This window comes from Alcaligenes sp. MMA (assembly GCF_020907215.1).
GTDB lineage: Bacteria > Pseudomonadota > Gammaproteobacteria > Burkholderiales > Burkholderiaceae_B > Alcaligenes > Alcaligenes aquatilis.
This window is the reverse complement of sequence record NZ_JAJJPP010000002.1, coordinates 400,921-458,591: the sequence shown is the minus strand read 5'-3', so window position 1 is coordinate 458,591 and position 57,671 is coordinate 400,921. Positions and strand designations below refer to the sequence as shown.

General features: G+C 56.6%; 53 protein-coding genes (2 of these 53 only partly in view). 18 read left to right on the top strand and 35 right to left on the bottom strand.

The window, feature by feature from the left end; genetic code table 11:
- Window positions 1-338, bottom strand: the 5' portion of a protein-coding gene (locus LNA76_RS10650) for a MaoC family dehydratase (protein WP_094195718.1). Its footprint begins 109 nt before the window's first position; only the first 338 of its 447 coding nucleotides appear in the window; it begins with the start codon at window positions 336-338; its stop codon lies beyond the left edge, outside the window.
- 605 nt (window positions 339-943) lie between these two features.
- Here LNA76_RS10650 and LNA76_RS10645 point away from each other — a divergent pair.
- The gene (locus LNA76_RS10645; protein WP_230019050.1) at window positions 944-1,759 is read left to right on the top strand and encodes an alpha/beta fold hydrolase; all 816 of its coding nucleotides are present in this window, start codon (window positions 944-946) and stop codon (window positions 1,757-1,759) included.
- Between the two features lie 66 nt (window positions 1,760-1,825).
- On the opposite strand, the gene LNA76_RS10640 is transcribed toward LNA76_RS10645, so the two are convergent.
- From LNA76_RS10640 to LNA76_RS10605, 8 genes are all read right to left on the bottom strand, one after another.
- The gene (locus tag LNA76_RS10640; RefSeq protein ID WP_230019049.1) at window positions 1,826-2,851 is read right to left on the bottom strand and encodes an L-threonylcarbamoyladenylate synthase; all 1,026 of its coding nucleotides are present in this window, start codon (window positions 2,849-2,851) and stop codon (window positions 1,826-1,828) included.
- Window positions 2,844-4,016 (bottom strand): 5-(carboxyamino)imidazole ribonucleotide synthase, encoded by a 1,173-nt coding sequence (locus LNA76_RS10635; protein ID WP_230019048.1) that lies wholly within the window; start codon window positions 4,014-4,016, stop codon window positions 2,844-2,846. The genes LNA76_RS10640 and LNA76_RS10635 overlap by 8 nt, the downstream gene beginning before the upstream one ends.
- Window positions 4,017-4,040: 24 nt before the next feature.
- Entirely contained in the window at window positions 4,041-4,553 is a 513-nt protein-coding gene (gene purE, locus LNA76_RS10630; RefSeq protein ID WP_162496909.1) for a 5-(carboxyamino)imidazole ribonucleotide mutase, read from the bottom strand.
- Window positions 4,554-4,793: 240 nt separating this feature from the next.
- Window positions 4,794-5,675, bottom strand: a complete 882-nt coding sequence (locus LNA76_RS10625) for a phosphoribosylaminoimidazolesuccinocarboxamide synthase (protein ID WP_230019047.1) — start codon at window positions 5,673-5,675, stop codon at window positions 4,794-4,796.
- A 140-nt stretch (window positions 5,676-5,815) separates the two neighbouring features.
- Window positions 5,816-6,880, bottom strand: a complete 1,065-nt coding sequence (fba, locus tag LNA76_RS10620; protein WP_094195714.1) for a class II fructose-bisphosphate aldolase — start codon at window positions 6,878-6,880, stop codon at window positions 5,816-5,818.
- Window positions 6,881-6,960: 80 nt separating this feature from the next.
- Entirely contained in the window at window positions 6,961-7,590 is a 630-nt protein-coding gene (gene mog / locus LNA76_RS10615) for a molybdopterin adenylyltransferase (RefSeq protein ID WP_108728051.1), read from the bottom strand.
- An 80-nt stretch (window positions 7,591-7,670) separates the two neighbouring features.
- Window positions 7,671-8,429, bottom strand: coding sequence for an SDR family oxidoreductase (locus LNA76_RS10610; RefSeq protein ID WP_094195712.1), 759 nt, complete (start codon window positions 8,427-8,429; stop codon window positions 7,671-7,673).
- A 136-nt stretch (window positions 8,430-8,565) separates the two neighbouring features.
- Window positions 8,566-10,008, bottom strand: coding sequence for an aldehyde dehydrogenase family protein (locus LNA76_RS10605; RefSeq protein ID WP_230019046.1), 1,443 nt, complete (start codon window positions 10,006-10,008; stop codon window positions 8,566-8,568).
- A 75-nt stretch (window positions 10,009-10,083) separates the two neighbouring features.
- Between LNA76_RS10605 and LNA76_RS10600 the strand changes: the two genes are divergently transcribed.
- Together LNA76_RS10600 and LNA76_RS10595 are read left to right on the top strand one after the other, a co-directional pair.
- Window positions 10,084-10,926, top strand: coding sequence for an NAD-dependent epimerase/dehydratase family protein (locus LNA76_RS10600; protein ID WP_230019045.1), 843 nt, complete (start codon window positions 10,084-10,086; stop codon window positions 10,924-10,926).
- A gap of 9 nt (window positions 10,927-10,935) precedes the next feature.
- Window positions 10,936-11,325, top strand: coding sequence for a type II toxin-antitoxin system HicB family antitoxin (locus LNA76_RS10595; protein ID WP_125277051.1), 390 nt, complete (start codon window positions 10,936-10,938; stop codon window positions 11,323-11,325).
- Window positions 11,326-11,400: 75 nt separating this feature from the next.
- Here the strand turns inward: LNA76_RS10595 and LNA76_RS10590 are convergent, their stop codons facing one another.
- The 3 genes from LNA76_RS10590 to tkt form a co-directional block, all read right to left on the bottom strand.
- Entirely contained in the window at window positions 11,401-12,591 is a 1,191-nt protein-coding gene (locus LNA76_RS10590; protein ID WP_275263375.1) for a phosphoglycerate kinase, read from the bottom strand.
- A 62-nt stretch (window positions 12,592-12,653) separates the two neighbouring features.
- Window positions 12,654-13,667: a type I glyceraldehyde-3-phosphate dehydrogenase gene (gap, locus tag LNA76_RS10585; RefSeq protein WP_094195708.1), complete on the bottom strand. Its 1,014-nt coding sequence runs from the start codon at window positions 13,665-13,667 to the stop codon at window positions 12,654-12,656.
- Window positions 13,668-13,679: 12 nt separating this feature from the next.
- Entirely contained in the window at window positions 13,680-15,725 is a 2,046-nt protein-coding gene (gene tkt, locus LNA76_RS10580; RefSeq protein WP_230019044.1) for a transketolase, read from the bottom strand.
- 194 nt (window positions 15,726-15,919) lie between these two features.
- Between tkt and LNA76_RS10575 the strand changes: the two genes are divergently transcribed.
- Complete coding sequence (locus LNA76_RS10575) at window positions 15,920-16,648, top strand: 16S rRNA (uracil(1498)-N(3))-methyltransferase (RefSeq protein WP_108728056.1); 729 nt, start codon at window positions 15,920-15,922, stop codon at window positions 16,646-16,648.
- Between the two features lie 10 nt (window positions 16,649-16,658).
- Here the strand turns inward: LNA76_RS10575 and LNA76_RS10570 are convergent, their stop codons facing one another.
- The 4 genes from LNA76_RS10570 to LNA76_RS10555 all read right to left on the bottom strand — a co-directional run bounded on the left by LNA76_RS10570 (window position 16,659) and on the right by LNA76_RS10555 (window position 21,742).
- Entirely contained in the window at window positions 16,659-17,126 is a 468-nt protein-coding gene (locus LNA76_RS10570) for a barstar family protein (RefSeq protein WP_009455142.1), read from the bottom strand.
- Window positions 17,126-18,322, bottom strand: coding sequence for a patatin-like phospholipase family protein (locus LNA76_RS10565; RefSeq protein ID WP_230019043.1), 1,197 nt, complete (start codon window positions 18,320-18,322; stop codon window positions 17,126-17,128). Before LNA76_RS10565 ends, LNA76_RS10570 begins: the two co-directional genes overlap by 1 nt.
- 8 nt (window positions 18,323-18,330) lie before the next feature.
- Entirely contained in the window at window positions 18,331-20,625 is a 2,295-nt protein-coding gene (locus LNA76_RS10560; protein ID WP_230019042.1) for an NADP-dependent malic enzyme, read from the bottom strand.
- Window positions 20,626-20,842: 217 nt separating this feature from the next.
- A complete protein-coding gene (locus LNA76_RS10555; RefSeq protein ID WP_125277055.1) occupies window positions 20,843-21,742 on the bottom strand; it encodes a hypothetical protein in 900 nt (299 codons plus the stop codon).
- Window positions 21,743-21,884: 142 nt separating this feature from the next.
- Here LNA76_RS10555 and LNA76_RS10550 point away from each other — a divergent pair, with 142 nt between their 5' ends.
- A complete protein-coding gene (locus tag LNA76_RS10550) occupies window positions 21,885-23,045 on the top strand; it encodes a pyridoxal phosphate-dependent aminotransferase (RefSeq protein WP_094195702.1) in 1,161 nt (386 codons plus the stop codon).
- A 94-nt stretch (window positions 23,046-23,139) separates the two neighbouring features.
- On the opposite strand, the gene LNA76_RS10545 is transcribed toward LNA76_RS10550, so the two are convergent.
- Window positions 23,140-23,979: a lytic transglycosylase domain-containing protein gene (locus tag LNA76_RS10545; protein ID WP_094195701.1), complete on the bottom strand. Its 840-nt coding sequence runs from the start codon at window positions 23,977-23,979 to the stop codon at window positions 23,140-23,142.
- A 96-nt stretch (window positions 23,980-24,075) separates the two neighbouring features.
- Between LNA76_RS10545 and LNA76_RS10540 the strand changes: the two genes are divergently transcribed.
- Window positions 24,076-25,620, top strand: coding sequence for a UbiD family decarboxylase (locus LNA76_RS10540; RefSeq protein ID WP_230019041.1), 1,545 nt, complete (start codon window positions 24,076-24,078; stop codon window positions 25,618-25,620).
- Window positions 25,621-25,744: 124 nt separating this feature from the next.
- Here LNA76_RS10540 and gloA read toward each other — a convergent pair whose 3' ends face one another.
- Both gloA and LNA76_RS10530 read right to left on the bottom strand, forming a co-directional pair.
- Window positions 25,745-26,161, bottom strand: coding sequence for a lactoylglutathione lyase (gene gloA, locus LNA76_RS10535; RefSeq protein WP_230019040.1), 417 nt, complete (start codon window positions 26,159-26,161; stop codon window positions 25,745-25,747).
- Window positions 26,162-26,255: 94 nt separating this feature from the next.
- Complete coding sequence (locus LNA76_RS10530) at window positions 26,256-27,179, bottom strand: LysR family transcriptional regulator (RefSeq protein WP_121738147.1); 924 nt, start codon at window positions 27,177-27,179, stop codon at window positions 26,256-26,258.
- A 306-nt stretch (window positions 27,180-27,485) separates the two neighbouring features.
- Here LNA76_RS10530 and LNA76_RS10525 point away from each other — a divergent pair, with 306 nt between their 5' ends.
- Together LNA76_RS10525 and LNA76_RS10520 are read left to right on the top strand one after the other, a co-directional pair.
- The gene (locus tag LNA76_RS10525; RefSeq protein WP_230019039.1) at window positions 27,486-28,865 is read left to right on the top strand and encodes an MFS transporter; all 1,380 of its coding nucleotides are present in this window, start codon (window positions 27,486-27,488) and stop codon (window positions 28,863-28,865) included.
- 247 nt (window positions 28,866-29,112) lie between these two features.
- A complete protein-coding gene (locus tag LNA76_RS10520) occupies window positions 29,113-29,547 on the top strand; it encodes a hypothetical protein (RefSeq protein ID WP_230019038.1) in 435 nt (144 codons plus the stop codon).
- A 62-nt stretch (window positions 29,548-29,609) separates the two neighbouring features.
- Here the strand turns inward: LNA76_RS10520 and LNA76_RS10515 are convergent, their stop codons facing one another.
- The 13 genes from LNA76_RS10515 to dacB all read right to left on the bottom strand — a co-directional run bounded on the left by LNA76_RS10515 (window position 29,610) and on the right by dacB (window position 41,781).
- Complete coding sequence (locus tag LNA76_RS10515) at window positions 29,610-30,920, bottom strand: amidase (RefSeq protein ID WP_230019037.1); 1,311 nt, start codon at window positions 30,918-30,920, stop codon at window positions 29,610-29,612.
- Window positions 30,901-32,067: an oxamate carbamoyltransferase subunit AllG family protein gene (locus tag LNA76_RS10510; RefSeq protein WP_230019036.1), complete on the bottom strand. Its 1,167-nt coding sequence runs from the start codon at window positions 32,065-32,067 to the stop codon at window positions 30,901-30,903. Before LNA76_RS10510 ends, LNA76_RS10515 begins: the two co-directional genes overlap by 20 nt.
- A gap of 9 nt (window positions 32,068-32,076) precedes the next feature.
- Window positions 32,077-32,691: an NAD-dependent dehydratase gene (locus LNA76_RS10505; RefSeq protein ID WP_108728757.1), complete on the bottom strand. Its 615-nt coding sequence runs from the start codon at window positions 32,689-32,691 to the stop codon at window positions 32,077-32,079.
- 47 nt (window positions 32,692-32,738) lie between these two features.
- Window positions 32,739-33,611: an NAD-dependent epimerase/dehydratase family protein gene (locus LNA76_RS10500; RefSeq protein WP_035271165.1), complete on the bottom strand. Its 873-nt coding sequence runs from the start codon at window positions 33,609-33,611 to the stop codon at window positions 32,739-32,741.
- A gap of 20 nt (window positions 33,612-33,631) precedes the next feature.
- Entirely contained in the window at window positions 33,632-34,597 is a 966-nt protein-coding gene (locus LNA76_RS10495; protein ID WP_108728065.1) for a PDR/VanB family oxidoreductase, read from the bottom strand.
- Window positions 34,598-34,615: 18 nt separating this feature from the next.
- Window positions 34,616-35,839 carry an aromatic ring-hydroxylating oxygenase subunit alpha gene (locus LNA76_RS10490; protein WP_230019035.1) on the bottom strand — a complete coding sequence of 408 codons (1,224 nt, stop codon included), beginning with the start codon at window positions 35,837-35,839 and terminating at the stop codon, window positions 34,616-34,618.
- 518 nt (window positions 35,840-36,357) lie between these two features.
- Window positions 36,358-37,236: a LysR substrate-binding domain-containing protein gene (locus LNA76_RS10485; protein ID WP_094195693.1), complete on the bottom strand. Its 879-nt coding sequence runs from the start codon at window positions 37,234-37,236 to the stop codon at window positions 36,358-36,360.
- Window positions 37,237-37,395: 159 nt separating this feature from the next.
- Window positions 37,396-37,785, bottom strand: coding sequence for a hypothetical protein (locus tag LNA76_RS10480; RefSeq protein WP_094195692.1), 390 nt, complete (start codon window positions 37,783-37,785; stop codon window positions 37,396-37,398).
- On the bottom strand, window positions 37,782-38,171 hold the full coding sequence (locus LNA76_RS10475; RefSeq protein ID WP_094195691.1) for a phage holin family protein: 390 nt from the start codon (window positions 38,169-38,171) through the stop codon (window positions 37,782-37,784). The genes LNA76_RS10480 and LNA76_RS10475 overlap by 4 nt, the downstream gene beginning before the upstream one ends.
- Before the next feature lie 158 nt (window positions 38,172-38,329).
- Entirely contained in the window at window positions 38,330-38,647 is a 318-nt protein-coding gene (locus LNA76_RS10470) for a DUF883 family protein (RefSeq protein ID WP_094195690.1), read from the bottom strand.
- A gap of 145 nt (window positions 38,648-38,792) precedes the next feature.
- Window positions 38,793-39,509 (bottom strand): hypothetical protein, encoded by a 717-nt coding sequence (locus tag LNA76_RS10465; protein WP_108728758.1) that lies wholly within the window; start codon window positions 39,507-39,509, stop codon window positions 38,793-38,795.
- 102 nt (window positions 39,510-39,611) lie between these two features.
- Window positions 39,612-40,262: a uracil phosphoribosyltransferase gene (gene upp, locus LNA76_RS10460; protein WP_042483245.1), complete on the bottom strand. Its 651-nt coding sequence runs from the start codon at window positions 40,260-40,262 to the stop codon at window positions 39,612-39,614.
- Between the two features lie 70 nt (window positions 40,263-40,332).
- Window positions 40,333-41,781, bottom strand: coding sequence for a D-alanyl-D-alanine carboxypeptidase/D-alanyl-D-alanine endopeptidase (gene dacB / locus LNA76_RS10455; protein WP_094195688.1), 1,449 nt, complete (start codon window positions 41,779-41,781; stop codon window positions 40,333-40,335).
- A gap of 158 nt (window positions 41,782-41,939) precedes the next feature.
- Between dacB and queA the strand changes: the two genes are divergently transcribed.
- From queA to secF, 5 genes are all read left to right on the top strand, one after another.
- Window positions 41,940-43,004, top strand: coding sequence for a tRNA preQ1(34) S-adenosylmethionine ribosyltransferase-isomerase QueA (gene queA, locus LNA76_RS10450; protein WP_230019034.1), 1,065 nt, complete (start codon window positions 41,940-41,942; stop codon window positions 43,002-43,004).
- Window positions 43,001-44,137, top strand: coding sequence for a tRNA guanosine(34) transglycosylase Tgt (tgt, locus tag LNA76_RS10445; protein ID WP_094195686.1), 1,137 nt, complete (start codon window positions 43,001-43,003; stop codon window positions 44,135-44,137). Before queA ends, tgt begins: the two co-directional genes overlap by 4 nt.
- Window positions 44,138-44,226: 89 nt before the next feature.
- Window positions 44,227-44,571, top strand: coding sequence for a preprotein translocase subunit YajC (yajC, locus tag LNA76_RS10440; RefSeq protein ID WP_003803689.1), 345 nt, complete (start codon window positions 44,227-44,229; stop codon window positions 44,569-44,571).
- A 60-nt stretch (window positions 44,572-44,631) separates the two neighbouring features.
- Window positions 44,632-46,503 (top strand): protein translocase subunit SecD, encoded by a 1,872-nt coding sequence (gene secD / locus LNA76_RS10435; RefSeq protein ID WP_094195685.1) that lies wholly within the window; start codon window positions 44,632-44,634, stop codon window positions 46,501-46,503.
- Window positions 46,504-46,555: 52 nt separating this feature from the next.
- On the top strand, window positions 46,556-47,494 hold the full coding sequence (secF, locus tag LNA76_RS10430; protein ID WP_108728069.1) for a protein translocase subunit SecF: 939 nt from the start codon (window positions 46,556-46,558) through the stop codon (window positions 47,492-47,494).
- Between the two features lie 589 nt (window positions 47,495-48,083).
- Here secF and map read toward each other — a convergent pair.
- Both map and LNA76_RS10420 read right to left on the bottom strand, forming a co-directional pair.
- Window positions 48,084-48,851, bottom strand: a complete 768-nt coding sequence (gene map, locus LNA76_RS10425) for a type I methionyl aminopeptidase (RefSeq protein ID WP_230019033.1) — start codon at window positions 48,849-48,851, stop codon at window positions 48,084-48,086.
- Entirely contained in the window at window positions 48,848-49,069 is a 222-nt protein-coding gene (locus tag LNA76_RS10420) for a ParD-like family protein (protein ID WP_094195682.1), read from the bottom strand. The genes map and LNA76_RS10420 overlap by 4 nt, the downstream gene beginning before the upstream one ends.
- A 263-nt stretch (window positions 49,070-49,332) precedes the next feature.
- Between LNA76_RS10420 and miaB the strand changes: the two genes are divergently transcribed.
- From miaB to lnt, 5 genes are all read left to right on the top strand, one after another.
- The gene (miaB, locus tag LNA76_RS10415; protein WP_094195681.1) at window positions 49,333-50,733 is read left to right on the top strand and encodes a tRNA (N6-isopentenyl adenosine(37)-C2)-methylthiotransferase MiaB; all 1,401 of its coding nucleotides are present in this window, start codon (window positions 49,333-49,335) and stop codon (window positions 50,731-50,733) included.
- Between the two features lie 3 nt (window positions 50,734-50,736).
- Window positions 50,737-51,732, top strand: coding sequence for a PhoH family protein (locus tag LNA76_RS10410; RefSeq protein WP_094195680.1), 996 nt, complete (start codon window positions 50,737-50,739; stop codon window positions 51,730-51,732).
- On the top strand, window positions 51,725-52,201 hold the full coding sequence (gene ybeY, locus LNA76_RS10405) for an rRNA maturation RNase YbeY (protein ID WP_094195679.1): 477 nt from the start codon (window positions 51,725-51,727) through the stop codon (window positions 52,199-52,201). The genes LNA76_RS10410 and ybeY overlap by 8 nt, the downstream gene beginning before the upstream one ends.
- 147 nt (window positions 52,202-52,348) lie before the next feature.
- A complete protein-coding gene (locus LNA76_RS10400) occupies window positions 52,349-53,230 on the top strand; it encodes an HlyC/CorC family transporter (RefSeq protein ID WP_094195678.1) in 882 nt (293 codons plus the stop codon).
- A complete protein-coding gene (lnt, locus tag LNA76_RS10395) occupies window positions 53,217-54,839 on the top strand; it encodes an apolipoprotein N-acyltransferase (protein WP_094195677.1) in 1,623 nt (540 codons plus the stop codon). Before LNA76_RS10400 ends, lnt begins: the two co-directional genes overlap by 14 nt.
- A 57-nt stretch (window positions 54,840-54,896) precedes the next feature.
- Here the strand turns inward: lnt and LNA76_RS10390 are convergent, their stop codons facing one another.
- Window positions 54,897-57,671 carry the 3' portion of an EAL domain-containing protein gene (locus tag LNA76_RS10390; RefSeq protein WP_094195676.1) on the bottom strand. 54 nt of this gene lie beyond the right edge of the window, so 2,775 of the gene's 2,829 nt are visible here — the last part of the coding sequence; its start codon lies off the right edge, out of view; it ends in the stop codon at window positions 54,897-54,899.

Here is a 57,671-nt window from a genome sequence, read left to right as displayed (position 1 = left end):
GACCGGCTGCTGGACACACGCTTCGATATAACGGTGGCCTCCAGACGGATAGAGTCACCTGCCCGTACGGGCAGCACCCAGCGCAAACGTTCCAAACCTGGCGAGCCAAAGGACTCGGAGTCGTGCAAAGCAGAATCCACAGCCATGCGCATGGCTTTGCCACAAGTGAGCCAGCCGCTGGCAATCAAGCCGCCCCAATGGCCTTCTTCGGCTTGCTTATCGTCAATATGAAAGGACTGCGGATCGTATTTCTGGGCGAAATCGAGCATCTCTTCGCGAGTCACAGGTACAAGTGGGTGCTTGATGACCATACCCACTTCAAATTCAGCAAATTTCATGTTGTGGTGCAATGAAAAAGAGCCCCCACGCTGCACCTTCGGCTTGCTGCCCCCCAAGGGGGAGCTTTTTGCCTTAGGGCGGCCCGGCGGCAAAAAAAAGCCCCTCGCTACGCCTTCAGCTTGCTGCCCCTCCAAGGGGGAGCTTTTGCCTTGGGGCGGCCCGGCGGCAAAGAAAAAGCCCCCTCGCTACGCCTTCAGCTTGCTGCCCCTCCAAGGGGGAGCTTTTGCCTTGGGGCGGCCCGGCGGCAAAAAAAAGCCCCCTCGCTACGCCTTCGGCTTGCGCTCCACCTCGCGGCTTGTATGCCGCTCGGATTCGCTAGGCACACAGCAGTCCGCAATGGACTGCTGTGTGTCCAGGCTCATCCCCAAGGGGGAGCTTTTTGCCTTGGGGCGGCCCGGCGGCAAAAAAGACCGAGAGCGCCACTCTACCATCTCTGTCAAAATTTGCAGCACCTGCCCCTAAAGCGCCACAAGCCGCAGCAAACTGTCCACATCGGGTATCGGGAAAAGCAAGCCTGTGCGTCCTCTACCAATCTATGGCATAAAGAGAGTTTCCTAATTACTTGAACGCCCAATTTGTTTGGGGTTTATGCACATCAACCGCTATGACAACACTAGCTTCATCTTTGCAATTTGCAAGCCTGACTCAAGGCACGCAAGCCATTGAACTGGAATATCAACGCATTTTCCCCGAGCGGGTCGCGGCCCCTTTGCTGGTGTTTCTGCATGAGGGTCTGGGTTCGATTGCCATGTGGAAAGACTGGCCAGCACAGTTGTGCGAACAAACCGGTTGTAGCGGTCTGATGTACTCACGTTACGGATATGGCCGCAGTACCCCGCGCCCCGACAATAGCCCCAAAGAGCCCGACTATCTGCACGAACAGGCACTGGACGTACTGCCGCAATTGCTGGAACAACTGGGCGAGGACGGCCAAAAGCGCCCGATTATGCTGGTCGGCCACAGCGATGGTGGCTCGATTGCCCTGCTGGCAGCCAGCGGCTTTGGCGACAAGCTGCAAGGCATTGTGGTGATGGCCCCGCACCTGTTTGTGGAAGACATTTCCTTGCGCGGCATTCTGGTCGCCCGCGAAGCCTACGAGCAAGGTTTTTTACGCGAGCGACTGGCACGCTATCACGATGATGTGGAGTCCGCCTTCTGGGGCTGGAACGCCACCTGGATGGAACCCCAATTCCGCGACTGGAATATCGAAGAGGACGTCAGCCGCATCACCTGCCCGATTCTGGCCATTCAGGGCGTGGATGATGAATACGGCACACTGGAGCAAATCCGTCGCATCAAGAAGCTGGTGCCGCACACGGAGCTGCTGGAGCTGGAGCAATGCGGTCACCTGCCCTACCGGGATAAGGAAGCGCAGGTGAACCAGGCAATTGTGGATTTTCTGAAGCGAACAGCCCGCTAAGCAGCAAACTCACTCAGTTCCTAAGCTCAGTCCTTAAAGCACACACACGCCTACTAAACAGCAGCCTTACTCAAAGGCGGCGGCTGCTCGGCCCAGGCGGTCATTGACCGCCTGCCAGTCTGGCGTATCCGGGCAACGCTGCACCCAAATATGCTGATACTGGCCTTGGTCCAGACGACGCAACATGGCGTACAAATCCTGGGCATAAAGCTGCGCATCCGGGCTGCACACATACCAGTCGTGTACATCCGCCGAAAAGGGCGGCAAAGAGGCAAAGGCAACAATGGCCTGCTTGCCACCTTCGGCCAAAGCAGCCTGCACCGCTAGCGCACTGCCTTCATCAAATAAAGACAAAGGGGTACGCGGCGCATAATGCGCTTTCAAGCTGCCCGACACTTGTGGGGCTTGTTGATCCGGACTGGCGGGTTCGTAGCCGATGACCTCGGCAATCATGGCTGCCGTGATATGGCCGGGCCGCAACAGCACCGCACCCACGCCTTGATGGGTACGCGAGACGTCCACAATGGTGGACTCGATACCCACTTCCGACGGGCCCGCTTCCACGATCAGCAGTTCCTCTGCGCTCATGTCCGCAAATTCATCGCGCACATGCTTGGCGGCCGTAGGCGATACCTGACCAAATTTGTTGGCCGAAGGCGCCGCCACACCGGCCTGACCGCTGGGCTTGAGTTCCGCCATGCGCTTGAGCAAGGCTTGAGCCACCGGATGGGAAGGACAACGAATACCAATGCTGCTTTGTCCGCCACTGACCGTATCCGGAATAGCCGGATTGCGCGGCAAGATCAGCGTCAACGGGCCGGGCCAGAAGGCATCCATCAATTGCTGCGCCACGGGCGGAATATCCGTCACCCAATAGCGCAAATCGGCACCAGGGGCCACATGCACAATCAAGGGATGATTCGCAGGGCGGCCCTTGGCCTTGTAAATCAGTTGCACCGCAGCCGGGTTCTCTGCATCCGCGCCCAGACCGTAGACCGTCTCGGTCGGAAAGGCGACTAGCCCCCCTTGTGCCAGCACACGGGCGGCTTGCTCTATCTGCTGCTCGGAAGGGCTGGAGGGGGTGTCAGTCATGATCAAAAGCGATGTGCAAAGCGGCGGCAGCTCGGGCAGTGCGCTCGCGCACTTGCTGATCCGACTCGCCCACAATATTCACGTGCCCCATCTTGCGGCCAACACGGGCCTCGGCCTTGCCATACAAGTGCAAGGACACACCAGGCACAGCCAGCAAGGCAGCCCAATCCGGCTCACGCATCTGGCCTTGTTCGTCAAACCAGATATCGCCCAGGATATTGAGCATCATGGAAGGACACAAAGCGCGGGTATCGCCCAGGGGCAAAGCGGCCATCACGCGGGCCTGTTGTTCAAACTGACTGGTGACGCAAGCATTCATGGTGTAGTGGCCGCTATTGTGCGGACGAGGAGCCACTTCGTTGGCCAGCAAACGGCCGTCTTCCAGAATGAAGAACTCCACACACAACACACCCACATAATCCAGCGTACGGGCAATAGCAGCCGCTGCCTGACGAGCCTGTTCGGACAAGGCATCGTCCTGGAACTGGGCACTGATCGTGGACACGGCCAAAATGCCGTCGCGGTGCTCGTTACGGGCACATGGGAAGGTTTTGACCTGATCGTCCAGGCCACGGGCCAGGACCACCGAAATTTCGGATTTCAAAGGTTGCAAGGCTTCCAGCACACTGGCTTGGGAACCGAACTCCTTGAAGGCAGCCAGCGCCTGCTCCCGGTCTGCCACACGCGCCTGCCCCTTGCCGTCATAACCAAAGCGCGCTGTCTTCAGAATGCCAGGGAACAAGGCGCTGTCAGCGGCCTGCAAATCGTCCAGGCTTTCGATGGCGGCATAGGGAGCCACCGGCACACCGGCCTGCGAAATAAAGGCTTTCTCACGAATGCGATCCTGCACAATGCCTACGGCATCGCCGGACGGCGTGACTCGGGTGTGCTGAGCCAGAGTCAGCAAGGACTGCGCCGGGACGTTCTCGAACTCGGTACTGACGGCTTGGCACAGTTCCCCCAGTTGAACCAATGCTTGTGCATCATCGTAGGCCGCACAGATATGCAGATCCGCCACGGCACCGGCCGGGCTATGGGTGTCGGGGTCCAGCACCGCCACTTTATAGCCCAGGCTTTGAGCGCTATGGCAGAACATGCGGCCCAGTTGGCCGCCTCCAATCATGCCCAGCCAGGAGCCAGGGACTAGTAGGACAGCATCAGTCATGGGGGTCATCATCACAAAATAAAATCAGGCAGTGGCAGGCGGAACACGCATCGCGCGGGCGGCCTCGGTCTGGCGGGCACGGTATGCAATCAGTTTTTCAGTCAGGATCGTATCGTTGACGGCCAGATTGGCAATCACGTGCAGCGCGGCATTGGCGGCACCGGCCTCGCCAATGGCGAAGGTGGCAACCGGCACGCCCTTGGGCATTTGCACAATCGACAACAGAGAATCTTCACCGCGCAGATAGCGCGAAGGCACGGGTACGCCGAACACGGGCAAGTGCGTCAGGGCCGCCAGCATACCGGGCAAGTGAGCCGCACCGCCTGCACCGGCAATAATGGCTTTCAGGCCACGGGCTGGGGCCTGGGCGCCGTAATCCACCATATCAATCGGCATGCGGTGGGCAGAGACCACGCGGCACTCATAGGACACGCCAAATTCATCCAGAATGGCCACGGCCTGGCTCATGACATCCCAGTCGCTGGAAGAACCCATCACAATGCCCACGGTGGGGGTCGCAGGAGTTTGTACGCTCATTAGAGATACGCCCTAAAAGGAAGAAGGCGCCATGCTACCAGGCGCCTTGGTCAATAGAAAAACAGCAGGGTCCATCCAAGGATGGGTTTTCCGGCGAGGCAGACTTTGCTCTGCCCATCGCCCTCCCCCAAAGCCCGGCTCGCTGTAGCAAGTCGTCCACGGACATGAGCCGCTTGGCACCCTGCTGAGGACGAGCAGGCAACTCGTTTACGATGAGTGCCTGTCCGGGCTGCAAACCGTTCACGCCGTCAGGCGTTCCAGGGCTTCACGGTATTTGTCAGCCGTACGCTGGGCCACTTCAGCAGGCAAGCGCGGTGCGGGCGGCGTCTTGTCCCAGACCTGGGTTTCCAGCCAATCGCGCACAAATTGCTTGTCGTAGGACGGTGGGCTGATACCTTCGGCATAGCTGTCGGCTGGCCAGAAACGCGAGGAATCCGGAGTCAGCACTTCGTCCATCAAATGCAGTTGGCCTTGATCATCCAGGCCAAATTCAAATTTGGTATCGGCAATCAGAATGCCACGGCTGGCCGCATAGTCGGCAGCTTCAGTATACAAACGCAGGGTCACGTCACGGATTTGCTCGGCCAGTTCCTGACCGACTTCCTTGACCACGTGAGCAAAATCCACATTCTCGTCGTGCGAGCCCATTTCAGCCTTGGCCGCTGGAGTAAACAACACGTGGGGCAGCTTGGCAGCCTGCTTCAAACCTGCAGGCAAGGTGATGCCGCAAACCGCACCAGTCGCCTGGTAGTCTTTCCAACCCGAACCAATCAGGTAACCACGAGCCACCGCTTCCACCATGATGGGCTTCAAGCGCTTGACCACCATGGAGCGGCCTTCGACTTGAGCACGCTCTTCAGGCGCCACCACATCAACCGGGTTCACGCCCGTCGTGTGATTAGGGATGATGTGTGCCAGCTTGCTCAGCCAGAATTCGGTCATCTGCGTCAAGACAGCGCCCTTGCCGGGAATGGGGTCGTCCAGAATCACGTCGAATGCCGAAATGCGATCACTGGCCACAATCAACAACTTATCCTCACCCACCGCATACATGTCCCGAACTTTGCCGCGCGCGAGTAGCGGCAAGGAGCTCAGGCTGGATTGATGTAAGGGCTCTTGCACGATTTCATCCTTAAAACGAAAACATCCCGCTGACTATGGATGCAGGCGGGACGACAATCCCGGCGCCTGCGGCACCGGGCAAAGACGCGGAGACCGAGGCGGGCAGTCGTGCTGCCCACTCCTGCCGCCGCCTGACAAAATTACTGAACGATCTGGGACAGCTCGCCGGTGCTGTACTGGCGGGCAATTTCCTGCAAAGGAATAGCCTTGATCTTGGAAGCCTGACCGGCGGCGCCGAACTGCTGGTAACGGGCCACACACACTTTCTTGGCGGCTTCGCGAGCAGGTTTCAGGTATTCGCGCGGGTCGAACTTCTCTGGGTTTTCAAACAGGAAACGACGGATGGCGGCAGTCATGGCCAAACGGATATCGGTGTCGATATTGACCTTGCGCACGCCGTACTTGATGGCTTCCTGAATTTCTTCCACAGGCACGCCGTAGGTTTCTTTCATGTCACCACCGAACTGACGGATTTCCGCCAGCAATTCCTGAGGCACGCTGGAGCTGCCATGCATCACCAGGTGGGTGTTAGGTAAGCGACGGTGAATTTCTTTCACACGCTCGATGGACAGAATGTCGCCAGTAGGCTTGCGGGTGAACTTGTAAGCGCCGTGGCTGGTACCGATGGCAATAGCCAGTGCGTCCAGTTGGGTGCGGGTCACAAATTCAGCCGCTTGCTCGGGGTCGGTCAGCAGTTGATCCAGGGTCAGAACGCCGTCGGCACCGTGGCCGTCTTCCTTGTCGCCCTGCATGGTTTCCAGAGAACCCAGGCAACCCAGTTCACCTTCAACGGTCACGCCCAGCTTGTGAGCCATATCGACCACTTTGCGGGTCACTTCCACGTTGTATTCAAAGTCGGCAATGGTTTTGCCGTCGGGCAGCAAGGAGCCGTCCATCATCACGCTGGAAAAACCCAGTTCGATGGCGCCTTTGCAAATCTCGGGGGACTGGCCGTGATCCTGGTGCATCACCACAGGGATGTTGGGGTAGGACTCGACAGCCGCTTCGATCAGGTGACGCAGGAACGCTTCGCCTGCATATTTACGAGCACCAGCCGACGCCTGCATGATGACGGGGCTGTCCGTCTCCGAGGCGGCTTCCATAATGGCCTGGACCTGCTCCAGGTTATTGACGTTGAACGCTGGAATACCATAACCGTGCTCGGCCGCATGATCGAGCAGCTGGCGCATGGAAACTAGGGCCATGAGAAGACCTCCTGAAGACGAAAATAATTGAAAAACTTGGCTGGGCACGGTTCGTGTCCAGCCGATTGTTTGTAAGCGTATTAACTGGCGGTCCGACGCGCCGACTTGGGGCGGAACGCTTGCACCACATGCTCGTGAGTTTGTGCGTAAGGTCCGCCGATCAGATCGATGCAATACGGGACAGCTGCAAAAATACCCGGCACCAATACTTGTCCGGTTTCTGTATCCCGTAATCCTTCCAGTGTTTCCTGAATGGCTTTGGGCTGCCCAGGCAGATTGATAATCAGAGCAGCGTGGTCCTGAATTTCTCGGATGACCGCAACTTGCCGCGACAAAATCGCTGTTGGTACGAATTTTAAACTGATTTGACGCATCTGTTCACCGAATCCGGGCATTTCGCGCGTTCCCGCGTCCACCGTGGCCTCCGGGGTCACGTCACGACGGGCCGGGCCAGTGCCACCAGTGGTCAAAATCAGATCGCAACCGGCGTCCACCAGCTCGACCAAAGTGCCGGTAATCTGGGCTCGCTCATCAGGAATCAAGCGCTCCAGATAGGCAGGTGCGACCGTCAAGGCGGAATCCAGCCAGCGGCGCAGCGCCGGTATACCTTGATCCTGGTACTGTCCGCTGGAGGCGCGATCCGAAACCGACACCAAGCCGATACGCAATTGATCCGGATGCTCGCGGGGAGACTGTCGATTGAATGTCATGCTTTTCCTTGGAAGCGAAATAAATTACAGGCCCTGAACGGGCCTGCCAACCGCAGGATTGTAACGAATCGCAGTGGGGCTTAAATACAACGGCCGCCATCGACCTCGATGCAGGTGCCGGTCACAAACTCGGCCTCGTCCGAGGCCAGATACAGCGCTGCCGCCGCCACGTCCTTGGGTGTGCAAAAACGGCCCAGCGGAATTCCCGCCAAAAAGCGGCTGCGATTTTCCGGCGTATCGGGCATACCCATGAATTGTTCCAGCAATGCCGTGTCACCAATCACCGGATTAATGCAGTTGACCCGAATATTATCCGGGCCCAATTCGGCTGCCATCCCCTTGCTGATCGTCACCACTGCACCTTTGGTGCCGTTGTACCAGACCAATCCGGGGCGCGGACGCAAAGCGGCGGTGGAGGCAATATTGATGAACGACCCCGAACCTTGAGCCCGCAAGTACGGCACAAAGTGTTTGGCACTCCAGTAAATGCTTTTCACATTGACGGCATAGACCAGATCGAACTCGCTTTCGCTGACCTCCAGCAAAGGCTTGTTGCGGTGTGTGGTGCCTGCATTGTTCACCACAATGTGCAGCCCACCGCACTCACGCAAAGCAATATCCAACAGGGCATGCACTTCGTCCCCTTGCGAGACATCACAAGCGGCAAAAATGGCCTGACCACCCGCAGCCTGAATCTGGGCAGCGGCGGCTTTGCCTTGCTCCTCATTCAGGTCGGCAATCAATACACGCGCTCCTTCACGTGCAAAACGTTGCGCGATACCCAGGCCAAAACCCGATGCACCGCCCGTCACGATAGCCACTTTGTCTTGCAATCGCATCTTTGTCTCCTTCTGCTTTCTATATAAAAAATGGCGGCTTTGCGCCGCCATTAATGAAACCTGTTTAGCGTTCAGCTGCCATGCTGCCAGAAAACCCGGCCCACCACAGCCACGCTTACCCTAGATTCCCTCAAGATCAGTTCGCAGCATGACGCAGCGCAACTGTTTTCAAGGACGTCAGCGCATACAGAGCCTCAAACCCTTTTTCGCGTCCTATGCCAGACTGGCCGGTTCCGCCAAAAGGCAGCTCTACCCCACCTGCCGCGCCGTAATTATTCACAAAGACCTGCCCGGCCCGCAGTTGTCTGGCCATACGTACCTGACGGGCTCCGTCGCGGGTCCAGACCCCGGCCACCAGACTGTAAGGCGTACCATTGGCCATGGCGATCGCGTCCTCCTCGGTGCCGAAAGGCTGAGCGACCAGAACCGGACCAAATATTTCCTCCTGCGCCAGGCGATGATCAACTGGCACATGCCCCAATAAAACAGGCACTTGATAAAAACCACCAGCCGGGGCCTTGGAGTCCAGCTTGCCTTTGGCAAGCACCACAATACCGTCCTGGTCCAGATTTTCCAGATAGGAGCGCACTCGCGCTTGCTGCTGGGCGCTGATCAGCGGACCGCAATCCAGATTGTCGCTTGCCGCCCCGGTCAGCAACGCTTTAAAGGCCTCGATCAAACGCTCGGTAAAATCACCATAAATAGCGCGCTGAATCAGCACCCGGCTGCCTGCCGAGCACGTTTGCCCTGCGTTCTGCACAATCGCGTTGACCACGACTGGTAAGGCCGCATCCAGATCCGCATCCGAGAACACGATTTGCGGAGACTTGCCGCCCAGCTCCAAGGTGACTGGTACAAAGTTACGCGCCGCTTGCACGGCTACCTGACGGCCCGTGCCGGGAGAACCAGTGAAAGAAATATGATTGATGTCGGGATGTGCGGACAGGGCCTGCCCCGCCTCGCTCCCCAGCCCCGTGCAGATATTGAGCACACCCGCCGGCAAGCCCGCTTCGTGCAACAACTCGGCCACCCGCAGCAAGGACAGGCTGGCATCTTCCGCCGGTTTCACCACGCAGGTGTTGCCTGCCGCCAGGGACGCGGCCACGCTGCGCCCAAAAATTTGCAAGGGGTAATTCCAGGGAATGATATGCGCGGTAACCCCCAAGGGTTCACGCAAGGTAAAGGCCGTCATTTCCCAGCCCAATGGGATGGTTTGACCGTGCAGCTTGTCCACCGCGCCCGCGTAGTACTCAAAATAGCGGACAATGGCAGCAGCATCGGACTGGGCCTGGCGTAAAGGCTTGCCGGTATCGCGGGACTCCAGCCGCGCCAATTCCTCGCGGGCATCAGACAGGGTTCGGGCGCAGCGCAGCAGCAATTGGCTGCGCTGGGCGGCAGTAAGATGGCTCCAGGGCCCCTGACTGGCACGTCGGGCGGCCTGTACAGCCCAATCAATATCCACCTCGGACGATTGTGCTAGCCGGGCAAAGATTTCGCCCGTGGAGGGGTCGATAACCGGTAGCAAACCACCGCCCTCCGCGCCAAGCTGCTGTCCGTCAATCCAATTGCGACACTCCATGACCGCCTCCAATGCTATTGTTATCCCAGCCAATCGAGCTTTGCTCGAGATCATTCTACTCAAGGACTTGCCGCTTTGGACTCTCGACAACGTACTTTGCTCTTAGCGGGCGCTGGCGATCTGGGCACCCGCACCGGTATGCTGGCCCGCCATCACGACTGGCCGGTGATCGGTCTGCGCCGTCATCCCCCTTTGGACGATGACAGCGGGATTGAATGGGTGCAGGCTGATTTAAGTGAGCCCTCCTCCCTGCGCCTGAAACACCGCAAAATCAGCCACGTACTTTACGCTGTCTCCCCCGGCCAGCGTAGTCAGGCTGCTTATGAACAGGTATTTCTGCACGGTCTGGAAAACCTGCTCAACGAACTGGACCTGAAAGCCCTGAAACGCTTCGTCTTTGTTTCATCCACCGCCGTCTACGGGCCAAGCAATGAATGGGTGGACGAGAACTCGCCCACCGAACCGGCACAATTTAACGGGCAAGTGCTGCTGCAGGCCGAGCAGTTGCTGCACCACCGGATTCCAGCCCAGGCTGTCGTCATCCGACCCAGCGGCCTGTACGGGCCAGGACGCACCCAATTACTGGATCGTCTGCGTGAAGGCCGCGCCACCGTGCCAGACGACCCTGAACATTGGGCCAACCGCCTGCATATTGAAGATGCTGCGCGCGCCTGCTGGCACCTGCTACGTGCTCCTGCGCCCTTCCCTTGCTATATAGGCACTGATAGCCGTCCTTACCGGATTACGGAACTGTATGACGGACTGGCTGATTTGCTGAAAGTACCGCATCCCGAACGGCGTCAGTCCAATGAAGGTGGCAAACGCCTGAGCAACCAGCGACTGCTGGACAGCGGCTTTCAGCTGGACTGGCCCGATGCCATGCAAGGGTATGCGCAGTTGATTAAAGATGGGGCGTAAGCGCAGCTCATACTCTATCCCATCCACGTACACAAAGAAGAACATAGCGCCTATGGTGCATCCTTTCCGGACTTTCCAGGTTGTTTTGCAGCGGCTGACGAATTACAGGATCTACCTAAGGCGGCTCAAGAAGCCGTTGAGGCCCATTTCTTCGGCGACAGCTCATCCATTCCTGCTCCAACCACACCTGAAAGCTGGTCTTGGCACGATGACTATAAAGACGGATTTTGGATGATGGTTGATATTGACCTATCCAAAGTCAACAACAAAGCCATTCGCTTGAATATCAGTCTGCCGGAGTCCTTAGTCCACCGCATTGATGCTGTCGCAAAAGCCCAGCATCTATCCCGCTCTGCATTCCTGGCAAAAACTGCTGAACGCGAAATGGCCAATGCCTGAACCATAAAAGCTATGCACACAAAAAAGCCAGTCAACTTGCGTTGACTGGCTTTTTCTTATGCAGCCAAAACTGACTTAAGCCTTGTCTTCCAACGCAGCCACAGCAGGCAAACGCTTGCCTTCCAGGAATTCCAGGAATGCACCGCCGCCGGTGGAGATGTAGTCCACATCCTCACCAATATTGAACTGGGCAATCGCGGCCAGGGTGTCACCACCGCCAGCAATCGAGAAGGCCTTGGAGTCTGCAATCGCGCGTGACAGGGTTTCGGTGCCTTGTGCGAAGGCCGGGAACTCGAACACGCCCAGAGGGCCATTCCAGACCACGGTGCCAGCCTTGGCAATGATGTCAGCGATCTGCTGAGCCGTTTGTGGGCCCACGTCCAGAATCATGTCATCGTCCTGGACTTGATCAGCAGCCTTGATTTCAGCCGCTGCATCAGCAGCAAAGGACTTGGCGCACACCACATCCACAGGGATAGGCACTTCCGCACCGCGCTCTTTCATGATGCGGATCACTTCGCGGGCTTCTTCCAACTGGCTGTCTTCCACCAGGGATTTGCCCACGGACAGGCCGCTGGCCATCATGAAGGTATTGGCAATGCCGCCACCGACCACCAGTTGGTCAACCTTTTCGGCCAAAGCGCGCAGGATGGACAGTTTGGTGGATACCTTGGCACCACCCACAATCGCGACCAGAGGACGTGCAGGCTGATTCAGGGCACGGCCCAAGGCTTTCAACTCGGCTTCCAGCAAGGGACCGGCGCAAGCTACAGGAGCAAAGCGGGCGATCCCTTCGGTAGTCGCTTCAGCACGGTGAGCCGTACCAAAGGCGTCGTTTACGTAAACGTCACACAAGGCTGCCATTTTACGGGCCAACTCGGGATCGTTCTTCTTTTCCCCCACGTTACAGCGGCAGTTCTCCAGCAAGACCACCTGACCGGGCGACACTTGGACGCCATCGAGCCAATTGCGACGCAGCTCAACGGGCATGCCCAACAACTCGGATAAACGTTGCACCACGGGTTCCAGCGAATCCACAGGCTGGCACTCGCCTTCTTTAGGGCGACCCAGGTGAGACGTGACCATCACCGCAGCGCCGGCATCCAGCGCCATGCGAATGGCAGGTACCGAGGCACGCACGCGCGTGTCTTCGGTAATACGTCCGTCTTGCAGAGGGACATTCAGATCAGAGCGGATAAATACCCGCTTGCCTCGCAGCGCGTCCGTTTCGGCCAGCGCAGACAAGGTCTTGATGCTTGTAGACATGGTTTTTTGTTCTGGGAATTAACGTGACAGGGGCGGGAAATCCCGCCCCTGCTATTCAGATCTTACTTGGCCGACATCAGTGCGATGGTGCTGTCGAGCATACGAATGGAGAAAGCCCATTCGTTGTCGTACCAGGCCGCCACTTTGACCATATTGCCGCCGGTAACTTTGGTCAGCAGGGAATCAACCGTGCTGGAAGCGGTGGTGTGGTTAAAGTCGATGGACACCAGAGGCTCGGTGCAGTAGTCCAGAATACCCTTCATGGCGCCTTCCGAAGCTGCCTTCAGAATGCCGTTCACTTCTTCAACGCTGGTGTTGCGGCTGGCCACGAAAGTCAGGTCAACCATGGACACGTTGATGGTAGGAACGCGCACAGCGTAACCGTCCAGCTTGCCATTGAGTTCTGGCAACACCAGACCCACAGCCGCAGCCGCGCCGGTCTTGGTAGGAATCATGCTGCTGGTGGCCGAACGGGCACGGCGCATGTCCTTGTGACGCACGTCGGTCAGGACCTGGTCGTTCGTGTACGCGTGGATGGTGGTCATCAGACCGCTGACCACGCCCAGTTCCTTGTGCAAAGGAGCAACCAGGGGAGCCAGGCAGTTGGTGGTGCACGATGCGTTGGAGATAACGGTGTCGGTGCTTTTCAGAATGTCGTGGTTCACGCCGTACACGATGGTGGCATCCACATCCTTGCCACCGGGGGCCGAGATGATGACTTTCTTGGCACCGGCTTGAATGTGCTCACTGGCTTTTTCCTTGGTGGTGAACGCGCCGGTACATTCCAGCACCACGTCCACACCCAGTTCAGCCCAAGGCAGGGTCAGCGCATCGCGCTGGCTCAGCAGGCGGATACGGTCACCGTTGACCACCAGGTAGTCGCCATCCAGCGACACATCGGCGTTGAAACGGCCATGCACGGAGTCATAGCGAGTCAGGTGTTCATTGATCTCGGCACCGCCCGAGGCGTTGATGGCCACGATCTCGATATCGTGTTTTTTGCCGTACTCGTAGTGGGCACGCAAGATCATGCGGCCGATACGACCATAACCATTGATTGCGACGCGAATCGTCATGTCAGACTCCAATTACAAAATTTCTTGAACGGCCGCAGCGACCTTCTCTGCTGTCAGACCAAAATGCTTGAACAGGACGCCAGCCGGGGCGGATTCACCGTAGGTATCAATACCCACTACGGCGCCTTCCAGACCCACGTACTTGAACCACAGACCGGTGGTCCCGGCTTCAACTGCAACGCGTGGAATGCCTGGGGTCAGGACCTGATCGCGCCACTGCTTGTCTTGAGCATCGAACAGGTTGGTACAAGGCATGGACACCACGCGGGTCGCAATCCCTTGCTGAGCCAACTGTTCCTGGGCTTGCAGCGCCAAACCGACTTCCGAGCCGGTTGCCATGATGATGGCGCGCGCATCTTGCGCGTCACGCAGCACGTAGCCACCACGACGGATGTTCTGGATGGTTTGCGCATCGCGTTCGACGAAGGGCAGATTCTGGCGCGACAAGAGCAAGGCGCTAGGACCGCCGCTCTGTACGTCCATGCCGATGCTGGTAGGACGCTCGACCGAACATGCCCAGGCCACGGCAGTTTCCGTGGTATCACAAGGACGCCAGACGTGCAGGTTGGGGATCAGGCGCAGGCTGTTGGCGTGTTCAATGGACTGGTGTGTAGGACCGTCTTCGCCCAGACCGATGGAGTCGTGGGTAAAGACGTGCACAACGCGCTGCTTCATCAAGGCAGCCATACGAATGGCGTTACGCGAGTAATCGGAGAAAGTCAGGAAGGTGCCGCCAAAAGGCAGGTAACCACCATGCAGGGCGAGACCATTCATGATGGCGGCCATGCCGAATTCACGCACACCGTAGTTGATGTGGCGACCAAAATGCAGACCATCGGCGTGAGCGCGAACCGCTTCGGCCCCCTTCCAGTCGGTGAAGTTCGAGCCGGTCAGGTCAGCCGAGCCGCCCAGCATTTCTGGCAGCACATTGACCAAGGCGCTGATGGCCAATTGCGAGGCTTTACGCGATGCAATGGTTTCGGCCTTCTGAGCGGTTTCTTCAATAAAGGCCTGGACTTTGGCGCTGTAGTCAGCAGGCAGTTCGCCTTTCAGACGACGGGCCAGTTCGGCGGCCAGTTCAGGATAAGCCTGGCTGTAGGCGTCAAAACGCTTTTGCCATTCGGCTTGCTGAGCACCGCCTTTTTCGCGGCAATCCCAGCCTTGGTAGATTTCCTGAGGAATTTCAAACGGACCGTGGTTCCAGTCCAGTGCAGCACGGGTGGCAGCGATTTCATCAGCGCCCAGTGGAGCACCGTGGACTTTCTCGGAACCGGCGGCATTAGGAGCGCCCTTGCCGATCACGGTACGGCAGCAAATCAGGGTAGGACCCGTGCCCTCTTTCGCGTTGCGGCGAGCCTGTTCAATCGCGCTATTGATCGAAGTGGCATCGTGGCCATCAACCGCGCGAATCACATTCCAGCCGTAGCTTTCAAAGCGGGCGGGAGTGTCATCACCAAACCAGTTCTCGACCTTACCGTCGATGGAGATGCCGTTGTCGTCGTACATCACGACCAGCTTGGAGAGCTTCCAGGTACCGGCCAAGGAGCAAGCCTCGTGCGAGATACCTTCCATCAAACAGCCGTCGCCAGCGAAAACCCAGGTCAGGTGGTCGACCACATCGTGGCCTTCGCGGTTGAACTCGCGCGCCAGCAAGGCTTCAGCCAGTGCAAAACCGACCGCGTTACCCAAACCCTGGCCCAAAGGACCCGTGGTGGTTTCCACACCAGCGGTAATACCCACTTCAGGGTGGCCCGGAGTGCGCGAATGCATCTGACGGAAGTTGCGCAGCTCGTCCATGGGCAGGTCGTAGCCGCTAAGGTGCAACAAAGCGTAGATCAGCATGGAACCGTGGCCGTTTGACAACACAAAACGGTCACGATCAAACCAGGCAGGGTCGGCAGGGTTGTGTTTCAGGTGCCGGGACCAGAGAACCTGGGCGATATCGGCCATGCCCATGGGCGCACCGGGGTGGCCCGAATTAGCTTGTTGCACGGCATCCATAGACAAGGCACGGACGGCATTGGCTAGGGTTTTATCAGAGGCTGACGCAATATCCATTAGAAGCTCATTGGGGCGGCGGCGCGACAATTCCGGCAAGCGGACGGCTCACGACCCTGATTAGTTTATAAAACGCGCTATTTTAGCATTGCTGGCGCTAAATCGCCCCCACTAGAGCTGGGGCCTTGTGCTTTCTCCCCCAAGCCCGGGTACGGTATGCTTGTGCGGTTTTTTATGCTTGATGGTGTCTTGATATGGCAGCTCCCCGCTTCTACCACCCCTTGGGCCTGACGGCCCAGACCGAGATCGCCCTGCCCGAGGCACTGGCGCATCATGCCATCCGGGTGCTGCGTTTAAAGGACGGCCAGGACATCGTCCTGTTTGACGGACTCGGGACTCAATACCCCGCCACCTTGCGCATTGATGGCAAAAAAGGTTTCGCCGCCCTGGGCGCTGCCCAAACACCGGTCCGCGAGCTGGCCGGTCGCATTACCGTCCTGCAAGGCATTGCCTCCAGCGATAAGATGGACTGGATTATCGAAAAAGCCGTGGAAATGGGCGTCAGCCGCCTTGTGCCGATTCGCGCGCAACGCAGCGTACTGCAACTGAATGCGGAGCGGCAGGCCAAACGCATGGGCCATTGGCAAAGAGTGATCGAGTCGGCCAGCGAGCAATGTGGTCGCAACCGCTTGATGGAACTGTCTGCGCCGCTGACATTGGCCGAGTACTTTCGCGAGGCTGAAACTGGCCTGCATCTGTTTTGTGATCCCGATGCGCCCCTGCAACTGGCGCAGGCCATTGGACCGCAAGATCAGGCCATGACGATATTGATTGGCCCCGAAGGCGGTTGGTCGCCCGAAGAGCAAAAGGTGGCACTGGGTGCCCAGGCTCGGGCGATTCGTTTCGGGCATCGCGTGCTGCGAACCGAAACTGCCGCCTTGGCGCTGACAGCAGCGATCAGCGCCTTGCAAGGCTGGGAATAAAACCGATAACTTATTCCTCGTCCTGGCTGGAGTAGGAAGCAGGCGTCTCGCCCGGTTCGGGGTCAGGGTGCTTGCCAGCGTGTAGAACGACACAAACAAAACGGCGCTCGTTGTTCGAGGCCCAGGCATGTACATCTTCACACACGCCCAAAATAGCCTGAGCGTCTTTTTCCAATGCGGGATCACCACTGTGCAGATTGTCCAGCCACAGGGCCAGGCCTGCTTTCTGGTCCAGCACGGTGTCACACAGGCAATCGTAGAGCGCATCCAGATTGCCACCAAAAAACTCAGGGTAATCGACAGCCTTGGCGACTGCTCGCAGCACAGCGGAACGATTGCGCGCACGATCGCAACTTACTTCCAGGGCGGTAAGCCCCTGGTCCTGTGCCTGCTCCAGAAAATCAGCAGCCGTCAGGCCCGTTGCGTCGAGCACGCCGCCTTGTTGCAAAGCCTCTTGCAAAGTCAGGGATTGGCTCATCAGGACGCTTCCTTAAAAAACGCTAATACTTCTTCACGACGACTCATGGTATCGGTCTTTCCTAATTCGATCAGCTCTTGGGTATAGCCGGACTCGAATAACAAATATGAGATTAATGCACCGCCTGTGGTCGGACCGGACTTTGAAGATACACCAAGTACTCGAAATAGGGTACGTGCAGCAGTTGGCATCTGATGAATATGCCGAGTGGCAATTTCATCCAGCGAGCGGCTGGGAGTGATGGCAAACGTGCTGACAGGACGCAGCGATTGGCTTTGTAATACATTTGCAGGCATATAGGCAAGCAATGTATTGATGCGTTCCATACGCTCAATATCCGTTGACACACTATCGAGGAATATGTTGGATAAGGCATAGCCACTGATCTGCGCCAAAGAGGGATAGGGCGGATCCTTGCACTCTTGCTCATGGTAGGTGTTGTCCGCGTATCCCGTCCCTACAATCAGGACCTTACGCGCCCCCAGATGAATCGCCGGGCTGATAGGGGCCAACTGACGCATCGTCCCGTCCCCACACCACTGGGTTTGCTTGCCTACCCGCAAGGACTGGGCCGGAAACATGAAGGGAATCGCACTGGAAGCCATCAGGTGATCCACCCCGATCACACCTGGGATGGCTCGGCGCAGATTACGCGTCCAAGGGCGAATACGCTCGTCACATTGATAAAAAGTCAGGTGCTCACCCGTGGTGTAGGCAGCCGCCGTAATCGCCAACGCCCCCAGGTGCTGTTGAGCCAGATTGCGCTGCAAACGGTCAAAGTCCAGATTGTCTTCCAGCAAGTCGCGCAGCGGCGAATTGTCCAGCATGGAGTGCGGCACATGGTCACGCAGACGCGGGGCCAGCCAGCCCAAAACCAGCGTGGCCACCCAGTGCGCACTGGTGGCCAGCAACTGCAAGGGGTCGGCATGAAAAATATCGTTAGTGTGCAACGACCCCCACAGCTGTTGTATATGATCGACAGCCTCGTGCGGCTTGTCAGCGCGACACGCTAATCCGGCAGCATTGATGGAACCGGCCGACGAGCCACAAATAATATCGAAAGGGTTACGAAACTGAGGGTTGCGGTCCGGGTCCAGAAGCTCCAGCAAACCAGCCAGCACCCCGGCCTGATACGCGCCGCGCGCCCCGCCCCCATTCAAGATCAATGCCACGGAAGCGGGAGAGCGCTGGATCATGACAGGTATCAGCCTTCAGAAGCAACGTTGGCATCGACCACCGTGACCGCCGTCATATTGACGATACGGCGCACCGAGGAGGTGGACGTCATGATGTGAACCGGTGCCCGTGCCCCCAACAGGAAGGGACCGATCGCCACGTTGCCACCGGCCGCCGTCTTGAGCAGGTTGTAGGCAATATTACCCGCTTCCACGTTGGGGCAGACCAGCAAGTTCGCCTCGCCAGTCAGGGCCGAGGTGGGCAGGATTTGATGGCGGGCCTTTTCATCCAGCGCGCAATCGCCGTGCATTTCCCCGTCTACCTCCAGACTGGGATCGAGCTTGCGCACGCGCTCCAGCGCACCACGCATGGTGACCGCCGCAGGCGAATCATTGGTCCCAAAGTTCGAGCTGGACAGCAACGCCACCTTGGGTTCGATATTGAACTGGCGCATCTTGCGAGCCGCCGCCAAGGTGATCTCGGCCACCTGATCCGAATCGGGATCGTGGTTGATATGCGTATCGGTCAGGGCCACGCTGCGCTCACTGAGCAGCAGAATATTCATGGCGGCATAGGTTTTGACGCCGGGGGCTTTGCCAATCACCTGATCCACGAGCTCCAGATGGTTTTCGTAACGCCCCACCGTGCCGCAAATCATGCCATCGGCATCGCCCAGGTGCAGCATCATGGCGCCGATCAAGGTTGGGCGACGGCGCATTTCCACACGCGCCATCTCTTTGCTGATGCCACGACGCGACATGATTTCCCAATAGCTGGTCCAGTAACGGTGAAAACGATCATCCTGCTCGGGGTTGGTCACTTCCACATCAATGCCTAGACGCAGGCGCAGGCCGTAGCGCTCAATACGTTGCTGCAGGACAGCGGGACGGCCCACCAGAATGGGGCTGGCCAGCCCTTCGTCCACAATAATCTGTACAGCACGCAACACGCGCTCGTCCTCGCCTTCGCTGAACACCACACGCGACTTGGCGCCGTCTTGCACCAGGCCACGGGCCAGCGAGTAAATCGGCTTCATGAACGAGCCGGACTTGTAGACGAACTGACGCAACTGATAGATGTAGCTGTTCAGATCCGCAATCGGACGGGTCGCCACGCCCTCTTCCATGGCCGCTTTGGCAACCGCAGGAGCGATACGCACAATCAGGCGCGAATCAAAAGGGCGGGGAATAAAGAAGGACGGACCGAAAGACACTTCTTCCAGGCCATAAGCGGCAGCAACGCCTTCATCCTGCTCTTCACGTGCCAACTGACAAATGGCCAGCACAGCGGCTTTTTCCATGCCGCGCGTAATCGTGGTGGCGCCCACGTCCAGTGCGCCACGGAAGATATAAGGGAAGCACAGCACATTATTGACCTGGTTCGGATAATCCGAACGGCCAGTTGCCATAACCACATCATCACGCACGGCGTGAGCATCTTCAGGCAAGATCTCGGGGTTCGGATTGGCCAAGGCCAGGATCAAGGGCCGGAGAGCCATTTTCTTCAGCATCTCGGGCTTGAGCACGCCACCGGCGGACAAGCCCAGAAACACATCGGCCCCATCAATCACGTCACTCAAAGTACGGGCGTCGGTCTGTTTGGCAAAGCGGGCCAGCTCGGGCACTGGATTTCCGGGACGGCCTTCGTGCAACACGCCATCAATATCCGTCACCCAGATATTTTCCAGTGGCAGCCCCATATCAATCATCAGGTCCAAACAAGCCAGCGCGGCAGCACCTGCACCCGAGGTCACTACTTTGACCTGCTTAAGGTCTTTTTCCACCACGCTCAGGCCATTCAGAAAGGCGGCTGTCACGCAAATTGCGGTGCCATGCTGGTCGTCGTGAAAAACAGGAATGCTCATGCGCTGGCGAAGCTTGCGCTCTACCTCGAAACACTCGGGCGCTTTGATGTCTTCCAGATTGATGCCGCCAAAGGTCGGCTCCAGGCCTGCAATAATATCGACCAGCTTGTCAGGGTCGGTTTCATTGATCTCGATATCAAACACATCCAGACCGGCAAAGCTCTTGAACAGCACGGCCTTGCCTTCCATAACCGGTTTGGCAGCCAGAGGGCCAATATTGCCCAGGCCCAGCACCGCAGTGCCATTGGAAATCACTCCAACCAGATTACCCCGACCGGTATAGCGAAAGGCATTTTGCGGGTCGTTGACGATTTCCTCACAAGCAGCCGCAACCCCGGGCGAATACGCCAGCGCCAGATCCCGCTGGTTAGAGAGTTGCTTGGTCGGCGTGACCGATAACTTTCCGGGCCTGCCCTGCTCATGATATTCCAGAGCTGCTTTCCGAAAATTGGCGTCCATGCTGTATACCTACCAAAAAATCCATTTAAAACGGACCGGGATCGCCAGAAAGCGGCCATTGCCTGTCAGCGTAAATTCAAACAAGCGCGTGGCTTGATACGCTAAATGCTGTTCTTGTCTCCGAAACCCCGATCGCCTTGCCTGGCCCTCAAGGCCAAAGCAAGGACCATTCTAGCCCTTGAGTTACAAGCTGGGTCAAGCGCAGGCCAGGACAAACTTACAGCGTCTGGCCTGGGTAAGAAAACCGGTCAGTAGGATCAAACAACGCCTTGATACGGCTATCCACATCCTGAGCCTGCCAGGATTGCTCCTGATTCGGCCAGGACCAGTCTTGCGGGTCTGAGCCGCTTAACACAGCCTCATCCAGCACCAGCCATTCCACCCAGGCCAAATCACCGCCGTGGCCTAGCATTAAATGAGCCAGATTAATGCCCTCGCCTTCAACCGGTTCCAGCGCGTCCAGCCTATAGCGGCAAGGCCATTGCTCTTGTCGCAGGGCCTGGGTGTCCGACTCGCCCATCAACTGGAACAAGGCAGGAATCAATTGCTGCATGCGCAGGCTATCAAGGGGATTGCGATTGTCCTGTCCAAAAGGGCCCAGGGCCGCTTGCGTGTTGTCCGCCAGAATGACTGAACAATGCAACACACCTGACAAGGCCGTGCGACCACTGGGCCAATCATGCTGACGCCGGTCGGCCAACCAGGCAGCGACGGTCATGCCTGCCGGGGCATTGGCCAGACCTTGAAAACCTTTGGCTTCCATCTCGCCCAGCAGACAGCCGGGCTGTACAAACCAGCGATTGGAGTTCGGTTCCAGACGGTCACAGCGGGCCATCTGTCGGCCTGGGGCCAGGACTATCATGGGGTCATCGGTTTCACTGGCCTGCGGCACGCCTTCCAGACACACCGTCACGCCGTACTCGGCCGCCAGCGTCAACACCATATGCACGTCCGCACTGGAAGCGGGCTCCAGACGAGCCTGCTCGTGATGCGCTTCAGTGCCAAGTTCGGACCACTGGCCCTGCACTCGGGCTTTCAGGCGCGAACAAAATGTCTGCCAAGCCGTCTGGGGAGGACGACGCCCCATCAAAAATGCACGCCGCGACGAAGAAACCATAGACTTTTCCTGCAACAAACCTAAACTTGAGTCTCACTGGCCCGCCGGTTTGCACCCCTACTGGGCACACGCACACGCCACAGCCACCTGACGCCCTTTTGAGCAAGGTCCTACAATACACTTTTTACCCGAGATTTGCCGCATGTCCCGCCTCGCCCGTCGTACCGAGCACGTTCTTCCCTTTCACGCTGTTGAACTCTTCAAACAGGCCAATGCCTTAAAGGCCACTGGCCGCGACATCATCAGCCTGGGCATAGGCGAGCCGGACTTTACCGCCCCGCAAGCCGTGGTCGATGCACTGCATCAGGCCAGCAATCAAGGTTTAGGCCAATACACCGCCCCTGCCGGTCTGACCGCTCTACGTGAACGCATCGCCCTGTATTACGAGCAGCAGTTCCAGGCCCGTGTCGACCCCTCGCGTATTGTGGTCACGGCGGGCGCATCGGGTGCCCTGTCTCTGGCTACGCTGGCCCTGATCAATCCCGGCGACGAAGTACTGATGCCCGATCCGTCCTACCCAGCCAACCAGAACTTCATCATGGCCGCTGGCGGCACAGCCCGCCTGATTCCCGCATCGGCAGACGAACGCTTTCAGCTAAGCGCCCAGCATATTCGTGAACACTGGGGTCCCAAGACCCGTGGCGTTCTGATTGCTTCGCCCAACAATCCCACTGGCGCGACGATTTCCCGCCCTGCCCTGCAAGAACTGATCAAGGAAGTGCGCGCCCGTGACGGCTTCATCATCATGGACGAGATTTATCTGGGTCTGTTTTATGAAGAAGCACCACTGAGCGCCCTGACCTTGGATCAGGACATTATTGTGATCAATAGCTTTTCCAAGTATTTCCACATGACGGGCTGGCGTCTGGGCTGGTTGATTCTGCCCACCTGGATGACCGAAGCCTGCGAGCGCATGGCCGCCAGTCTGGCAATCTGCGCCCCCTCCCTGGCCCAACATGCCGCCCTGGCCTGCTTCGAGCCGGAAACCATGGCCATTTATGAAGAGCGTCGTCTGGCCTTTAAACAGCGCCGTGATTACCTGCTGCCCGAGCTGGAGCGTCTGGGTCTGCGCGTGCCCGTACGCCCGGATGGCGCTTTCTATATTTATACGGATATTCGCGAATACAGCCAGGACAGCGATGCCTTCTCGCAGCAACTGCTGCACGAGGCGGGTGTGGCGGCGGTGCCGGGCCGGGACTTTGGTACGGCCCATGCGCCTTATACCTTGCGTCTGTCCTACGCAACCGGCATGGATCGCCTGCAAGAAGCGATCAGCCGTCTGGGGCAGTTTCTGGGCCGCTAAGCCCAGCCTCTTTTCCGTCTGTCGGGCGATCAAGCCCGATTCCATAAAAGTATTTCGGGCCGCAAGGCCCGATTTCTTTTTCTATCCAGACTGCTTAGCGTGCCCGAATCGGAATACCCGAGGCCAAGGCAATACGACGGCGTTCAGCCAGTACCTTCGCGCCATAACCACCATCGCTAGGACCGGTGGCTCCCACATAACAGGCCAACCCCCCCTCCAAAGACCCACGGCGACGGATGCAGTCCGACAGAATCTGCCCGCCCACCCGAATATTCGCTTCCGGGCTAAGCACGGCCAGCGTGCCTTCCATATAGATATCAAACTTCTCTTTATGGACTTTGGTCATCACCTGCATCAGGCCCTGCGCACCCACATGGCTTTCTGCATAGGGGTTGTAGCGCGACTCAATGGCAATCACCGCCAGAATCAGTTGCGGGTCCAGGTTCTTTTCCTTGCCCACAATAAAAGCGGTGTGAATCAAAGCACCCGCCACCGAATAGGCAATCTTGTACTTGCGCGCCAGGTAACTGCGCAAAGCCTGCTGCTGAGCCGCCGTGACGCCGGCAATAGGCTGCCCGGTGACCGACGCACGCAGATTCTTCATGAAGCCCTGATAGGTAGAGACCGCTTGCTGCTGCTCCGCCTGACTCAAGTCTTCGCCTCCTTCCGACAGGTTGGGCTGAGTTTTATCCGCAGGCCAGACTGCCTGGCTGTACGCATCGTATTTCAGCGCCTCAGGGCGCAGGGTTTGCACGAGACCGGTGTAAAGCTGGTTAAACTGAGCGCGCATCGATGGCACAACCACACAAGCTGCGATCGTGACCAGTACGGCAATGCCCAGGTACATGGCACATACGTGCACGAACTCGCCGATGCGATACGTCAGGGTGCGGGCCGAGCGACTAAGTACATAGTCCATATCTTGGAAGCCCATGGGATCATCCTTAGTATTGCTAACTGCCCGATGTTAACCTTAGAACCTGTTCAAGGTCTTAACCAAACATATCTGCAAGCGGAGCCCCGTTCTTCTGTGAAATACCGTGACTTGAGAGACTTTATTGCCCAGTTGGAAGCCAAGGGCGATCTGAAGCGGATTACGCAGCCAATTTCCACCTCGCTGGAAATGACTGAAATCAGTGACCGGGTACTACGTGCCGGTGGTCCGGCGCTTTTGTTTGAGAACGCCCAGCATCAAGGCGCTAAAGCTGCCATGCCGGTCTTGGCCAATTTGTTCGGTACGCCGCAACGCGTCGCCTGGGGTATGGGCGCGCAGGATGTGTCGGCATTACGCGACACTGGCGAACTGCTGGCCAATCTGAAAGAGCCGCAAGCGCCCACCGGAATGCGCGATGCGCTGTCCAAAGTGTCCATGCTCAAGTCCGCCCTGTGGGATATGAGCCCCAAGAACGTTCGCTCTCCCGCTTGTCAGGAAGTAGTGCTGGAAGGCAAGGATGTGGACCTGAACCAGATCCCCTTGCAACTGTGCTGGCCCGGCGACGTGGCCCCCTTGCTGACCTGGGGCTTGGTGATTACCAAAGGCCCCCATGCCAAACGCCAGAACCTGGGCATTTATCGCCAGCAACTGATTGGCCGCAACAAGCTGATCATGCGCTGGTTGTCCCACCGTGGCGGGGCGCTGGATTTCCGCGATCACGCCCTGACCAACCCCGGCAAACCCTTCCCGATTGCTGTGGCTCTGGGCACTGACCCTGCAACTATTCTGGGTGCAGTCACCCCCGTGCCCGATAGCCTGTCCGAATACCAATTTGCCGGTTTGCTACGCGGCTCGCGCACCGAAGTGGCCAAAGCCTTGGGGAGCGACCTATCCGTGCCCGCCTGGGCCGAGATTGTACTGGAAGGCCATATCCTGCCCAGCGATCACCCGGAAGCTCTGGCCCCCGACGTGCCCGAAAGCATGAAACCGCCCGCAGACAGCAGCTATGAAATGGCACTGGAAGGCCCTTACGGCGACCACACCGGCTACTACAACGAGCAGGACTGGTTCCCGGTCTTTACCGTCGAGCGCATCACGATGCGCCGTAATCCGATTTACCACAGCACCTACACTGGCAAACCACCCGATGAACCTGCCGTTCTGGGTGTGGCACTGAACGAAGTCTTTGTGCCCCTCCTGCGCAAGCAATTGCCTGAAATTGTGGATTTCTACCTGCCACCCGAAGGCTGCAGCTATCGCCTGGCCGTCGTGTCGATTCGCAAGCAATACGCAGGCCATGCCAAGCGCGTGATGTTTGGCGTCTGGAGCATCTTGCGCCAGTTCATGTACACCAAGTTCATCGTCGTGGTGGACGAGGATGTGAACACGCGTGACTGGAAAGAAGTGATCTGGGCCATGACTACCCGTATGGACCCGGTGCGCGACACCGTGCTGGTGGAGAACACACCTATCGACTATCTGGACTTTGCCTCGCCGGTCTCGGGACTAGGCGGCAAGATGGGCATGGATGCCACCAACAAGTGGCCCGGAGAAACCCAGCGCGAATGGGGTACGCCTATCAAGATGGATGAGGCCACCAAGAAAAAAGTGGACGATATGTGGGGATCGCTGGGGCTGTAAACCAGAACGCACCTTCATCCGGCGCATTCAACAACAAACAAAGACCATCACCGCAAGGGTGCATGGTCTTTGTTTTATTCAGCTCATCAAAGCGAGCCATCCCACACGGCGCCCACAACCGACGCTAGGTCGGCAAGGCCAGTGGCTCCACCAGCTCAATCAGGTACTCATCCGGGTCAAGCACAAAGGCAATCGTGCGTTTGCCGTGATTCATCTGCTTGGGAGGCGTCTTGACCCTGACGCCCTGCTCTTCCAGATAACGCACGGCCTGATGCACGTCCTGGACCATCAAGGCCAGATGACCAAAAGCCCCGCCCTTCTCATATGACTCTTTTTGGTCCCAGTTCCAGGTCAGCTCCAGACTGGACTGCGTGCCCTGATCAAAACTGAGAAACACATTGGTGAAGCGGCCGGACTCATAGTCCGTATGGCGCACAACATGCATGCCCAGAATATCGCGGTAGAACGCCAGGGATTGTTCCAGATCCAGGACGCGCAACATGACATGATCAAGGCCAAACTGTATTTCGGAAGTGCTCATAGCGAGGGGCAGAGGGTGGAAAATTGCAATGTAGCAAAACCGCCCCCCTTGCATCATGACCGCTCATCAAGGGTCCATGAGAAATACTCAAGCCTTACGCACTGGCCGCCATCAGCTCCGACGAGATGGTCTGGATGAATAAAGGCACACAGGGATTGGCATTGCTTTCCTGCCACATGATGTTGATGAAGGACTGCGGATGCTGCCCCGATAAGTCCAGATCAATGGCCACCAAATCACGGTGTACGTACTTGCGCAAGGACTGCGATAAGACAGCAATGCCAATATTGGCCGCCACCATGCTCATGATGCCGGTAATGGTGCTGGCTTCCTGCACGGAATTGGGATGAAAACCGGCATGTCGGCACAGTGAATAAAAATAGCGCCGCCAGACCTGCCAATGCGTCTTGCTGCCCACCACAAAACGCTCATTGGCCAGTTCCACCAAGGGGATGGATTTTTCCTTTGCCAAAGGGTGATCGCTCTGCAAAAGAACGATAGGGTCATCATGACAGACCGGCTTCCACTGCACGCCCAGTTCCTCGGGATCATCAGAGAAAGCAAAGCCAAAGCCCAAGTCCAGGCTGCCCTGCTGCAAGCCCTGAATTTGCTGCTGCGTGGGCATATATAACAAATCGGTTGTGATGTTCGAATACTGCTGCTTGAAGTGCTCCAGCGTTCTGGGTAACACGTCCTGCACCGCGTAGTCGTTATAGGCAATGATCAGGTGTCCGATATCGCCAAACTTGGCTTTCTGGGCCAGTTCGATACCGCGCTCCAGATGCACAAAAACCTGCTCGATTTCCTGCAGCAGCAAAAAGCCTGCCGCTGTCAGCCTGACTTGGCGGGTGCTGCGTTCAAACAGATCCACCTGCAAGTCCTCTTCCAGCTTTTTGATGATGCGCGTCAGCCCCGGTTGCGTGATGTGCAGCAGCTCCGCCGCCTTCTTGAAATGCAACTGTTCGGCCACCGTTTTAAAGGCGCGCAGGTGATGCAAGTCCAGGCGTGCGGGAATCATGGTTTCGCTCATTTTTTAGATTGATAACATCGCGATCAATAATAGTGCGCGAATAGTGAATGGACAAGCAATTTGCAGAGGATTAGCTTATCTAGCACGCACTGGATGGCGCTTTGCAAGCATGCCAGGAGCGGATGCCCAGCCCCACAGAAAGGAGGAACTCATCCTGTTGCAGCCGATGCTCTAACCGAGCTTTCAACCAATACCAAGAAAAGACAGACACGTATAAATAATAAAAAAACCAGCTACCCCCACAGGGTTTGATTTCAAAAAACAGATAGTCCCAATACTTGAGGAGACATAAGTATGCAAAGGGAAAGCACCGTGGCCGAATCGGAACATACCGATACGGGTCACATCAAGAAAGTAATGATGGGTTCAGCGGCCGGTACGATCGTTGAATGGTTCGACTTTGCCTTGTTCGGCTATATGGCCGTGTACATTGCACAAAACTTCTTCCCCACGGAAGACAAGATGGCGGGCTTGCTGGCCACCTTTGCAGTATTTCTGGTGTCCTTTATTGTTCGCCCCCTGGGCGGGATCTACTTTGGCCGACTGGGCGACCGCATTGGCCGCAAGAAGATTCTGGCCCTGACCGTCTTGCTGATGTCCGGCTCGACCGCGGCCATTGGCCTGATTCCAACCTATGACAGCATTGGCATCTGGGCTCCGGTTCTGCTGATCATCATCCGCTGTATTCAGGGGCTGTCGGCCGGTGGCGAATATACCGGCGCCACCATCTACACCGTTGAACACAGTCCCATGAACAAACGCAACTCCTACGCTTGGGCGATGTCCGGTGCCACCTATTTTGCGTTTGCACTGGCCGCAGGGATCAGCGCCGGTCTGGCCGCCATTGTTGGCACCGAGGCCATGGGCGATTGGGGCTGGCGCACCATCTTCCTGCTGGCCGTTCCCATGGGCATCGTGGCCTTTTTCATTCGCGACCACCTAGCCGAATCACCCGAGTTCCAGCAGATGCGCGCAGAGAAAAAAGGTCAGCTCAGCTACAGCGCATCCCAGGTCTTCAAGGCAGAGGGTTCCAATATTGTGAAGCTGGGCGGCTTTATCGTGCTGTACGCCCTGTCCTTCTACATTTTCTCCACCTACATGAACACCTTCCTGCGCACGGTCATTGGCTTGTCCTCCGTCCAGTCCCTGACCGCGAACATGGTTGCCCTGCTGTTCGTCACTGCCCTGACCCCGCTTGCCGGTGTAATCTCGGACCGGGTGGGCCGCCGTCGCATGATGCAATTTGCCGCTGTCTGGCATGCGCTGTTCACCATTCCGGCCTATATGATCGTCAGCAAGGGAGCTTCTTTGGAGGCCGCTATTTTCGGCATGCTGATTATCGGTATTGGTCAGGTGGCAGCCAGTGTGGTGGCCGTCACTCTGCTCTCGGAGATGTTCCCGACCGACATGCGCTATACCGCTTCGAGCATGTGCTACAACATCACCTTCGCAATTTTTGGTGGTACCGCACCCTACCTGGCCATCTGGCTGACGGCGCAGACAGGCAGCTATCTGGCTCCCGCGTTTTACGTCACGGTGGTCGCGGTTCTGTGCTTTTTCTGGGTGACGGTGCTGATGCCCGAAACCGCCAACAAGCCTTTACGCCGCTATCACACCGAACCGGCTCATGATGCCAAACCGGCAGTCAGCATGGGCAAGGCAAGCGCCAGTTAAGCCCTCACCATTCCCGCTGGTTTTCCGTCATCAACAGCCCTGTTTTACAGGGCTGTTTTTTTTATGGAAAAAGAGCATTGATTTACATTAAAAGCAATTCACATAAAGCTGATTCTGCCTATACAGAAACCGTATTACCATACCGGCTTCTATAGAATAGCCTTCTATAGCCCGCGTCAAATATAGACTCACCTCCTGCCTTAAGCAGGCAGAAGAATACGCTTGCACTGCCCAAGGAATTTGCACCATGACCACCATCAGCCTCACCAACGTAACCGTAAGCAGCGACGCCCACTCGCATGCCCAAGGGTGGCTGACGGTTCAATTCAGCAATGGCTACAGCATCCAGGCCTACTGCCCCGAAAGCAGTGACAACTGGGCCCAAGGAGCCCGGCAGCTGTGCAAACCAGGACATCACGACGGTCTGGCTCCCACGCAGGTAGACGAGCTGCTGATGCAAGCGGCCGACGATGGCAGCTATGTCGTCCTGCAAGCCACTCTGCCCAAGGCTGCCGTTCCCATGACTTATGCCCGGCCCGCTGACGAGCACGTCTATATGGAGCTGTCCCACAAACAGCAAAGCGTTTTCAGCGCGGATTTCCTGGCCATTGCCGCGATTATTTTCGGGGCGCTGTATGGTTTGAAATGGTTATTTGAAAAGTATCTGCTGCCAAAACTATAAAAAAACGCAGCCTAAAAAAAAAGCGCCCTGTAAAAACAGGACGCCTAAAAGAAAAAAGAAATCTACACCGTCAGCACTGAGCTGCTATTTAAAAAGCGCTGCTGCAACTGACGCGCCTGTAAAAGCAAAACATCATCCTGATGCGGTTTACCAATCAACTGCAAACCCATGGGCAGTTTCTGGAAATAACCCAAAGGCAAGGACACCACGGGCAAGCCCAATAACTGCCAGGCACGACTCATGAATGGCGCCCCCGTTCCTTCGGTTTTATAAGGCGCAACACCGGCTGCCGCAGGCGCCAGAATGAAATCCGCCCCACTATCTGCAAGCCACTGCAACACTGCCTGTTTGAGCGTGTCCGCTCTTTGCAAGGCAGCAATGTACTCCATGTAGGGAAAAGCCAGACCCGTGCTCATCAAGGACTGCATATGGGCACTCAAGGTTTTATGCTGCTGTTGCTCGTACACCAGATTCCGGGCCACTTCATAAGCCATGATCTGGGCATGCAAGGCCGTCAACTCAACGACGGCATCCTGCAAGGGGAAATCAACCAACGTATGTCCCTGTTCCGACAAATCCTTCTGGCACGCCTGCAAGGTCTCCAGCATCTTGTCCTGAACTTCGCCCAATGCTTGCCCAGAGAAAACACCGAACACACAAGCCGCCTGTGCTCCCGGCGTGCTCAAACTCAAGGGTTTGTGCAGCAGGATGTTGCGCAGCAAGAGCGTGTCGAGCACATCGTTGCTGAGTATGCCCAAAGAATCCAGCGACTGCGCCAGCGGTTGAATATTACGCAAGGAAAACTCGTTCTTGCTACCTACATAGCCAATGCAACCGCAGTAGGATGCGGGCCGTATGACCGATGCCGCCGTCTGTGTGCCGAAGGCTACCGGCACCATGAAATCGGCCACGGCAGCAGCAGAGCCGCTGGAGGAGCCGCCGGGTGTACGTTCAGCATCATGCGGGTTATTCGTCTTGCCAGCCTGAAAGTAAGCAAACTCGGTTGTGACCGTCTTGCCCATCAAAATGCCGCCTGCCGCTTTCATCGCGGTCACGCAGGAAGCATCCATATCCGGAATCCGATCCTGGTGAATGGCTGAGCCCATTGTGGTGGGAATACCGGCCGTATCAATTACGTCCTTGACCGCAAAGGGCAGGCCCATCAAGGGCGAGGCCTTGTAAAAATCGCTGCGGCTTTCGTACTCGGCCAGATAGTCGTCTTGATCAATCAGATACTGCCAGGCACCAATCTTGTCATCGCGTGTGGCAATGCGCTCGTAGAAGGAAGCCACGATCTCCGGCAGACTGGCTTCGCCCGTATGCAGAGCGTGCAGCAATTGATGCAAAGGCAGCTTAAACCACTGTCGTTTCATGCTGCCACTCCTTGAGAGCTTGAAATAAAGAGGCATCCACCGTCGCCACTCCACCGCCAATACGACCGCGCTCTCCGGCACCGTCGATCATGCCCAGCAACACCAAAGGCCCGGTATTGCTGGCAATCACTTGCGCAAAATCACTGATGCCATTGCGCCCGGCCAGAAAGGGCAAGCGGGTTTTCAGAAACAGGCTTTGACGAGTCAGGTAGTTCGAGGGCAAAAAGGCATGCAAATTCTTCGCACTAATCCCGGCCAGATCCAGACACTGACCACCCAGCCCTACAAAATCCACCACCGCACTATCGCCCAAGGCTCCCAGCGCGTTTGCCTGTTCATTGCCGGGTTCTTTATTGCCAGCAATAACAGGGGCATCCGTAACCAACCAAGTTGTCGAACTGGCCAATTGCAGACCAAAGCGCAAGCCATTGCCGCCGACTTTAACGATGGCATCCGCGCCATCAGCGGGCGTCTGGTTTGCCAGAATCAAGGCACTGGCGGCCATCCAGTAATTCAAGGCCCAGGCCATCGCACCGTACAGAAAGCTCTGGCTGGCTTGGTCATTAATGCCCCAGGAGACAATAATGTCGGCCAGTTGCCTGGAGCCATGCATGGTACGAGCATGGCCATCATCACCATTGAGCAAGGAAGCCTGGACGATGGAGGCCAGATCTACCGGCCCCTGAAACTGTGCAGCCAGCCGTGCGCCCAAATCCTGATGCAGCCAACGCAGATGCGGCACCATTTCATCAGCAAAAATACCCAGGCGGGTGCACCACTGCATGCCTTCATTCAGCACCGAGTATTTCTTGTTTTCGGGCTGATTGCTGTCGCTGACCTCAATCAAATACATGGACGGCGTGACGACTCCGGCCAATGGCACCACCACGCCGTAATCCTGCGCGGGAGCCAGTTGCACGCCCCCTGCGTCCAGCAAGGCTTGCGCCTCTTGTTTGCTGGCCGCCCAGCCCTCATACAGAATGCCGATCAAAACCGAATTCCGGATTGCGGCAGGCAGCTCCTGCGCATCCCGAAACGGTGGCCCGGCATGCAGGACCAGGCGGCTTTGCGAGGGCAAAATGGATTGCAGGGGACGGACTCCCGTCCAGGCTGGCATCACGGCCTGCGTCTCTACATGCTGAGCCATATCGTCTCCTTACGCTACGCGCACCCAGGTTTCACTATTCGCCAGGCTGGCGGACTGCGCACGCGAGCCGTTAAAGTCTCGCTCTATGGTGTTGCCTGGCAAGGCCTTGCCATTGATCAGCACTCTGGCTTGCTGCGCCGGATGGAATACACACATCATTTCGTGCTTCTGGGTTTGGGTCTGGCTTTGCGGCAGGTCCACACAAATCGCGGGCTGCGTCATTTGATGCCATTGCAATTCCACCGTCAGACCTGCACTGGCGGAGGAGACAGACTCGCTGACCAGCTCAGGGAAACGGTTCACCGTCTGGAAAACGCCGTCACCCAAGACCTGCAACTTATCCAGCGCCACCGCCTTGCGAAACAAGCCAAAATGGCGCACAAAATCCCGTACCAGATACTCGGCCAAAGGCTGGTTGTCTGTAATCAGCAAACGTGCGTCGCTGTCCTGCCCGTCCTCGTAGGGCTTGTCCAATACCAGAATGGCCTGGCCGCTGCCATACGCCGAGCTGGCAATGCGAAAGTACAGGGACAAGGACGACCAGTCCTGCTCAGGGTCGGTCTTCAAGTAAATAAAAGGGTTGTCACCCGTCCAATCCAAGGTGCCGGTTTTAATTCCCGTCATGCTCAAGTCTCCGTGTTCAATGTATTCGTTATGGGAGCCTGGGCGTTTCACGCCAGGTCTTTTTCCACCGCGTATTCCTGGCGCAGTTGCTGAAAATCCGTGCTCGGCTGCCAGCCCAGAATTTCCTTGGCCGCATGGCTGCTGAAAATAGAGGCACGGGGATTGTTCTGATACCAGCGCGGGTTCTTGATTTCAGGCACAGGGCCAATAATCTGCTGATACCAGTCTGTGGTTGCCAGAGGGTGGGAGCTATCGTCTGCGCTGATGAAAAACACGCCGTAGCGCAAACCTTGCAGATTCACGGCGGCCTCAAAAGCACGCGCCAGATCCGCAGCCCAGATGTAATAAAACAGCCAGTTGCGCTGCGGGCTGTCAACGAACTGGATGTACTCGGCAATGGTTTCCGGCAGCACCACGGCCAGCGGACGCAGGCAGATCACTTCCATATCGCTGGCATCGCTAAAGCTTTTTGCCATCTGCTCCATGACAATCTTGCTGACGCTATAGGCCTGATAAGGCTTGTTTTCATGGGCCTCGTCTACCGGCAGATACTGAGGTTTCCAATCGGCGCGCATCTCCGACAGACCGCAGGCTGAAATACTGGAACACAGCACCACTTTCTTGACGCCGTTTTCACGACAGGCTTGCAGCACATGCCAGGTGCCGCGCACATTCACGTTGATGTACTGCTCCTCAGCAGCCTTCCAGTCGAAATCAATCGCTGCCAGGTGAATCACGGCATCGGCATCTTTGGTGGCCGCACGCACGGCCTCCAGATCCATCACATCCGTTTGAATAAAAGAAACCTGATGCTGGCTGGGTTTCAGATCCGCCACGACCACATCCATGGTCTGCATCAATTGCTGTACGACGTACGAGCCCACACGACCCGAGCCACCTGTAACCACCACTTTCTTCATGGTGTTTCTCCTGTTTATTGTTATAGATCCAAAACCAATTCGGCCGACAAGGCGCGCGAAACGCAGATCATCATGGTTTCATTCAGCCGCCGTTCTTCTGGCGACAACACAAAATCCCGATGCTCCGGCAAGCCGGAAATCACTACGGTCTCGCAGGTACCGCAGGTGCCGTTCTGGCATGAGCACTTGACCCGTATGCCTTCCCGTTTCAAGGCGGCCAGAATCGTTTCATCCCCCGCTACCGCGATGCTTTTGCCCGACTTCTTCAAGGTCACGGTAAAGCCCTTGCCTTGCAACATGGCCGGATCGGTCTCTACCGAGAAGCGCTCCAGCACCAGTTGCCAGCTAATATCGGCCTGTTCCTGTTGATAGTTTTCCAAGGCGGTCAGCAAAGGCTGCGGACCGCAGGAATAAACGACGGTTTGCGCATCCAGCGCTTGCAATGCGCCTTGCAGATCAAACAGACCGTCCTGATTGGAGGCATGCGTGGTGATACGCGCGCCATCCACTTCTTGCAGCTCTTGCAGAAAAATAAAATCCGCTGCGTTTCTTGCCAGATACAGCAAGTGCCAGTCCAGACCCGCTGCCGCAGCGGCCTGGACCATGGGCACGATAGGCGTGATGCCTATGCCCCCGGCAATAAAGAAGCACTTCTTGTTTGCAGCAAAGGGAAAGTGATTTTTCGGAATGCTGACGGCCAGTGCATCACCTTCCTGCAATACCTCATGGATATACGCAGAGCCGCCCCGCCCGGCATCCTCTTTCAGAACGGCAATTTGCCATTCGCGGGTATTGGCCTGTTGGCCACACAGCGAATACTGACGGTAAAGCGGCTCGGTCTGCGACACCGCCAGTTCCAGCTCAATGTGCGCCCCTGGCTCCCAGACGGGAAACGCGCCCCCGTTTTGCAAACCCAGAGTCAGACCCACAACGCGCTCTGACAACCTGGTTTTCTTCAGCACGCGTGTTTGCAAAGTTTGCTGCATGATGCTGCTCCTGCTCCCTTAGGCAATCGCTCGGATCGGCAATACCCGGCTTTGCTCGTCCGCACGGCGCTCTTCGGCGCGGTACAGATCAATCAGCCAGTTTTGCAAACGCTTGATGACCAGCTCTTCATTGGTCAAGCGGCCACGGGAGGCAAAGTTCGATTGCATGCCCTGATGCGAACGACGCCAGGCAAACAAATCCTCGATCATCACGGGGTACAAATCATCGTGTTCCTGATCGAACTTCTCTTTGTGATCCTCGCGCTCCAGTGTTTCTTGCGGATACATCCAGGACACGCCGTAGGTCGATTGCTTGGCGCTTTTGGGTAGCCACATGAAGTACTTCACCTTATCGGGCATGGCCACCAGCAAGAGGTTAGGAGCCACCGTCACGTAAGAAAGCTGGGTCCGCTCCTGATCGGTCAGACCATCCATGGGCGGCTGCAAGATGGAACCGGTATGCGTCGGCGCGGCGTCCTTGTGGGTGGAGAGCAGGTTGTAGGACACAATGCCATTGGCTACGTCATTAAAGACAGCAGTTTCATCGACACGATCCGGATTGGTTTCGTACATGCCGCCCCAGGACGAAGCATGCAGGAAGCTGCAGTGGTAGCACTCGTCATTGAAGATCTTCCAATTCCAGTCGAAGCTCTCCATCTTCAGAGGCTCCGAGGACTTCAACTCGGACATGCGGTAGTTCGCCAGTTGCTTACCCAAATTGCCCAGGCGGGTATGCAAGGCAGGCGCCATGGCGTCGTAGTTGATGAAGATGAAGCCTTCCCAAACCTCGGCACGGATTTTGGGCAGACAGACGCTCTTGGGGTCAAAGCTGGCGCCGCTATCAGTCAGACCAGGGGCGGAAACCAATTCACCTTCCATGTTGTAGACCCAGGCGTGCAAAGGGCAACTGATACGGCGCACATTCCCTGCTCCTTCCAACAACAGCATATTGCGGTGACGACAGACGTTGGATAGCACATTGATGCCACCTTCACGAGTGCGGATAGCGAACAGCGCATCATTACCTACGTCAAAGGTGAAAAAGTCACCGGCATTGGGAATGTCAGTCGCACGGCCCACACAGAACCACTGTTTTTTCCAGACGGCATTCAGTTCGAACTGAAAAAACTCTTCCGAGTTGAAACACTCGGGGGGCAAGGCGAAAACCTCATCGGTTTCCTGCTGAAAGTAGCTGCGGTCAAATTCTTCAATCGCAATGGGCGAGCGTAGAGCGGTAGTCATCTCAATATCTCCTCTGGTTTGCATGAGCACCATGAATGGCTTTTATTAGGTCAGGCCAATCATGCGACAGGGAGCGACCCTTGAAAATTGAGCAAATTTGACGGAACGATGAGTTTTTTTTGTTGTTGAATCGGGATGAAGGGAAAGCGGTGGATCGCAAACACTGCAAAATGAAGCCGTTCTCGACGACGTAAAGCCCGATTGGGGACTGTGTGTCAGCTATTTGGGGCCAGGTATGAGCGGTGTGAGAACTAGGCGGTGCTTGATAAAGCCTCCAGTCACGCTCGTCAGATCGGGGCTCCAAAACCTGATCGATGAAAAATGAGCAATGAACGATGTGGGATGTGCGATGTGCGATGTGCGATGTGCATCCAGCCTGGTTCGGGAAGGCCGATACATAAAAAAACCTGCATATTTGCAGGTTTTTTAAAGACGCAGGCACAGCGACACGGTCAGCAAAGAACAAAGAAAGTCCGGTCACCGAACGCAGTATAGGGGCGTCGCCAATCAACTACCGCCTAGCGAATTGCAATCGACGCGACCCAATCCACAAACTCCTGCTCCTGTCGGCTAAGGTTCGCCTCCTTGGGGTAGGCCAGGAAATAGGCGTACTCTTCCAGGCAAACATCGAAAAGCTGGACGATCTCTTTCTTGTCGATCAAAGGTTGCAGCAAGGCCGGACAGCCCAGCATCACCCCTTGGCCGTTCAAGACGGCATTCATGCGTACATTGGTGTCATCAATGTGAAAGCTCTTCTTGGCCGTCAGCTCCTGCCCCGCCGCCTTGCGTAACCACTGCTCCCAACAAAGCTGATTTTCTTCGTGAATCAGCACATGCTGGTTCAGATCCGCCGGAAATGTGATCTGGCCATGCGCTTGCAAATAAGACGGCGCACACACAGGCGTCAAATTGCCGGGAATGATGCGCAAGGTCTGCAACTGCGGCCAGTCGCCCTGCTTGCCCCAGACAATTGCAAAATTGATGTTGTCCCTGAAAAAGTCCGGTGCCTGCAACCTGTGCAGCAAGTTGATTTCAATGTCCGGATGCTTCAACCAGAAATCCCCCAGTTGCCCGGTAAACCACATGCTGGACACAAAGGGCCGCAGGGACAGATTGATGCGGCTCTTGCCGTGCGGCATGCGCAATTCACTCAAGGCCTGATTGATCTCGTAAAAAGGCCGCTGCAAACGGTCGAACAAAAACTGGCCCTGATCCGTCAACTCCAGGGAACGGTTTTTACGCAGAAACAGCTTGCAGCCCAGATACTCCTCCAGCACCTTGATCTGGTGACTGACTGCCGAAGGAGAGACCAGCAGGTCTTCTGCCGCCTTGGTAAAGTTCAACCTTTGCGCGGATACCGTAAAGGTTCTTAAGGCATTCAGTAATGGCACCTGCATAACGGGCTATGTCTCCTGATGTGGCTAGCTTTGTTCTGAAATTATTTATTATCGGAGCATAAGCCTTGCCGTCTTCAAAAACCAGTCGGCTGAACACGGGGTCCCTCAAGCGCGCATAAAAAAACCGGCCTGGGCCGGTTTTTGAAAATACAAATAGACTTACTCGTTCGCATCGGTTTTGCGCCGTACCGGAACCAGAACATTGCGTGCTTGCTCGCGTGCCGACTTGGAAGCATCAAACAATTTCCAGGCTCCCAGAGCCAAGGCTCCGATACGCAGCCAGCGCCCGCCAAAGCTACTGAGCACCGCCGAGGCACCAGATAACAGAAACGGATAACGGCGTGACAAGGACAATGCACTGGCCACCACACCGCCCATGCTCAAACCCGACGGCTTGACGCTGTTCCACAAGTTGCCGGGGCTTAAATCTTCCCCCAGGGAATGGATCTGGGACGACATGGCCTGCCGCTCCAAGGAGGCGCGGACTCGCAACAGTTCAATACGCACCGCCCGCTCCTGGGCGGACATGCTCTCTTGCTTCGTGCTCATTTCCCGTCTCCCTCGGAATCCCTCAAGCGCTCAATAAACGCGACATCGCGACGCAGCTCGGACAAGGTCGCTGAAAAAGGAATTGGACCTGTCGTCAGACGACGACGTACGGCCAGGAAAAGCCCCACTCCCAAACCGGCATACAAAACGACCAGTCCCCCCAAGGCCCAGTAACGATACTCCGTAGGCCAGAAGTACAAGGCCAGCAACAAGCTAAACACCAGCACCGCCAGAGTGGAGAACAGCAGTGCGCCAAACACCATAGTGAAAATAGTGATCAGGCTCGCCTTTTGCTGGCCGGCCTCCAGAGCAAACAGCTCCAGCCGAGTACTGACAGCTCCTATCAAGGTAGAACCAAGCTGACTGATAGTTTGCCTAAGCGCCATGATTTATCCCTGCTCTGCGACATCTTGTCCTTACCTGCAAGGACAAGAGCCTGGTTTCTAAAAGGCTGCCGATCTGGACGGCAAAGTCCAGATCGGCAGGGTCGCTTTTTATGCTGCTGCAGCCCTACGAAAGGCCTGCAGCGCAGAGCACAAACAGATTAACGACGACTGATCAGCATGCCGAACATCAGGCCCACAATACCGGCCACGCCAATAGCTTGCCAGGGCTTGTCGTGGACATAATTGTCGGTTGCTTTGGCTGCACGCAGGCTGTGATCAACCACCGCTTCCTGGGCATCGTGCAAGGAATCCCGGGTCAGACGCAATGAGCGCAAGGCTTTTTCCCGCAATTCACCGGCTTTGTCGCCCGTGGCTTCGGCTGCTTCACGCATCAGTTGTTCTGCTTCATCCAAGCTCGCTTTCACTTCCTCGATGAATTTGTCTCCGCTGTTTTCCAGACTTTTCTTGGTAGCCATAAATAACTCCTTGCCGTTGAAAGGGACACGCGACAAATACGTATCGCCAAGTGAATGGCGCCATAGCAGCGCCGCACAAAATTCTTTAACCCGCACTTTTCAGGATAAAGATACTCGGTGAACCTGTGAGATATTCATCACAAGCTTACTTCAGTTGGGTTACCTCTACCGTAGACGGTACACCGTTCTGAATACTTTCTTGCTTCATGACCATCTGCACCTCCGGACAATACCAATCGGTAACCTGTGAATTGATTCCCGGAATAGGCAGGCTGATGCCACTGAAACTGGCCTGGGTAGGCTCAATCTCGCGTTGATAGCGAATAGGCCAGCACTGGTAATTGCCCAATGCAGTCTGTATGGATTGTTGGGAGCCGACCGTCTTGGCACCAGTATGAATGCGCAGAACATTGGCCTGGCTACGCTTGTCCAGATTGATCTGATAGCTCTGACGGGGGAAAGTCTGTCCGTCTTGCAGACCACCATGTTCGTAAGAGAACAGCCCCAGCAAACGCAGGTCAAACGAGCCTGGAACGGCTTGCAGACCACCCCGGCCGTCATCACGTTGGAAACGGGTGCGACCATCGCGCACGGTCATGACATAGTCAATATTAGGCTTGCTGGCAGGCAAACCCGCCAAGGCCACGCTGGCCTTGCCCTGTACGCGAGCCTGGCACTGATCGCCGCCCTGCTTTTTCACATCAGAAAACGCCAGATCAGCGCCCAAGGCCAGAAAACCCGAGCCAGTCAGCTGCACCTGCCCGCCGTCACGCATAAAGGGGACGTCACACAAGCCGGCCTGGGCCGAACCCAGGCCCAAGGTAAGCAACAGAGGAGCAGCCATCCAAGCATTCAGTTTCATATGCATTCTGGATTCAGTGAAACGTAGACTTAACGCTTTATTATGCCTATCCCCCCTGCCTTGCTGGCAAGGGATTGTAAAAAAGCACAACAAGTTCCGGAATTACACCTCGCCGTCCTGAACCTTCTGACGCGTACCAAAAATACGGTCGCCCGCATCGCCCAGGCCCGGCACGATATAACCGTGTTCGTCCAAATGCTGATCAATGGACGCAGTATAGATATGCACGTCAGGATGGTGTTTTTCAAGAGTGGCGATGCCTTCAGGGGCCGCCACCAGCACCAGGGCACGAATATTCTTGCAACCCGCTTTTTTCAGCAGATCGATCGTGGCAACCATGGAGCCGCCGGTGGCCAACATGGGGTCGATAATCAGGGCCAGGCGCTGGTCCAGCTCACCGACCAACCGTTCCAGATAGGTCTGGGCCTCAAAGGTTTCTTCATTTCGGGCAATACCGATCACGCTGACCTTGGCGCCGGGAATCAAGCTCAACACCCCGTCCAACATGCCAATACCGGCGCGCAAGATGGGAACAACCGTCACTTTCTTACCAGCCAGCTTTTCCACTTCCACATTGCCACACCAGCCTTCAATGGTGGTGGGTTCCAAGGGCAAATCCTTGCAAGCCTCGTAGGTCAGCAAAGAAGCAATTTCCTGGGACATTTCGCGGAAATTTTTTGTGCTCAGATCTGCCTTGCGCATCAAACCCAGTTTATGGCGGATCAAAGGGTGGCGTATTTCGTGTATGGGCATGATTGCTTCATCAAATTAGGGACTAACTAAAAACGGGGCTGCTGCACAGCAGCCCGCACTATCGTGATCGTTAACGCACTGCCAACCACTTCACCACCGAGTCAAAAAAGGGCCGGGCAGCGGCAGAACGTTCGTCATTGACCATCATGACAACAATATACCGCTTTCCGCTGGCTCCCAGCACGTAACCGGCCAGCGCACGACTATCGCGCAGTGTGCCGGTTTTCAGGTGAGCACGGCCCTGAACCTCGTCATCGCGCAAGCGCGAACGCACCGTGCCATCCACACCGGAAATCGCGAAGGAGGAAATGTACTCGGGCATCCAGTTCGAGCGCCAGGCAACCTTCAGCATGTCGGCCATCCCGCCCGCCGTAACGCGTCCATTACGCGACAGACCGGAGCCATTGTCTACCGTCCAGCCAGCCGTGTTGACACCCTGACGGCCTAATACTCCCATGACTGCCCGTTCACCACTGGCGACGGTCGCACCCGGACCGCTCATCTCAGCGCCCACGGTCAGCAAAATGGTCCGAGCCATCACGTTATTGCTTTGCTTATTAACAAGGCGAATCAAATCAGACAATGACCGCGAATCATGCCAGGTAATCGCCTGGGCACGGGCAGGCACGCGGCCTGTCTTGATATCGCGGGCCAAGGTGCCGCCCAGATCGCGCCACAGGCTACGAAACAGTTTGTCGAAAAATTCGGTTTGGGAATGCACCAGTCGGTACACGCTGAACTCACCGCAAGAAGCAGCGGCCTTGCCACTGACACGCACCACCATGCCACCGGCTTCAGGCTGAATCTGGGTTCCAACTACAGGTGAACCAGGGCAGGTGGCCGTCGACCACTCGACTTCACCCTGAACGCGCACACCCGGCAGGGGCGGGTCAATAATCGCAATCCATTTGCGCGCCTGGGTATCGGGTTGGAACACCAGGCGGGACGCACCCAGCCCTACCATCATGGCGTCCGGGCTGGCGTTATAGGGACGGTCACCCGCATTATCGAAGTCGCCCGGATTAATGGTGACGTTACCGAAAATGGAACGATCCACAATAACGTCGGTCAGATTCTTCACCCCACGCAAGCGGAGCTCGCGCAACATGTCCCACAACTGCGGCACGGTCAAAAACGGATCGCCCCCGGCCTTGATATACAAAGGCCCTTTCAGCGTGCCTTGCTCGTCCACTTGCAGGCCATCCTGGGCCATCAAGGTCGTGCGCCACGTGTATTCTGGCCCCAGAGCGGACAGACCAGCCCAGGTGCTGACCAGTTTCATCACCGAGGCAGGGTTACGCGGCTCTTGGGCGTTGACGCCAATCAGACGCGGGCCATCAGCCTCGTCCACCACGATGGACAGGGACGATTGTGGCAAACGGCTGGCATTCCAGACCGAAGCCAGCTCGGGCGGCAAGGCCTGGGCCAGGGCTAGCGATGCGCCTTGCACCATGAGCAAGGTGGCCAAAGCCACATGCTTGCAACGACTCAAAACAGGCTTTGCCTTTAAAACGCCCATGCCCTCGTCTCCAACAGATCAATTCAGGAAAGATCCAAGCATACCGAAAGAAAAACACCACGGATATGGCCGTTTCAGCAATCTGGCGGCAAAGCGTTAAAATAGTTGGTTACCCCACCAGGCCCGGTCTTTTGGCCCACGGCCCTTTACGACAAACCATGAGCATCGACCCCTCTTTAACTATCGCCCAGTTCGACTACGAGCTTCCCCCTGATCTGATCGCTCAAAGCCCGCCGGCCCAGCGCCAGGGCAGCCGTTTGCTGCATCTGGACAGTGCCAGCCAATTGCATGACCGCCAATTCACCGACCTGCCCAGCCTGCTGCGCAAGGGTGACCTGCTGGTCTTTAACGACACGCGCGTCATCAAGGCCCGCCTGCACGGCCAAAAAAGCAGCGGCGGCAAGGTGGAAGTGCTGATCGAGCGCGTGACCGGCCCTGATACGGCCCTGGCCCATGTCCGCGCCAGCAAATCCCCCAAACCCGGCACCTTGCTGGAACTGGCCGAAGGCCGCGTACTGGCCGACTGCACCGGACGGGAAGACGCCTTGTTTGCCCTGCGCTTTCACGAGCCTGTGCTGGACATGCTGGAGCAGTACGGCGCAACACCTCTGCCGCCCTACATTACCCACGCGGCCGATGAACAGGACGACTCGCGCTACCAGACTGTCTACGCCCGTCACCCCGGTGCCGTAGCCGCCCCCACAGCAGGCCTGCACTTTACCGACGACATGCTGGCCACCTTGCGCGAGCAAGGCGTGGACCAGGCCTTTGTGACCTTGCACGTGGGTGCAGGCACGTTCCAGCCTGTGCGCGTGGACAATATCAGCGAGCACGTCATGCACGCCGAACGCTACCACGTCCCCGCCGCTACCCTGACCAAGATTGAAGCCACCCGCGCTGCTGGTGGCCGCGTCATTGCCGTGGGCACCACCAGCGTGCGTTCGCTGGAATCTGCCGCCAGCAAAGAGCCCGGCATGAACCAGCGCTGCGCCGATGGCAGCATTGAAGGCGACACGCGTCTCTTTATTACCCCCGGCTTCCAGTACCAGTGGGTAGATGCGCTGATCACCAACTTTCATTTGCCCCAGTCCACCTTGCTGATGCTGGTATCGGCTCTGGCGGGGATCGAACCCATACAACGTGCCTACCAGCACGCCGTCCAATCCCGGTATCGCTTCTTTAGTTACGGCGATGCTATGTTCATTGAGCCCCCTACCCCATGAGTGGACTGAAGTTTGACCTTTTAAGCACCGATGGCGGCGCTCGCCGTGGCCAGATCACCCTGAACCACGGTGTGGTGCAGACCCCCATCTTCATGCCGGTAGGCACGTATGGCAGCGTCAAGGCCATGATGCCGCACGAGTTGAACGAGATTGGCTCGCAGATCATTTTGGGTAACACCTTTCACCTGTGGCTGCGTCCAGGCACGGAAGTCATGGACAAGTACCAGGGCCTGCATAACTTCATGCAGTGGGACAAGCCCATCCTGACGGACTCGGGCGGTTTTCAGGTGTTCAGCCTGAAAGGCATGCGTAAAATTACCGAGGAAGGGGTGAAATTTGCCTCCCCCATCACCGGCGAGCGCCTGTTTCTGACACCTGAAGTGTCCATGCAAATCCAGTACTCCTTGAACTCCGACATTTCCATGGTGTTCGACGAGTGCACTCCCTACCTGATTGATGATCGCCCCGCTACGCATGATGAAGCGGCCAAATCCATGCGTATGTCTCTGCGCTGGGCGCGTCGTTCGCGCGAGGAATTCAAGCGTCTGACCAACCCCAATGCCCTGTTTGGTATTGTGCAAGGCGGCATGTACGAAGATTTGCGCGACGAATCCCTGGCCGGTCTGACCGACATCGGCTTTGAAGGCTACGCCATTGGTGGCCTGTCCGTAGGCGAGCCCAAAGAAGACATGATGCGCATTCTGGCGCACACCACACCCAAACTGCCCACCAACGCCCCCCGCTATCTCATGGGGGTCGGTACGCCAGAAGATCTGGTGGAAGGGGTCAGCCAGGGTGTGGACATGTTTGACTGCGTGATGCCCACCCGCAACGCCCGCAATGGCTGGCTTTTTACGCGCTACGGCGACATCAAAATTCGCAATGCCCGCTACCGTGACGACACACGCCCGCTGGACCCAAGCTGCACTTGCCATACGTGTCAGCATTTCTCACGGGGCTACTTGCATCATTTGCAGCGTTCCAATGAAATTACCGGCTCGCGTTTGAATACCTTGCACAACCTGCATTTCTATCTGCAGATCATGCAAGAGATGCGTGATGCCATTGAGCAAAAGCGTTTTGCGGCCTGGCGCGAGCAATTCCACCAGGATCGAGCACGCGGCATTGAATGACACGCGGTTTGTGATACCGCAATAAAGTGCCGCTACAATACACCGTTAGTTTTTGACAACCCACACAAAAAAATCCTCAGGAGCCCCACATGTCCGCTGTTGACATTCTGACTCTCATCCCCGCCCAGGCAGCTGCCGGCGGCGAAAATGCCTTGATGGGCATGCTGCCCATCATCTTGATGTTCGTTGTGCTGTACTTCTTGATGATTCGCCCTCAAATGAAGCGTCAGAAAGAGCACCGCAATCTGGTGTCCAACCTGGCCAAAGGCGACGAAGTCATCACCTCCGGCGGTTTGCTGGGCAAAGTCAGCAAAGTTCACGACAACTACCTGACCGTTGAAGTGGCCAACCTGACCGACAAGCCTGTTGAAGTTCTGGTCCAACGCGTGGCCGTTACGACTGTTCTGCCTAAAGGCACCATCAAGTCGCTGTAATGCCTCCGACCCCGGACCTCGGTCCGGGGTTGCCATTTCTGCACCCGTCGTAGATATCCCATGAATCGTTATCCCCTCTGGAAATATGTCATCGTCTTGGTCGCGCTGGCGATCGGCCTGATCTATACCTTGCCCAATCTGTTTGGTGAGTCTCCTGCTGTCCAGGTTTCCAGCGCCAAATCCACGGTCCGGCTTGAAACCAGCCTGATCAGCCATGTTGAAGAGCTGCTCAAGCAAAACAATATTCCTACGACGGGCTCGTATTTTGAGCAAAACGGACCCAACGCCACCGCGCGTTTCCGTTTTGAGTCCACCGATGTTCAGCTCAAAGCCAAAGATCTGATCGAGCGCGAGCTGAACAAGGACTCTACAGCGACCGCTCCCGACTACACCGTCGCTCTGAACCTGGTGTCCGCATCGCCTGCCTGGCTGACCGCATTGGGCGCGCATCCCATGCACCTGGGTCTGGACTTGCGCGGCGGCGTTCACTTTCTGCTGCAAGTCGATATGCAGGGCGCACTGCAAGCCCGCTACGACTCCATGGTGGCTGATGCCCGCAGCGTGCTGCGCGAAGCCAAAGTACCTGTCGGGACCATCGAGCGCGATGGCCAGTCCCTGCGTATGGACTTTGCCTCGGCTGAGAATCGCGACCGCGCCCAGTCCGAAATGCGCCGCGCCATGCCTGATCTGGAGTTCATTCCTGCCGGCGATAGCGGCTTGACCGCTCGTTTGACGGAAACCGCCACCATCCAGGTGCAGACCAACGCGCTGACACAAAACATCACCACCTTACACAACCGCATCAACGAGCTGGGCGTGGCCGAACCCGTTATTCAACAACAGGGTTCGGACCGCATCGTGGTTCAGTTGCCCGGGGTACAGGATGTAGCGAAAGCCAAAGAAATTCTGGGCCGTACCGCCACGCTGGAACTGCGCATGGTGGAAGACTCCCCCGCTGCCGTTGCCGCGTTGAACTCGGGCACCGTGCCCTTTGGCCTGGAGCGCTACACCGAACGTGGCGGTGCTCCTTTGCTGCTGCGCCGTCAGGTCATCCTGACCGGTGAGAACCTGCAGGACGCCCAGCCTGGCCGCGACTCGCAAACCCAGCAGCCCACCGTCAACCTGACGCTGGACAACAAGGGCTCACGTATTTTCCGCGACATTACCCGCAACAACATCAACAAACGCATGGCCATTGTGCTGTTTGAAAACGGCGTGGGTGAAGTGGTGACAGCTCCGGTTATCCGCAGCGAAATTCCTAACGGCCAGGTACAGATCAGCGGCAGCATGAATGCTCAGGAAGCCGCCGATATTTCCCTGCTGTTGCGCGCCGGTTCGCTGGCCGCCCCCATGAGCATCATTGAAGAACGCACGATTGGCCCAAGCCTGGGTGCAGACAATATTCGCCAAGGCTTTAACGCCACGCTGTACGGCTTTATTGCGATTGCCATCTTCATCATGCTGTATTACCACTTGATTGGCCTGTTCTCCACCATTGGCCTGACCTTCAACGTGCTCTTGCTGCTGGCTGTGCTGTCCATGCTGCAAGCGACCTTGACCTTGCCCGGTATTGCAGCCATTGCCTTGACACTGGGTATGGCCATTGACGCCAACGTGCTGATCAACGAGCGTATCCGCGAAGAATTACGCAATGGCGCCTCACCGCAACAAGCCATTCACCAGGGTTTTGATCGTGCCTGGGCCACTATTTTCGACTCCAACCTGACCAGTCTGATTGTGGGCGTTGCTTTGCTGGCCTTTGGCTCGGGCCCCATCCGTGGTTTTGCGGTGGTACACGTGATCGGTATTCTGACCTCCATGTTCTCTTCGGTGGTTGGGGTCCGTGCCCTGGTCAATCTCTGGTATGGCAACCGTCGTCGCCTGCAAGGGATTTCTATCGGCCAGGTCTGGAAGCCACAGGACAAGAAGTAAAGCGCCGGGGCCGGTGCAAACCGGCCAGGCCCAACTACAGGCATAAAGCATCATGGAATTTTTTCGTATTCACCGCACTATCCCGTTCATGCGCCATGCTTTGGTGCTGAACCTGATCAGTTTTCTGACGTTTATCGCAGCGGTCGTTTTCATTATCTTGCGCGGCTTTCACCTGTCCATCGAATTTACCGGTGGTACGGTCATCGAAGTGCACTATCAGCAAACTGTACAGGTTGAGGATGTGCGCCGCTCGGTTCAGTCTTTGGGCTATACCGATTTTCAGGTGCAGAACTTTGGAACGTCGCAGGACATCATGATCCGCTTGCCCGTTCTGGACGGACAAGATTCGACCCAGCAAAGCGAACAAGTGCTCCAGGCCCTGAAGCAGCAACACTCAGATGTAGAGCTGCGCCGCGTGGAGTTCGTCGGCCCTCAGGTCGGGCAGGAGTTGTTAAATAACGGCTTGATGGCCCTGGCCTTTGTGGTTGCAGGCATCTTGCTGTACCTGGGTTTTCGCTTTGAGTGGAAGCTGGCTTTGGCATGTGCCCTTGCCAACTTGCACGACGTGGTCATCATTCTGGGCTTTTTCGCGTTCTTCCAATGGGAGTTCTCACTGTCAGTGCTGGCCGGTGTTCTGGCTGTCCTGGGTTACTCGGTGAACGAATCCGTTGTGGTGATGGACCGTATCCGTGAAAACTTCCGCAAGCAGCGCAAGATGTCGGTATCGGAGATTATTGACCTGTCCATTACCCAGAACATCTCGCGTACCATCATCACCCACGGTTCTACCCAGATGATGGTGCTGTCGATTTTCTTCTTCGGTGGCCCCACGCTGCACAACTTCTCGCTGGCGCTGACCATCGGTATCTGGTTTGGTATTTACTCCTCCGTGTTCGTGGCCGCCGCTATTTCCATGTGGCTGGGCGTGAAACGTGAGGACCTGGTCAAGCCAATCAAGAAAGACGAAGGCGGCGAGGTTGTAGAAGGTTAAGTTGCTTCTTTAGTCGTTGTTCAAGACTAGCCCGACATTGTTGTGATGTCGGGCTTTTTTGTTTCTGGAACTGCTAGATTGCGGGTAATAGGGTGGCAGGCGTTTGTTTTATTGAGGGCCGGAGCAGGTCGGCTTGGCGGGTTATTCGCCCGTGCTGCGCACGGGTCCCCTTGTCAGAGGCCAGATGCGGGCGGGTCGTGAACTCGGAGCGCGGTTTGTCCCCCGGACAAACCGCAAGCGTGCTCCTCAAACAGCACGCCCCTTGCACCCCGCATCCAGCCTCCGCCCACGGCGAACAACCTGACTCGCCCGCCGACCTGCTCCGGCCCTCAATAAAACAAAAAGGGGTTTACTGCTGCCACCCTATATTCGGAATACTTCGGCACGATGGCTATATAACAAGCGATATTGCGATGGCAATATGGCGGAACTTCACTACTGTAGCGATCACGACAATGTCTACAGAGAAGCTCATTTCCATCAGGCTGATAGAACTTGCCGCAGTCATTTTCAGATCACAAGCAGCAAGGATCGGATAAGGCACGACAAGCCGACGGTGTGGGGAACGAAATGGTCGCAGACGACTTAATTAATGCGGGATGGTTTCATCCGGCCGCAACGTCAATACGCGCACACCACTTTCCGTCACAGCCACCGTGTGTTCAAACTGCGCTGACAGCAAGCCATCGCACGTACGTACGGTCCAGCCATCTTTCCCGATTTGCACCGCATGGCCGCCTTGATTCAGCATAGGTTCAATGGTGAACACCATGCCCTCTTTCAGTCTCAAGCCTGTCCGCGGTGTCCCCCAGTGCAGGACCTCGGGCGCTTCGTGCATTTCTCGCCCGATGCCATGCCCGCAGTAATCGCGCACAACGGAGTAGCCATTCTTGCGTGCGTACTGCGAGATGGCAAATCCTACATCGCCCAAAGTCGCACCGGGACGTACGGCTTGTATGCCCTTCCACATCGCCCTATAGCAGGCATCGACCAGTTTTTGCGCAGCAGGAGCAACCTGCCCCACCATGTAGGTTTTGCTGGAATCCGCAATAAAGTCGTTCTTCTCCAGGGTGATATCGAAGTTCACGATGTCTCCCTCTTTGAGCACATCCGCCGTGGACGGCATACCGTGGCACACCACCTGATTAGGCGAGGCATTCAGAACATAGGCATAACCGTAATGCCCTTTGCTGGCGGGCCGGGCTTGCAGATCTTCAACGATGTAGCTCTCGACCAGATCATTGATCTGCATGGTGCTCATGCCAATCAGATCCAACTGATCCAGGTGCGTGAACACTTGAGCCAACAAACGACCTGACTCGGCCATCAAGGCAATTTCATCCGCCGTCTTGATCATGCTGACTCCATCTGATCCAGCGGCACAGCAGGCTCACCCAAACCGGCCGCCTTCATTTCACGAGCAACAATGTCGTTAAAGCTCAAGGTCGGATTCAGTTCGCACAGCAGTCCCATACGTATCCAGAAAGCGGCCTGCGCATTGATGGAGCGACATGAAACGGTGCTCGCTTTGCGTAACTGATCGTGCAGCTCGTCATCAATATTCACGATACCCATTTCCCAACCCCTATATGATTCATATACGAATCATATATTTCACAAAAACAGGACGCAAGCAAAACCTGGCCGAGAATCCTTATCCAACTCGATGCCCTGGCAAGGCTGCTTCCAGTTATCACCAGCCAAAGGGCGGCTTGTCTGCAACAAGTCCCACCACAGGAATCCCTGCTTGCTTGTGGCTCAAGCGAAGCTGGGCGTTATAATGCTCGATTCATCATTTTCAATGGCCCGCGGGATATACACCCGTCACGGCTCCTTCTATGACCGACACCACAATCTCTCCCCCCGCCAGCGCGGACGCTGCCACCAAGCCTGCCCGCAAGCTCTTCATCCGCACCTTTGGCTGTCAGATGAACGAGTACGACTCCGAAAAAATGGCCGACATCCTGAATCAGGATCGCCCTGTGGAGTTAACCACCAACCCCGAAGAAGCAGACATCATCCTGTTCAATACCTGTTCGGTGCGCGAGAAAGCGCAAGAAAAGGTGTTCTCGGATCTGGGCCGGGTTCAGCATCTGAAAGCGCTCAACCCTGATCTGGTGATTGGTGTGGGTGGCTGTGTCGCCAGTCAGGAAGGCGACACGATTATTCGCCGTGCTCCCTACGTGGACGTGGTGTTCGGGCCACAGACCTTGCACCGCCTGCCCGAGCTGATCGTCAAGCGACGCAACAGTGGCCGCTCGCAAGTGGACATCAGCTTTCCGGAAATCGAAAAATTCGATGCGCTGCCCCCAGCACGTGTGGAGGGATACTCGGCCTTTGTGTCCATCATGGAAGGTTGCAGCAAATACTGCAGCTTCTGCGTGGTGCCCTATACTCGTGGCCCCGAGGTCTCCCGCCCCTTTGACGACGTCCTGATGGAAGTGGCCGATCTGGCCGACCAGGGTGTGCGTGAAGTCACACTGCTGGGCCAGAATGTGAACGCCTACCGTGGCCCGACCGACGTCGCGGGCGAGATTGCCGACTTTGCCATGCTGCTGGAATACGTACACGAGATCCCCGGTATCGAGCGCATTCGTTACACCACCTCGCACCCCAAGGAAATGACCTCGCGCCTGATCGCCGCGCACGGCAACCTGCCCAAACTGGTGCCCTTCCTGCACTTGCCCGTACAGGCCGGCAGCGACCGTATTCTGGCTGCAATGAAACGCGGCTACACTTCGCTGGAGTTCAAATCCATCGTGCGCCGCCTGCGCGAAGCCCGCCCAGACATTGTCTTGTCCTCGGACTTTATCGTGGGCTTTCCCGGTGAGACTGAAGAAGATTTCCAGAAAACACTGAAGCTGATTCGCGATGTGAATTTCGACCAGTCTTTCTCTTTTGTATATTCCCGTCGCCCCGGTACGCCTGCCGCTGACCTGGAAGACACCACCACCAAAGAGGAAAAGCTGGACCGCCTGCATCGCTTGCAAGCGCAAATCAACGAGCAGGCACAGGCCATCAGCCAGGCCATGATTGGCAGCGTGCAACGCATTCTGGTCGAAGGCACCTCGCGCAAAGACGACTCGGAACTGAAAGGCCGTACCGAAAACAACCGCATCATCAACTTCCCCGGCGATACTCGCCTGATCGGACAAATTGTGGATGTGCATGTGACCCAAGTACTGACCAACACCCTGCGCGGAGAAATTGTGACCCATGACCGGGTTGCAGGAGCCTAATCGATGACTAGCCAACGCCGCCGCATGCCCACTGCCTTGCGTCTGGATGGAGACAATACCCATCTGGCCAATCTGTGTGGCCCTTTGGACGAAAACATCAAGCAAATTGCCATTGCCTACGAGGTCACCTTGCGTCGGCGTGGCAGCCATGTTTCGATTGAAGGCGAGCGCGCGGACGAAGCCGCCAAGGCCATTGACTGGTTCCATTCGCGTGCCGTACACCGTGCGCTGAATATCGACGATATTCAATTGGGCCTGGTCGAGCTGGGTGCCAGTCGCAGCCACGAAAAAGAGGACAAACCCGAGCCCCTGCCCGAGCTGCCCCCCGTAGGTCAGGAAGAAATTTCCCTGCGGACCGCCAAGCGCGACCTGCGTCCTCGCACACCCGGCCAACGCGAATACCTGCGCAATATTCTAAGCAACGACATCAACTTCGGCGTCGGTCCGGCCGGTACCGGAAAAACCTGGCTGGCAGTGGCCTGCGCCATTGATGCTCTGGAGCGCGAAGCCGTCCACCGTCTAGTGCTGACACGGCCCGCCGTAGAAGCCGGTGAGCGTCTGGGGTTTTTGCCCGGCGATCTGGCCCAAAAAGTAGACCCCTATCTGCGGCCACTGTACGACGCGCTCTACGACTTGATGGGTGTGGAAAAAGTACAGCGTCTGTTCGAGAAGCAAGTCATCGAGATCGCACCACTGGCCTATATGCGCGGCCGCACCCTGAACCACGCTTTTGTGATTCTGGACGAAGCCCAGAACACCACACCGGAACAAATGAAAATGTTCCTGACCCGCATCGGTTTTGGCAGCAAGGCCGTAATTACCGGCGACCCCACCCAGGTGGACTTGCCCAAAGGCCAGCGCAGTGGTTTGAATCACGCCGTCCAGGTACTGGAAAACGTGCAGGGTATTTCCTGCTCGCGTTTCAGCAGCCGCGATGTGGTGCGTCACCCCCTGGTGGCGCGAATTGTGGACGCCTACGAGCGAGCCGGTGATGCCTGATCTGTCCCTGAGCGTCCAGTACGCTGTTGATTGCCCCGAGCTAAGCCGCTCCCGTATCCGCCGCTGGATGCAGCGCACCATTGACATGGCCGTTGAACGCATCCACCCCGAGGATCGCTTCACCGCCCTGTCCGCCACCTTGCGCATTGTGGATACCGAAGAAGGCCAAAGCCTGAACCTCAGTTACCGGGAACGCGACTACGCCACCAATGTGCTGACTTTTGAATATGGTCAGGACGAAGACGGTGTGGTCAGCGGCGATATCGTGCTTTGCCTGCCAGTGCTGGAACGTGAAGCCCAGGAACAGCAGAAACCGTTTCTGCACCACGCAGCCCACCTGGTCGTGCACGGCTGTCTGCACTCCCTGGGCTACGACCACCTTGAAGAGGATGAGGCCAAAGACATGGAAGCACTGGAAACTGCAATCCTGGCCAGTTTTCACATCCCCAATCCCTATGAAGAGCGCTAGACCATCTGGGTACAGCGACTCGCGGTCAGCCATCAAAAAACAGCCCCAACACTGACCGTCCTGTGCGCATTCCGAATGATGACAGGTACATACCTTGTCATCGTTTTTCGGTTATGCTTAATTATTCCTTAACTCGTCCTTCGGACAATGTCAGACTCTGCTCCCGACCCCGAGCCCCGTCCTTCAAAGACCAGCTCAAGCAATCCCATCTCTCGCTTAAGTGCTTTTTTCAATCGGCGTCACGAACCCGAAGACCGAGAAGACCTTAAGTCTGTCTTGGTTGCGGCCCACGCCCGCAACGTTATCGACGACGAATCGCTGTCCATGATTGCCGGCACGTTGGACATGGCCAACAAAACCGTGGCCGATATCATGGTGCCACGATCCAAGATCGATATGCTGGACATCGCCAAACCGTTGACCGAGATGCTGCCCATCATTATTGAGACGGGCCACAGTCGCTTTCCGATCTACGAGACAGAACGCGACAACATCATCGGTATTTTGCTGGCCAAGGACTTGCTGCTCTCGATTGCCAATCCCACGCTGGATTTGCGACCGCTGATCCGTCCTGCCGTATTTATCCCCGAGACCAAGCGCCTGAACGTCTTGCTGCACGAGTTCCGTGGCAGCCGCAACCATCTGGCCGTCGTGATTGACGAGCACGGCGGTACGGCAGGCCTGGTCACCATGGAAGACGTGCTGGAACAGATTGTGGGCGACATCGAAGATGAATACGATGAGGACGCCGAGCAGACTATCTTCCAGGCCGGCCCCGACAGTTGGCGTGTCATGGCACTGACTGAAATTCCCGATTTCAACGAAGCATTCCATACCAGGCTTCCTAACGACGACTTCGATACAGTCGGTGGTTGGCTGGCATCCGAATTAGGGCACATCCCTCGCCGGGGCGATGTGGCCCAACTCGATGGCATCAGCATCACCGTTGTACGCGCCGACGCCAAGCGAGCCTTATGGTTGCACGTTCAGCGAGCCACACCCGCCGAGCCCGATCTTGAACAAAGCTGATTCCAAACCCTTACCCCAGGCGCTAAGCGTCGCTTTATTGCTGGTCCTGGGGGGCTTGCACGCCCTGTCCTTCTCCATTGGCCCGCTGCCATCCTGGCTTCTGCCCTTCTACCAGATCACCTTGCTGGCTATCGCCTGCTCACAGATCATGGGCTCCAGGTCGGTGCGCCAAGCGTTTGGACGCAGCTACTTGTTTGGGCTTGGCCATTTTGGTGTAGGAATTTACTGGCTATACATCAGCATGCACCAATATGGTGGCATGCCTTCCTGGATGGCCGCTTTGGGTGTTCTATTGCTAGCCGCTGCCCTGGCCCTCTTTCCGGCCCTGGCTTCAGCGGTCTGGCAAAGATTGCGACCCAAGCACGATAGTGATTCCTGGTTACCACGATTGCTATTGTCCGCAGGCTGGGCAAGCTGTTGGGCACTCAGCGAATGGCTGCGCGGCAATTTACTCACTGGTTTTCCTTGGCTCAATATCGGCTACGCCCACGCGGAAGGGATGTTTACCGGCTGGGCACCCGTTGTGGGTGTATATGGTCTGGCCTGGTTGTCGGCTTTCAGTGCCGCTGTGATTGCACAATTTGCCGCGTCCAAAGACAAGAACCAAAGCCCGTCCAGCGCGATCGGCATTGGTATCGCCATGATTTTCGGCCTGATCGGCATCAGCCTGCCGCATATTGCCTGGGTCCAATCGCATGGCGCGCCCTTTATTGCCCGCCTGGTGCAAGGCAATGTCGACCAAAGCGCCAAGTTCGGCCCTGATATGAGCGAGGGCATAGAGCGTTACTACGAGCTGGCGAACTTGCCCGCCAAATCCCCCGAAGACGCTCCGCGACTGATCGTTCTACCTGAAACCGTCATCCCTATCTTGCAAAACCGCTTAGAGAGCAGCTTCTGGCTGCGCTGGACGGAACTGGCACAGCGACGTCAAGCCAATCTGGTGCTGGGCGTCCCTATGGACCGTGGCACCGTCAACGGCAAGCTCAGCTATACCAATAGTGCTTTGCTGATCAGTCCCGAAACTCAGCCCCAAGACATCATCAACAGCACGGCCAGCTACTACGACAAACATCATCTGGTGCCTTTTGGTGAATTCATCCCCACCGGCTTTCAATGGTTTGTGGACATGATGAACATCCCCCTGGGGGATTTCCATCGCGGCGCTTTACCTCAAGCCCCCTTCAAAATGGCAGAGGGCCGAGTGGCCCCCAACATCTGTTATGAAGACGTGTTTGGCGAAGAGATCATCCAGGCTGTCCAAGGCGGCCCTGATCAGGAAGGTGCCACTTTGCTGCTGAACATCAGCAATCTGGGTTGGTTCGGCGATTCCTGGGCTTTGAGCCAACATTTGCAAATCTCCCGCATGCGGGCTTTGGAAACTGGCCGCCCCATGCTGCGTGCGACCAATACCGGCATGACAGCCGCCATTGATCCTTATGGCCGGATTCGCGCAGTCTTGCCACCGTTGACCCCAGGTGTGCTGGATGTGGAAGTACAAGGCACCACCGGCCTGACGCCCTATGTCAAGTACGGCAATTTGCCCTTTTTGATTTGGGCGGGTCTGATTCTGCTTGTTTTCGCCTGGCGGTCTCGCCGCCACCAACCTTAAGCGGCACACACGCCCTCGCAGGCGTTGCGACTTGCCACTGAGCATGAAACGCCTCTACTACTGCAAAGTCTGGGGGGCATTGGCGGTGATATTGAGTCGCCCCACGAACCCGCCTGCCTGCCTTTGGTTCCAGGCTTTACACCAGTCCACAAATTCATTGGCTGGGATAGGTGCGGAACACAAATAGCCCTGCATGAAGTCGCATCCCGCGCCGTTCAACAAATCCAACTGCTCTTGAGTGGTCACCCCTTCTGCCACGACATGCAAGCCCAGCTTTTGGGCCATGACGATCATGGCCTGGGTCAGTACCAGATCCTCGCTACTCAATGCCAGATTGCGGATATAGCACTGGTCGATTTTGAGCACATTGATAGAAAACCGCTTCAGGTGCGACAGAGACGAATATCCCGTACCAAAATCATCCAGCGCCACACTCATACCGTATTCACGCAAGAAGCTTAGTTGTTGCAAAGCCTGCCCTTGATCGTCCAACAGCAAGCGCTCGGTAATTTCTACCACCAGCGCATCGCCCGGGATACCTTCGGCTTGCAAATACTGCACCCATTCGCGCGCACAAGAGCCATTCAGTTTGAATTGTGCAGGCGATACATTCAAACTGACTCTGAAGGCAGGGTCCAACTCTTGTCGTAGCTGAACAGCGGCCTGAGCAGCCGTCTCAAACACCCACTCACCGATCAGGACAATCAGCCCGGAATCCTCGGAAAAGGGGATGAACTCTGACGGTGGCACCAAGCCCAGTTGCGGGTGCTCCCAGCGAATCAGGGCCTCGGCACGCGTGACACGCCCGGTACGCAAATCCACAATGGGTTGGTAATAAAGCTGAAACTGCTGCTCGCTCAAGGCGTTTTGCAAATCCTGGGAGAACCGAAGCCGTGCCTCCACGGCTTCGCTCATGGCAGGCAAAAAGCGGCAGTATTGATTGCGGCCACACGCCTTGGCGGCGTACATGGCCATATCCGCATTTTTCAAAAGCTGCCCAGCATCGTCGCCATCCTCGGGAAACAGAGTAATGCCCACGCTGGCAGAGACGGATACCGAGTTATTGTCCAACTGAAACGGCTCCTCAATCGTATCCAGCAAACAGCGACAAGTACGTTCCACAATTGAAGTATCACTGATATCCGAGATGATGACAGTAAACTCGTCCCCGCCAATTCTGGCCACGGTATCCGTTACCCGCACGCAGCGCTGCAAGCGCTGCGCCACTTCCTGCAAAAGTACGTCGCCCTTTTCGTGCCCCAAGGAGTCGTTCACATCCTTGAAAAAATCCAGATCCATAAAGATGAGCGCAAAGGGTAAACCGGTGCGGCGGGAGCGTTCTCGAGCTTGCTGCAAACGATCCTGGAACATCTGACGGTTGGGCAAACCCGTCAAATGATCGTAATGCGCTTGCTTCCACATCTGTGCTTCACGCTTTTTATGACTGGTAATGTCGGTGAACAAGCCAATGTGGCGATACACCGTACCATCCGGATTCCAGGCGGTACTGATAGTCAAACGTTCGGCAAAGTCCTCACCATTCTTGCGACGATTCCAGATATCACCCTGCCACCGCCCCGTCTCTAAGATCTCGCGCCACATCTTGCGATAGAACTCGTTGTCCTGCCGTCCGGAATTCAAAATAGACAGGGTACGGCCACGAACTTCGTCCAGCTCATAGCCCGTAATGCGGCTGAAAGCCGGGTTGGCATCGACCACATGACCAAAACGATCCGTCACCACGATAGCTTCACAGGTGTTCTCATACACTACGGCGGCCAAGCGCCCTGTCACCTCATTGCGCACCCGGGTGGTGATGTCCTGCACCACCGCCACCACGGCCATACGTCCGTCCAGTTGGATGGGAATAGCACAAATCTCTACATCAATGGATTTGCCGTCATAGCGCAATGCCCGTGTTTCATAACGCAAACTGCTACCACCAGAACGCGAATCGGGCACTACTTGTGTCAGGGACGGGAATCGAGGTGACAAAAAAACTTGATCAACCGTGAACTCCTGACGCAATTGTGAACGGCTATAGCCCAATGTTTCAGCAAGCTTTTTATTGACGAAATCAAAGCGGCCATCGCGAGATATATAAACCCCCAATAAAGGGTTGTGACTCAAACTACGGTATATGGCGTTGAGCTGAGATAAATGACGTTGCTGAATAGAAAGCTGTGCATCCAGCTGTTGGATCTTCAAACCGCAGGCATTCAAAATTTGCGACAAATAGCGCGTTTCGCTGGTACCGGAACTGGTACTTTTGGCCCGATAATTACCATTCGTAAAGGCATGCCCTTGGGTCATCAACTGTCGCAAGGGATCGGCAGCCCAGGCACGCAACATGAAGTAAAACAGGCACAAAGCGACCAAATCCAGACTCAACATGAAAAACACGGTCCAGCGGTGCTGAGCCAGTGTGCTTTCGCGTGAGGCGTCAAAGGCATCCAGCAATTGCTGGGTATTATGGCGAAACAGGGAGTCTTCCGCATTCAGGCTGGCAGCCGGCAAGAGCACCTGTTCCGAGCTGACCGGAAAGTCCAGACGCATCAAACGCCGCTGCCATTCATTGGTCAGCTGTGACACCAGCCCCAGCAAGGGTTTGTCCAACGGCAGCAGCATGACGCCATCGACCATGCCCCCTTCTCTGAGCAGATGCACTACCCCCTGGAACTGTTGATCCACTTGACGCAAGCGAGCGGGGGTTGAACTGGACGGTACCGCCAAGGCGACGGAATAGCTGATATCCGAGAGCTGGCGCAAGAGGCCGCTACTGGCTTGCAGACGCGTCTGTGCCTGATTCTGCTTGTAAATGACCGTAACCGT

What these genes read in the sequence shown, in the direction of transcription:
- LNA76_RS10645 (WP_230019050.1), top strand. Translation starts at nt 944, where the DNA reads ATGACAACACTAGCTTCATCTTTGCAATTTGCAAGCCTGACTCAAGGC.
- LNA76_RS10640 (WP_230019049.1), bottom strand. Translation starts at nt 2,851, where the DNA reads ATGACTGACACCCCCTCCAGCCCTTCCGAGCAGCAGATAGAGCAAGCC.
- LNA76_RS10635 (WP_230019048.1), bottom strand. Translation starts at nt 4,016, where the DNA reads ATGACTGATGCTGTCCTACTAGTCCCTGGCTCCTGGCTGGGCATGATT.
- purE (WP_162496909.1), bottom strand. Translation starts at nt 4,553, where the DNA reads ATGAGCGTACAAACTCCTGCGACCCCCACCGTGGGCATTGTGATGGGT.
- fba (WP_094195714.1), bottom strand. Translation starts at nt 6,880, where the DNA reads ATGGCCCTAGTTTCCATGCGCCAGCTGCTCGATCATGCGGCCGAGCAC.
- mog (WP_108728051.1), bottom strand. Translation starts at nt 7,590, where the DNA reads ATGACATTCAATCGACAGTCTCCCCGCGAGCATCCGGATCAATTGCGT.
- LNA76_RS10610 (WP_094195712.1), bottom strand. Translation starts at nt 8,429, where the DNA reads ATGCGATTGCAAGACAAAGTGGCTATCGTGACGGGCGGTGCATCGGGT.
- LNA76_RS10605 (WP_230019046.1), bottom strand. Translation starts at nt 10,008, where the DNA reads ATGGAGTGTCGCAATTGGATTGACGGACAGCAGCTTGGCGCGGAGGGC.
- LNA76_RS10590 (WP_275263375.1), bottom strand. Translation starts at nt 12,591, where the DNA reads ATGTCTACAAGCATCAAGACCTTGTCTGCGCTGGCCGAAACGGACGCG.
- gap (WP_094195708.1), bottom strand. Translation starts at nt 13,667, where the DNA reads ATGACGATTCGCGTCGCAATCAATGGTTATGGTCGTATCGGCCGCATG.
- tkt (WP_230019044.1), bottom strand. Translation starts at nt 15,725, where the DNA reads ATGGATATTGCGTCAGCCTCTGATAAAACCCTAGCCAATGCCGTCCGT.
- LNA76_RS10575 (WP_108728056.1), top strand. Translation starts at nt 15,920, where the DNA reads ATGGCAGCTCCCCGCTTCTACCACCCCTTGGGCCTGACGGCCCAGACC.
- LNA76_RS10570 (WP_009455142.1), bottom strand. Translation starts at nt 17,126, where the DNA reads ATGAGCCAATCCCTGACTTTGCAAGAGGCTTTGCAACAAGGCGGCGTG.
- LNA76_RS10565 (WP_230019043.1), bottom strand. Translation starts at nt 18,322, where the DNA reads ATGATCCAGCGCTCTCCCGCTTCCGTGGCATTGATCTTGAATGGGGGC.
- LNA76_RS10560 (WP_230019042.1), bottom strand. Translation starts at nt 20,625, where the DNA reads ATGGACGCCAATTTTCGGAAAGCAGCTCTGGAATATCATGAGCAGGGC.
- LNA76_RS10555 (WP_125277055.1), bottom strand. Translation starts at nt 21,742, where the DNA reads ATGGTTTCTTCGTCGCGGCGTGCATTTTTGATGGGGCGTCGTCCTCCC.
- LNA76_RS10550 (WP_094195702.1), top strand. Translation starts at nt 21,885, where the DNA reads ATGTCCCGCCTCGCCCGTCGTACCGAGCACGTTCTTCCCTTTCACGCT.
- LNA76_RS10545 (WP_094195701.1), bottom strand. Translation starts at nt 23,979, where the DNA reads ATGGGCTTCCAAGATATGGACTATGTACTTAGTCGCTCGGCCCGCACC.
- gloA (WP_230019040.1), bottom strand. Translation starts at nt 26,161, where the DNA reads ATGAGCACTTCCGAAATACAGTTTGGCCTTGATCATGTCATGTTGCGC.
- LNA76_RS10530 (WP_121738147.1), bottom strand. Translation starts at nt 27,179, where the DNA reads ATGATTCCCGCACGCCTGGACTTGCATCACCTGCGCGCCTTTAAAACG.
- LNA76_RS10525 (WP_230019039.1), top strand. Translation starts at nt 27,486, where the DNA reads ATGCAAAGGGAAAGCACCGTGGCCGAATCGGAACATACCGATACGGGT.
- LNA76_RS10520 (WP_230019038.1), top strand. Translation starts at nt 29,113, where the DNA reads ATGACCACCATCAGCCTCACCAACGTAACCGTAAGCAGCGACGCCCAC.
- LNA76_RS10515 (WP_230019037.1), bottom strand. Translation starts at nt 30,920, where the DNA reads ATGAAACGACAGTGGTTTAAGCTGCCTTTGCATCAATTGCTGCACGCT.
- LNA76_RS10510 (WP_230019036.1), bottom strand. Translation starts at nt 32,067, where the DNA reads ATGGCTCAGCATGTAGAGACGCAGGCCGTGATGCCAGCCTGGACGGGA.
- LNA76_RS10505 (WP_108728757.1), bottom strand. Translation starts at nt 32,691, where the DNA reads ATGACGGGAATTAAAACCGGCACCTTGGATTGGACGGGTGACAACCCT.
- LNA76_RS10500 (WP_035271165.1), bottom strand. Translation starts at nt 33,611, where the DNA reads ATGAAGAAAGTGGTGGTTACAGGTGGCTCGGGTCGTGTGGGCTCGTAC.
- LNA76_RS10495 (WP_108728065.1), bottom strand. Translation starts at nt 34,597, where the DNA reads ATGCAGCAAACTTTGCAAACACGCGTGCTGAAGAAAACCAGGTTGTCA.
- LNA76_RS10490 (WP_230019035.1), bottom strand. Translation starts at nt 35,839, where the DNA reads ATGACTACCGCTCTACGCTCGCCCATTGCGATTGAAGAATTTGACCGC.
- LNA76_RS10485 (WP_094195693.1), bottom strand. Translation starts at nt 37,236, where the DNA reads ATGCAGGTGCCATTACTGAATGCCTTAAGAACCTTTACGGTATCCGCG.
- LNA76_RS10480 (WP_094195692.1), bottom strand. Translation starts at nt 37,785, where the DNA reads ATGAGCACGAAGCAAGAGAGCATGTCCGCCCAGGAGCGGGCGGTGCGT.
- LNA76_RS10475 (WP_094195691.1), bottom strand. Translation starts at nt 38,171, where the DNA reads ATGGCGCTTAGGCAAACTATCAGTCAGCTTGGTTCTACCTTGATAGGA.
- LNA76_RS10470 (WP_094195690.1), bottom strand. Translation starts at nt 38,647, where the DNA reads ATGGCTACCAAGAAAAGTCTGGAAAACAGCGGAGACAAATTCATCGAG.
- LNA76_RS10465 (WP_108728758.1), bottom strand. Translation starts at nt 39,509, where the DNA reads ATGAAACTGAATGCTTGGATGGCTGCTCCTCTGTTGCTTACCTTGGGC.
- upp (WP_042483245.1), bottom strand. Translation starts at nt 40,262, where the DNA reads ATGCCCATACACGAAATACGCCACCCTTTGATCCGCCATAAACTGGGT.
- dacB (WP_094195688.1), bottom strand. Translation starts at nt 41,781, where the DNA reads ATGGGCGTTTTAAAGGCAAAGCCTGTTTTGAGTCGTTGCAAGCATGTG.
- queA (WP_230019034.1), top strand. Translation starts at nt 41,940, where the DNA reads ATGAGCATCGACCCCTCTTTAACTATCGCCCAGTTCGACTACGAGCTT.
- tgt (WP_094195686.1), top strand. Translation starts at nt 43,001, where the DNA reads ATGAGTGGACTGAAGTTTGACCTTTTAAGCACCGATGGCGGCGCTCGC.
- yajC (WP_003803689.1), top strand. Translation starts at nt 44,227, where the DNA reads ATGTCCGCTGTTGACATTCTGACTCTCATCCCCGCCCAGGCAGCTGCC.
- secD (WP_094195685.1), top strand. Translation starts at nt 44,632, where the DNA reads ATGAATCGTTATCCCCTCTGGAAATATGTCATCGTCTTGGTCGCGCTG.
- secF (WP_108728069.1), top strand. Translation starts at nt 46,556, where the DNA reads ATGGAATTTTTTCGTATTCACCGCACTATCCCGTTCATGCGCCATGCT.
- map (WP_230019033.1), bottom strand. Translation starts at nt 48,851, where the DNA reads ATGATCAAGACGGCGGATGAAATTGCCTTGATGGCCGAGTCAGGTCGT.
- LNA76_RS10420 (WP_094195682.1), bottom strand. Translation starts at nt 49,069, where the DNA reads ATGGGTATCGTGAATATTGATGACGAGCTGCACGATCAGTTACGCAAA.
- miaB (WP_094195681.1), top strand. Translation starts at nt 49,333, where the DNA reads ATGACCGACACCACAATCTCTCCCCCCGCCAGCGCGGACGCTGCCACC.
- LNA76_RS10410 (WP_094195680.1), top strand. Translation starts at nt 50,737, where the DNA reads ATGACTAGCCAACGCCGCCGCATGCCCACTGCCTTGCGTCTGGATGGA.
- ybeY (WP_094195679.1), top strand. Translation starts at nt 51,725, where the DNA reads ATGCCTGATCTGTCCCTGAGCGTCCAGTACGCTGTTGATTGCCCCGAG.
- LNA76_RS10400 (WP_094195678.1), top strand. Translation starts at nt 52,349, where the DNA reads ATGTCAGACTCTGCTCCCGACCCCGAGCCCCGTCCTTCAAAGACCAGC.